At 71.5% G+C, this 54,996-nt stretch carries 54 protein-coding genes (2 of these 54 running past the window's edge); 25 read left to right on the forward strand and 29 right to left on the reverse strand.

Annotated elements, in window-relative coordinates:
* The 3 genes from ACIP63_RS12160 to ACIP63_RS12170 all read right to left on the reverse strand — a co-directional run.
* Positions 1-411, reverse strand: partial view of an RNA polymerase sigma factor SigF gene (locus ACIP63_RS12160; protein ID WP_401514062.1) — the start only. The gene continues 543 nt to the left of window position 1, outside the view; the window shows 411 of its 954 coding nt (coding positions 1-411); its start codon is at positions 409-411; its stop codon lies off the left edge, out of view.
* On the reverse strand, positions 408-821 hold the full coding sequence (locus ACIP63_RS12165) for an anti-sigma regulatory factor (protein WP_014154139.1): 414 nt from the start codon (positions 819-821) through the stop codon (positions 408-410). The genes ACIP63_RS12160 and ACIP63_RS12165 overlap by 4 nt, the downstream gene beginning before the upstream one ends.
* A gap of 230 nt (positions 822-1,051) precedes the next feature.
* The gene (locus tag ACIP63_RS12170; protein WP_401514065.1) at positions 1,052-1,312 is read right to left on the reverse strand and encodes a UBP-type zinc finger domain-containing protein; all 261 of its coding nucleotides are present in this window, start codon (positions 1,310-1,312) and stop codon (positions 1,052-1,054) included.
* Positions 1,313-1,365: 53 nt separating this feature from the next.
* Here ACIP63_RS12170 and ACIP63_RS12175 point away from each other — a divergent pair, with 53 nt between their 5' ends.
* Complete coding sequence (locus ACIP63_RS12175) at positions 1,366-2,967, forward strand: Na+/H+ antiporter (RefSeq protein WP_401514067.1); 1,602 nt, start codon at positions 1,366-1,368, stop codon at positions 2,965-2,967.
* On the opposite strand, the gene ACIP63_RS12180 is transcribed toward ACIP63_RS12175, so the two are convergent.
* The 4 genes from ACIP63_RS12180 to ACIP63_RS12195 all read right to left on the reverse strand — a co-directional run bounded on the left by ACIP63_RS12180 (position 2,968) and on the right by ACIP63_RS12195 (position 6,420).
* Complete coding sequence (locus tag ACIP63_RS12180; protein ID WP_401514069.1) at positions 2,968-3,876, reverse strand: 1-aminocyclopropane-1-carboxylate deaminase/D-cysteine desulfhydrase; 909 nt, start codon at positions 3,874-3,876, stop codon at positions 2,968-2,970.
* Between the two features lie 29 nt (positions 3,877-3,905).
* On the reverse strand, positions 3,906-4,496 hold the full coding sequence (locus ACIP63_RS12185) for an N-acetylmuramoyl-L-alanine amidase (protein ID WP_401514071.1): 591 nt from the start codon (positions 4,494-4,496) through the stop codon (positions 3,906-3,908).
* A 142-nt stretch (positions 4,497-4,638) separates the two neighbouring features.
* Positions 4,639-5,835: a globin domain-containing protein gene (locus ACIP63_RS12190; protein WP_401514072.1), complete on the reverse strand. Its 1,197-nt coding sequence runs from the start codon at positions 5,833-5,835 to the stop codon at positions 4,639-4,641.
* 132 nt (positions 5,836-5,967) lie between these two features.
* Entirely contained in the window at positions 5,968-6,420 is a 453-nt protein-coding gene (locus tag ACIP63_RS12195) for an RrF2 family transcriptional regulator (protein ID WP_401514075.1), read from the reverse strand.
* Between the two features lie 99 nt (positions 6,421-6,519).
* Between ACIP63_RS12195 and ACIP63_RS12200 the strand changes: the two genes are divergently transcribed.
* Entirely contained in the window at positions 6,520-7,977 is a 1,458-nt protein-coding gene (locus ACIP63_RS12200) for an FAD-binding oxidoreductase (protein ID WP_401514078.1), read from the forward strand.
* Here ACIP63_RS12200 and ACIP63_RS12205 read toward each other — a convergent pair.
* Positions 7,958-8,968, reverse strand: coding sequence for a questin oxidase family protein (locus ACIP63_RS12205; RefSeq protein WP_401514080.1), 1,011 nt, complete (start codon positions 8,966-8,968; stop codon positions 7,958-7,960). The two genes, ACIP63_RS12200 and ACIP63_RS12205, sit on opposite strands and share 20 nt — an antisense overlap.
* A gap of 307 nt (positions 8,969-9,275) precedes the next feature.
* Between ACIP63_RS12205 and ACIP63_RS12210 the strand changes: the two genes are divergently transcribed.
* The 4 genes from ACIP63_RS12210 to ACIP63_RS12225 all read left to right on the forward strand — a co-directional run bounded on the left by ACIP63_RS12210 (position 9,276) and on the right by ACIP63_RS12225 (position 13,258).
* Entirely contained in the window at positions 9,276-10,679 is a 1,404-nt protein-coding gene (locus tag ACIP63_RS12210; RefSeq protein WP_401514082.1) for a family 2B encapsulin nanocompartment shell protein, read from the forward strand.
* 98 nt (positions 10,680-10,777) lie between these two features.
* The gene (locus ACIP63_RS12215; RefSeq protein ID WP_401514084.1) at positions 10,778-11,821 is read left to right on the forward strand and encodes a family 2 encapsulin nanocompartment cargo protein polyprenyl transferase; all 1,044 of its coding nucleotides are present in this window, start codon (positions 10,778-10,780) and stop codon (positions 11,819-11,821) included.
* A gap of 92 nt (positions 11,822-11,913) precedes the next feature.
* On the forward strand, positions 11,914-12,510 hold the full coding sequence (locus tag ACIP63_RS12220) for a GNAT family N-acetyltransferase (RefSeq protein ID WP_401514086.1): 597 nt from the start codon (positions 11,914-11,916) through the stop codon (positions 12,508-12,510).
* 79 nt (positions 12,511-12,589) lie between these two features.
* Positions 12,590-13,258 carry a DUF6304 family protein gene (locus ACIP63_RS12225; RefSeq protein ID WP_401514089.1) on the forward strand — a complete coding sequence of 223 codons (669 nt, stop codon included), beginning with the start codon at positions 12,590-12,592 and terminating at the stop codon, positions 13,256-13,258.
* Positions 13,259-13,352: 94 nt separating this feature from the next.
* Here ACIP63_RS12225 and snpA read toward each other — a convergent pair whose 3' ends face one another.
* Positions 13,353-14,027 (reverse strand): snapalysin, encoded by a 675-nt coding sequence (gene snpA / locus ACIP63_RS12230; protein ID WP_401514092.1) that lies wholly within the window; start codon positions 14,025-14,027, stop codon positions 13,353-13,355.
* A gap of 256 nt (positions 14,028-14,283) precedes the next feature.
* Here snpA and ACIP63_RS12235 point away from each other — a divergent pair, with 256 nt between their 5' ends.
* The 4 genes from ACIP63_RS12235 (at position 14,284) to ACIP63_RS12250 (ending at position 17,555) form a co-directional block, all read left to right on the forward strand.
* Positions 14,284-15,237: a LysR substrate-binding domain-containing protein gene (locus ACIP63_RS12235; RefSeq protein ID WP_401514095.1), complete on the forward strand. Its 954-nt coding sequence runs from the start codon at positions 14,284-14,286 to the stop codon at positions 15,235-15,237.
* Positions 15,238-15,321: 84 nt separating this feature from the next.
* Positions 15,322-16,314 (forward strand): NAD-dependent epimerase/dehydratase family protein, encoded by a 993-nt coding sequence (locus ACIP63_RS12240; RefSeq protein ID WP_401515098.1) that lies wholly within the window; start codon positions 15,322-15,324, stop codon positions 16,312-16,314.
* A gap of 9 nt (positions 16,315-16,323) precedes the next feature.
* Positions 16,324-16,677, forward strand: coding sequence for a DUF952 domain-containing protein (locus ACIP63_RS12245; RefSeq protein ID WP_401514098.1), 354 nt, complete (start codon positions 16,324-16,326; stop codon positions 16,675-16,677).
* The gene (locus ACIP63_RS12250) at positions 16,674-17,555 is read left to right on the forward strand and encodes an SDR family oxidoreductase (protein ID WP_401514100.1); all 882 of its coding nucleotides are present in this window, start codon (positions 16,674-16,676) and stop codon (positions 17,553-17,555) included. The genes ACIP63_RS12245 and ACIP63_RS12250 overlap by 4 nt, the downstream gene beginning before the upstream one ends.
* Before the next feature lie 104 nt (positions 17,556-17,659).
* Here ACIP63_RS12250 and sodN read toward each other — a convergent pair whose 3' ends face one another.
* Positions 17,660-18,055, reverse strand: coding sequence for a superoxide dismutase, Ni (gene sodN / locus ACIP63_RS12255; RefSeq protein ID WP_033298259.1), 396 nt, complete (start codon positions 18,053-18,055; stop codon positions 17,660-17,662).
* A gap of 179 nt (positions 18,056-18,234) precedes the next feature.
* Here sodN and sodX point away from each other — a divergent pair, with 179 nt between their 5' ends.
* Positions 18,235-18,672, forward strand: coding sequence for a nickel-type superoxide dismutase maturation protease (gene sodX, locus ACIP63_RS12260; protein ID WP_401514104.1), 438 nt, complete (start codon positions 18,235-18,237; stop codon positions 18,670-18,672).
* On the opposite strand, the gene ACIP63_RS12265 is transcribed toward sodX, so the two are convergent.
* Positions 18,576-19,205, reverse strand: coding sequence for a CGNR zinc finger domain-containing protein (locus ACIP63_RS12265; protein WP_401514107.1), 630 nt, complete (start codon positions 19,203-19,205; stop codon positions 18,576-18,578). The two genes, sodX and ACIP63_RS12265, sit on opposite strands and share 97 nt — an antisense overlap.
* An 88-nt stretch (positions 19,206-19,293) precedes the next feature.
* Here ACIP63_RS12265 and ACIP63_RS12270 point away from each other — a divergent pair, with 88 nt between their 5' ends.
* Positions 19,294-20,055 carry a class I SAM-dependent methyltransferase gene (locus tag ACIP63_RS12270; RefSeq protein WP_401514109.1) on the forward strand — a complete coding sequence of 254 codons (762 nt, stop codon included), beginning with the start codon at positions 19,294-19,296 and terminating at the stop codon, positions 20,053-20,055.
* A 72-nt stretch (positions 20,056-20,127) separates the two neighbouring features.
* Here the strand turns inward: ACIP63_RS12270 and ACIP63_RS12275 are convergent, their stop codons facing one another.
* Genes ACIP63_RS12275 through ACIP63_RS12285 form a run of 3 tightly spaced genes read right to left on the reverse strand, consistent with a single transcriptional unit; the run spans position 20,128 to position 22,816 of the window.
* Entirely contained in the window at positions 20,128-20,889 is a 762-nt protein-coding gene (locus ACIP63_RS12275) for an amino acid ABC transporter ATP-binding protein (protein ID WP_401514113.1), read from the reverse strand.
* Entirely contained in the window at positions 20,886-21,827 is a 942-nt protein-coding gene (locus tag ACIP63_RS12280; protein ID WP_401514115.1) for an amino acid ABC transporter permease, read from the reverse strand. The genes ACIP63_RS12275 and ACIP63_RS12280 overlap by 4 nt, the downstream gene beginning before the upstream one ends.
* A gap of 29 nt (positions 21,828-21,856) precedes the next feature.
* Entirely contained in the window at positions 21,857-22,816 is a 960-nt protein-coding gene (locus ACIP63_RS12285; protein ID WP_401514118.1) for an ABC transporter substrate-binding protein, read from the reverse strand.
* A 522-nt stretch (positions 22,817-23,338) separates the two neighbouring features.
* Between ACIP63_RS12285 and ACIP63_RS12290 the strand changes: the two genes are divergently transcribed.
* The 5 genes from ACIP63_RS12290 (at position 23,339) to ACIP63_RS12310 (ending at position 27,105) form a co-directional block, all read left to right on the forward strand.
* Positions 23,339-24,574, forward strand: a complete 1,236-nt coding sequence (locus ACIP63_RS12290; RefSeq protein ID WP_401514120.1) for an NADP-dependent malic enzyme — start codon at positions 23,339-23,341, stop codon at positions 24,572-24,574.
* A gap of 207 nt (positions 24,575-24,781) precedes the next feature.
* Positions 24,782-25,747, forward strand: a complete 966-nt coding sequence (locus tag ACIP63_RS12295; protein ID WP_401514122.1) for a zinc-binding dehydrogenase — start codon at positions 24,782-24,784, stop codon at positions 25,745-25,747.
* The gene (locus ACIP63_RS12300; protein WP_401514124.1) at positions 25,744-26,292 is read left to right on the forward strand and encodes a GNAT family N-acetyltransferase; all 549 of its coding nucleotides are present in this window, start codon (positions 25,744-25,746) and stop codon (positions 26,290-26,292) included. The genes ACIP63_RS12295 and ACIP63_RS12300 overlap by 4 nt, the downstream gene beginning before the upstream one ends.
* Positions 26,293-26,323: 31 nt before the next feature.
* On the forward strand, positions 26,324-26,533 hold the full coding sequence (locus ACIP63_RS12305; protein WP_033298277.1) for a sigma factor-like helix-turn-helix DNA-binding protein: 210 nt from the start codon (positions 26,324-26,326) through the stop codon (positions 26,531-26,533).
* The gene (locus ACIP63_RS12310; RefSeq protein ID WP_401514128.1) at positions 26,533-27,105 is read left to right on the forward strand and encodes a Clp protease N-terminal domain-containing protein; all 573 of its coding nucleotides are present in this window, start codon (positions 26,533-26,535) and stop codon (positions 27,103-27,105) included. Before ACIP63_RS12305 ends, ACIP63_RS12310 begins: the two co-directional genes overlap by 1 nt.
* 51 nt (positions 27,106-27,156) lie before the next feature.
* Here the strand turns inward: ACIP63_RS12310 and ACIP63_RS12315 are convergent, their stop codons facing one another.
* On the reverse strand, positions 27,157-28,134 hold the full coding sequence (locus ACIP63_RS12315) for a helix-turn-helix transcriptional regulator (RefSeq protein ID WP_401514131.1): 978 nt from the start codon (positions 28,132-28,134) through the stop codon (positions 27,157-27,159).
* Position 28,135: 1 nt separating this feature from the next.
* Positions 28,136-28,993: a DUF4097 family beta strand repeat-containing protein gene (locus ACIP63_RS12320; RefSeq protein WP_401514134.1), complete on the reverse strand. Its 858-nt coding sequence runs from the start codon at positions 28,991-28,993 to the stop codon at positions 28,136-28,138.
* A 169-nt stretch (positions 28,994-29,162) separates the two neighbouring features.
* Here ACIP63_RS12320 and ACIP63_RS12325 point away from each other — a divergent pair, with 169 nt between their 5' ends.
* Positions 29,163-30,044: a hypothetical protein gene (locus ACIP63_RS12325; protein WP_401514136.1), complete on the forward strand. Its 882-nt coding sequence runs from the start codon at positions 29,163-29,165 to the stop codon at positions 30,042-30,044.
* On the opposite strand, the gene ACIP63_RS12330 is transcribed toward ACIP63_RS12325, so the two are convergent.
* From ACIP63_RS12330 to ACIP63_RS12355, 6 genes are all read right to left on the reverse strand, one after another.
* Positions 30,045-30,227, reverse strand: a complete 183-nt coding sequence (locus tag ACIP63_RS12330) for a DUF6104 family protein (RefSeq protein ID WP_164298158.1) — start codon at positions 30,225-30,227, stop codon at positions 30,045-30,047.
* A gap of 90 nt (positions 30,228-30,317) precedes the next feature.
* Positions 30,318-34,136 (reverse strand): multifunctional oxoglutarate decarboxylase/oxoglutarate dehydrogenase thiamine pyrophosphate-binding subunit/dihydrolipoyllysine-residue succinyltransferase subunit, encoded by a 3,819-nt coding sequence (locus ACIP63_RS12335; RefSeq protein ID WP_401514139.1) that lies wholly within the window; start codon positions 34,134-34,136, stop codon positions 30,318-30,320.
* 259 nt (positions 34,137-34,395) lie between these two features.
* A complete protein-coding gene (locus ACIP63_RS12340) occupies positions 34,396-35,472 on the reverse strand; it encodes an ATP-binding protein (RefSeq protein ID WP_401514141.1) in 1,077 nt (358 codons plus the stop codon).
* On the reverse strand, positions 35,469-36,206 hold the full coding sequence (locus ACIP63_RS12345; protein WP_401514144.1) for a response regulator transcription factor: 738 nt from the start codon (positions 36,204-36,206) through the stop codon (positions 35,469-35,471). The genes ACIP63_RS12340 and ACIP63_RS12345 overlap by 4 nt, the downstream gene beginning before the upstream one ends.
* Positions 36,207-36,439: 233 nt before the next feature.
* On the reverse strand, positions 36,440-37,123 hold the full coding sequence (locus ACIP63_RS12350) for a spermidine synthase (RefSeq protein ID WP_401514146.1): 684 nt from the start codon (positions 37,121-37,123) through the stop codon (positions 36,440-36,442).
* Between the two features lie 95 nt (positions 37,124-37,218).
* Positions 37,219-38,046: a nucleotidyltransferase gene (locus ACIP63_RS12355; protein ID WP_401514149.1), complete on the reverse strand. Its 828-nt coding sequence runs from the start codon at positions 38,044-38,046 to the stop codon at positions 37,219-37,221.
* A 129-nt stretch (positions 38,047-38,175) separates the two neighbouring features.
* Here ACIP63_RS12355 and lon point away from each other — a divergent pair, with 129 nt between their 5' ends.
* Positions 38,176-40,605 (forward strand): endopeptidase La, encoded by a 2,430-nt coding sequence (gene lon / locus ACIP63_RS12360; RefSeq protein ID WP_401514150.1) that lies wholly within the window; start codon positions 38,176-38,178, stop codon positions 40,603-40,605.
* Between the two features lie 95 nt (positions 40,606-40,700).
* Here lon and ACIP63_RS12365 read toward each other — a convergent pair whose 3' ends face one another.
* Together ACIP63_RS12365 and ACIP63_RS12370 are read right to left on the reverse strand one after the other, a co-directional pair.
* A complete protein-coding gene (locus ACIP63_RS12365; RefSeq protein ID WP_401515101.1) occupies positions 40,701-41,453 on the reverse strand; it encodes a polysaccharide deacetylase family protein in 753 nt (250 codons plus the stop codon).
* A gap of 182 nt (positions 41,454-41,635) precedes the next feature.
* Positions 41,636-42,481, reverse strand: coding sequence for a lysozyme (locus ACIP63_RS12370; protein WP_401514152.1), 846 nt, complete (start codon positions 42,479-42,481; stop codon positions 41,636-41,638).
* Positions 42,482-42,732: 251 nt separating this feature from the next.
* On the opposite strand from ACIP63_RS12370, the gene ACIP63_RS12375 reads away from it, so the two are divergent.
* Positions 42,733-43,215, forward strand: a complete 483-nt coding sequence (locus ACIP63_RS12375) for a MarR family winged helix-turn-helix transcriptional regulator (protein WP_401514154.1) — start codon at positions 42,733-42,735, stop codon at positions 43,213-43,215.
* A 33-nt stretch (positions 43,216-43,248) separates the two neighbouring features.
* On the opposite strand, the gene ACIP63_RS12380 is transcribed toward ACIP63_RS12375, so the two are convergent.
* The gene (locus ACIP63_RS12380) at positions 43,249-44,034 is read right to left on the reverse strand and encodes a protein phosphatase 2C domain-containing protein (protein ID WP_401514155.1); all 786 of its coding nucleotides are present in this window, start codon (positions 44,032-44,034) and stop codon (positions 43,249-43,251) included.
* Between the two features lie 370 nt (positions 44,035-44,404).
* On the opposite strand from ACIP63_RS12380, the gene ACIP63_RS12385 reads away from it, so the two are divergent.
* From ACIP63_RS12385 to ACIP63_RS12405, 5 genes are read left to right on the forward strand one after another with little or no spacing between them, the layout of a single operon-like run.
* Complete coding sequence (locus tag ACIP63_RS12385; protein ID WP_401514157.1) at positions 44,405-47,311, forward strand: nitrate- and nitrite sensing domain-containing protein; 2,907 nt, start codon at positions 44,405-44,407, stop codon at positions 47,309-47,311.
* Complete coding sequence (locus ACIP63_RS12390; protein WP_401514159.1) at positions 47,308-47,787, forward strand: roadblock/LC7 domain-containing protein; 480 nt, start codon at positions 47,308-47,310, stop codon at positions 47,785-47,787. The genes ACIP63_RS12385 and ACIP63_RS12390 overlap by 4 nt, the downstream gene beginning before the upstream one ends.
* Entirely contained in the window at positions 47,784-48,197 is a 414-nt protein-coding gene (locus ACIP63_RS12395; protein ID WP_099174507.1) for a DUF742 domain-containing protein, read from the forward strand. Before ACIP63_RS12390 ends, ACIP63_RS12395 begins: the two co-directional genes overlap by 4 nt.
* Positions 48,178-48,828, forward strand: a complete 651-nt coding sequence (locus ACIP63_RS12400) for a GTP-binding protein (RefSeq protein WP_401514162.1) — start codon at positions 48,178-48,180, stop codon at positions 48,826-48,828. Before ACIP63_RS12395 ends, ACIP63_RS12400 begins: the two co-directional genes overlap by 20 nt.
* A 37-nt stretch (positions 48,829-48,865) precedes the next feature.
* The gene (locus tag ACIP63_RS12405; RefSeq protein ID WP_401514164.1) at positions 48,866-50,107 is read left to right on the forward strand and encodes a styrene monooxygenase/indole monooxygenase family protein; all 1,242 of its coding nucleotides are present in this window, start codon (positions 48,866-48,868) and stop codon (positions 50,105-50,107) included.
* A 57-nt stretch (positions 50,108-50,164) separates the two neighbouring features.
* Here ACIP63_RS12405 and ACIP63_RS12410 read toward each other — a convergent pair whose 3' ends face one another.
* The 4 genes from ACIP63_RS12410 to ACIP63_RS12425 all read right to left on the reverse strand — a co-directional run.
* A complete protein-coding gene (locus tag ACIP63_RS12410) occupies positions 50,165-51,337 on the reverse strand; it encodes an NlpC/P60 family protein (protein ID WP_401514167.1) in 1,173 nt (390 codons plus the stop codon).
* Positions 51,338-51,488: 151 nt separating this feature from the next.
* Positions 51,489-54,047: a PQQ-binding-like beta-propeller repeat protein gene (locus tag ACIP63_RS12415; protein WP_401514169.1), complete on the reverse strand. Its 2,559-nt coding sequence runs from the start codon at positions 54,045-54,047 to the stop codon at positions 51,489-51,491.
* 71 nt (positions 54,048-54,118) lie between these two features.
* Complete coding sequence (locus tag ACIP63_RS12420) at positions 54,119-54,394, reverse strand: hypothetical protein (RefSeq protein WP_401514171.1); 276 nt, start codon at positions 54,392-54,394, stop codon at positions 54,119-54,121.
* Positions 54,395-54,446: 52 nt separating this feature from the next.
* Positions 54,447-54,996 carry the 3' portion of a TetR/AcrR family transcriptional regulator gene (locus ACIP63_RS12425; RefSeq protein WP_401514174.1) on the reverse strand. 212 nt of this gene lie beyond the right edge of the window, so only the last 550 of its 762 coding nucleotides appear in the window; its start codon lies off the right edge, out of view; the stop codon is at positions 54,447-54,449.

A 54,996-nucleotide genomic window follows, 5' to 3' on the forward strand; every position in this document is an offset into this window, starting at 1 on the left:
GAACCGGTCGACCGACTTGATCAGTCCGATCGTGGCGACCTGCGTCAGATCGTCCAGCGGCTCGCCGCGGTTGCGGAATCTGCGGGCCAGGTGCTCCACGAGCGGCAGATGCATCCGCACCAGCCGGTTGCGCAGCTCCGCCTTCTCCGCCGACCCGTCCGGAAGCTCCCGGAGCTCGATGAAGAGCGCCCGTGCCCCACTGCGGTCGTGCGGATCGTGGTGTCCGTGCTCGCTCATCCGGCCCGCCCGCTCCGTCTGCGACTGCTCAGGCGCGGCAGGCCGGCCCTGCGCACCGTCCGCCCCGCCTTCCGGATGCGGCCGGGCCTGCTGCTCCGGAAGGGCGGCCGGGCGCACCGGCTCCGACCGGATCGTCTCGTCCCGCACAGGACCGTCCCCGTTCCCGTCGCTCACGCCGGCCCGGGTCCCGCGCCGCGCTGTTTGTAGAGGCTGATGCTGACCGTACGGTCGTCGGCGACCGTGGAGTCGACCTTGCCGGCCAGCGCGGAGAGCACCGTCCAGGCGAAGGTGTCGCGCTCAGGGGCGCGGCCGTCCGTCGTGGGGGCCGAGACGGTCACCTCGAGGGAATCGCCGACGAGTCGGAAGACGCAGCTGAGGACGGAGCCGGGCACGGCCTGCTGGAGCAGGATCGCGCAGGCCTCGTCGACCGCGATGCGGAGATCCTCGATCTCGTCGAGAGTGAAGTCCAAGCGCGCTGCGAGGCCGGCCGTGGCCGTTCGCAGCACCGACAGGTAGGCACCCGCAGCGGGCAGCCGGACCTCTACGAAGTCCTGGTTCCCGGGCTCGCCTGCGATCTGGGACACCCTCACCTCCAAGGTGGCACAAACTCGTTCGAGGCTCCGGGACGGGTGCCCGGGGCCATGCGGTCCGTCGTCGGTTCTGTGGTTCGGCGACGCTGTCGCGACCCATGATGCCGTGTCGCCGAGACCGCAAGCCGATGATTACTCATGGTAGGCATATGAGTACACACAGTGGCTAGGGGTCTGCGGCGGTCAATTGCGAAGAACCGGCGCCGGTTTGACGTACCCAGGCGTCAGACGATCGAACCGTCCACGAAGCACCAGCGCCAGCTCTCCGCGCATTCGAAGCTGCGCATCACCGGGTGACCGGTCGCCTCGAAGTGTGCCGTCGCGTGCTTCAGCGGCGAGGAATCACAGCACCCGACGTGACCGCAGACGAGGCAGAGCCGCAGTTGCACGGGATGGGTGCCGGCCGCCAGACACTCGGGGCAGGTCTCGCTGAGCGGGGCGGGTTCGGGGCGCGGCAGTTCGGATACGTGGAGGCACTCACTCATGATGGCCACGTTACGACGGGTGAGGTCGTTACGTCGGATGTGAGGACAGTGAGATGGACGCATTGCCGCTGGTGGCGCTGATCGCGGCAAGCGCGGCGGTCGCGGGGGCCGCCCGCCGGACACCGGTGCCCCCGCCGCTGCTGCTGGTCGCCGCCGGTCTGCTGGCCTCGTACCTGCCGGGAGTGCCGAGCTACACGCTCGACGCGCACATCGTGCTGCCGCTCCTCCTGCCTCCGTTGCTGTACACGGCGGCGGTCGACAGCTCGTACCTCGACCTGCGGGCCAATCTGCGGCCCGTCGCCCTGCTCTCCGTGGGGTACGTGCTCTTCGCGACGGTCGCGGTGGGATGGCTGGCCTATCTCCTCGTCCCGGACCTGCCGCTCCCCGCCGCGCTGGTGCTCGGCGCGGTGGTGGCCCCGCCGGACGCCGTCACGGCCGCGGCGATCGCCCGCAGGGTGGGACTGCCCGCCCGGGTCACCACGATCCTGCAGGGCGAGTCCCTGGTGAACGACGCCACCGCGATCACCGCGTTCAAGGTGGCCCTCGCGGCAGCCGTCGGCGAGGGCATGAGCTGGGGCGCCGGGATCGGTGAGTTCGCTCTGGCGTCGGTCGGCGGCATCGGTGTCGGCCTGCTGCTGATGGTGCCGCTGCACTGGCTGCGCACGCACCTCAAGGAGGCGCTGCTCCAGAACACCCTGTCGCTGCTGATCCCCTTCGTCGCCTACGCGGCCGCGGAGCGGGTGCACGCCTCCGGGGTGCTCGCCGTCGTGGTCGTCGCGCTCTACCTGGGGCACCGGTCCTGGCAGGTCGACTTCGCGACGCGGCTCCAGGAGGCGGCGGTCTGGAAGATGGTCGCGTTCGTCCTGGAGTCCGCCGTCTTCGCCCTGATCGGGCTGCAGCTGCCCTTCGTGCTCCGGGGGCTCGGCTCCTACAGCGTGTCCGAGGCCTTCGGATACGCGGTCCTCGTGTTCGTGGCGGTGGTCGTGGTGCGCTTCGTCTGGGTGTACCCGGCGACCTACCTGCCGCACCGGCTCTCCAGGCGCGTCAGGGAGCGCGAGGGGGAGCTCTCCTGGAGCTCGCCCCTGATCGTCGGGTGGGCCGGGATGCGAGGCGTCGTCTCGCTCGCCATCGCCTTCTCCATCCCCATGGTCACGCACGACGGGGAGGACTTCCCCGCGCGCAACCTGGTGCTCTTCCTGACCTTCACGACCGTCATCGGGACGCTGGTCGTCCAGGGGCTGAGCCTGCCCCTCCTGGTACGCGTACTGAAGCTGCCGAGGCGCAGCGAGCGGGCCGCGACGCTGGCCGAGGCGCAGGCGCAGAACGAGGCCTCCACGGCCGCCGACGCCTCGCTGGAGGCGCTGCTGGCCGATCCGCGCAACGCACTGCCCGATCCCCTCGTCCAGCGGCTGCGCGCCGTCATGGAACGCCGCCGCAACGCGGTCTGGGAGCGGCTCGGCGCGGCCAACCCGGTCACCGGGGAATCGGCGGACGACACCTACCGGCGGCTGGCGAGGGACATGATCGCCGCCGAGCGCGAGGTCTTCGTACGCCTCAGGGACGAGCGCCGGATCGACGACGAGATGCTGCGTGTCCTGCTGCGGCGGCTGGACCTGGAGGAGGCCGCCGCGTACCGGGAGTCCGACGGTGCGTGATCACGCCCCGGGCGGTTCCGGGCGGCCCGTGACGACCGCGGTGACCGTGGAGCCCGCAGCGAAGGCGCCCTCTCCGGCCAGCACCGTCAGCCCGTACAGGAGTTTGGCCACGTAGAGCCGCTCGACGGGCAGGCCGTGGCGGTCCTCGAAGTCGTCGGCGAAGGCGTGCAGTTCCGGAGTGGTGCGGGCGTACCCGCCGAAGTGGAAGCGTTCGTCCAGGGACCACTGTCCGGTCGGGGCGCCGAAGGCCTCCCGCTGCAGATCGCGCACCGCCGCTCCCAGGAAGCCCCCGCGCAGGACGGGGATGCCCAGGGCGCGCTGTCCGTGGCCGAGTCCGGCGGCCAGCCCCGCGAGGGTGCCGCCGGTGCCACAGGCGACGGCGACCGTGCCGGTCCGGCCGAGCAGCTCCCGGCCGAGCTCTGTGCAGCCCTGTGCGGCGAGCGCGTTGCTGCCGCCCTCCGGGATGACCAGGCACTCCCCGAAGAGGCTCAGCAGGCCTTCCAGGACGTCGGGAGAGGCCTTGGCGCGGTAGGTCGCCCGGTCCACGAAGTGCAGACGCATGCCGTCGGCCGCGCATCGCGCGAGTGAGGGGTTCAGCGGGCGGTCGGCCAGTTCGTCCCCCCGTACGACGCCGACGGTGGGGAAGCCCAGCAGGCGTCCGGCGGCGGCCGTCGCCCGGAGGTGGTTCGAGTAGGCGCCGCCGAAGGTGAGAACGGTACGGCCGGCGGCGGCCCGGAGATTGAGGGCCAGCTTGCGCCACTTGTTGCCCGGGAGGTCCGGGTGGATCAGGTCGTCGCGCTTGAGGAGCAGCGTCACGCCGTGCCGCGCGAAGCGTTCGTCCTCGGCCGGCTGCAGGGGTGAGGGGAGCACCGGCTGCAGCCGGGAGAGGTCGAGCTCTTCGTCGGTCATGCCCCCATTGTCCGCCGCCCGGGGATCTCCTACTTCAGCCGGTCGTGGATGCGGTTGCGCATCCCCGTCATCGAGAAGCCGCGCGGGTCGACCTTGCCGGGCTGCCACTCCAGGTGCCCGATGACGGAGGGGGCGTCCCAGTTGTGGAAGCGGCAGACCGCTGCCGCCGCCTTCTCGATGGCCTCGAGCTGCACGGCGGGCCACGGGTCCTTCCCGTCGCCGAGGTTCTCGCACTCGAAACCGTAGAAGTGCCGGTTCCCGTCGGTGTTGGACTCGTTGTCCGACGGCAGGCGCTTCTCGGCGATGACGGCGCGCAGGACGTCGTCGTCGCCGAGCCCGGCGTGGTTGGCGCGGCCGTAGCCGACCAGGTGGACCCGGCCGTCCTTGGCGATCACCCCGTGGCAGAGGGGGCCCGGAAGCCCCGAGTAGCCGTCGCGGCAGATCTCGACGGTGCGGGCGGTCCCCTTCGTGACGGTGTGGTGGATCATCACGCCGTGCACCGGCCCCCAGGGGCCCTTGTGGTTGCGGTTGTGCGTGCGCCAGTCGCCCACCTGGACGACGGTGAGCCCCTCGTTCTTGAGGGCCTTGAGGAAGTTGCTGGCGGACATCGGTGAGGACATGGCCGACTCCTTCGTTGGCGGGGGAGCGTGTCCGTACAGCGCTTGTACCGGAACACGAGGCTCCGGCAAACCTGTTCGAGCACTGTTCGCGTCGTGTGCGATTCGATCCGGACAGTCCGCGAGTGCCCCGGGGGAGCCGTGCTCAGTCCTGGCCGAGCCAGAGATCGGGGCCGAACACCTCGTAGTGGATGTCTGCCGACGCCACTCCCTTCGCGAGGAGTTGCGAGCGGACGGCGCGCATGAAGGGCAGCGGACCGCAGAGGTAGGCACGGGTGCCCGGGGCCACGGGGAGGCCGCTCAGGTCCACGGTGCCGGTACGCCCGGCGGCCCGGCCGGGCTCCGGGTTCTCGTACCAGAAGTGGGCGGACGCTCTGGGGAGCTCGGCGGTGAGCGCCTCGTGGCGCGTACGGAGCGCGTGGTCGGCCGGGGACCGGTCGCCGTGCACCACGGTGACGGGCGAACGGTGCCCCTCCTCGGCGAGGTGTTCCAGCATCGACATGACCGGCGTGCAGCCGATGCCCGCCGAGGCGAGGAGCAGCGGGGCGTCGGAGCCGTCGAGCACGAGATCTCCGTACGGCGCGGAGACGCGCAGCTGGTCGCCCGCGCCCAGCCGGGCGTGCAGGTGCGCGGAGACCTCGCCCTCAGGGGAGTCCACGCCCCGTACCCGCTTGACCGAGAAGGAGCGCAGGGCGTCGCCCGGCGCCCCGGTGAGGCTGTACTGGCGTATCTGCCGGGCGCCGTCGGGGAGTTCCACCTGGACGGAGATGTACTGGCCCGGCCGGAAGGCGGGGGCCGGTGCGCCGTCGGAGGGGGTGAGCCGGAAGGTGGCCACGTCAGGGGTGTCCTCGACGCGGGAGACCACCGTCCACTCACGCCAGACGTCGCCCGCCGTCACGCGCTGCTGCGCGTAGAGCCGTTCCTCGATCGCGATCAGGGCGTTGGCCATCAGCCAGTAGACCTCGTCCCAGGCCGCGGCGACCTCGGGGGTGACGGCGTCGCCCAGCACCTCGGCGATCGCGGCGAAGAGGTGCGTGTGCACGATCTCGTACTGCGGGGCGGTGATGCCGAGCGAGGCGTGTTTGTTGGCTATGCGGCTCAGCATCACGTCGGGCCGGGTGTCCGGGTGCTCGACGAGCTGGGTGGCGAAGGCGGCGATCGACCCGGCGAGCGCCTGGCGCTGTGTGCCCGAAGCCTGGTTGCCCCGGTTGAACAGGTCCCGGAGAAGCTCCGGGTGGGCGTCGAACAGCTTCCGGTAGAAGAGGTCCGCGATGTCCCCGATGGCCGCCCCCACGGCGGGAAGAGTCGCTCGGACAGTGGCGGTCGACGTCTCGGAGAGCATCGGACGACTCCTGGGTGTGAGGGCCTGCCGGATCGCGGACGGGCGGATAACTGGTATATGAGATGCGTATTTTCGAGCGGCGTGAACGCCTGGTGCGCGCAGCGGGGTGCGTGGGGGCGGGGGTGCGGAGGGTCAGCCGGGCGCGGGGCGGCCGCTGCTGATGCCCATCAGCAGCGGGCCGGTGGGGGAGGAGACGAGATCGCCGACCGTGAGCGGGTCGAGCGAGGCGTAGAACGCCTCCTCGGCCCGGCGCAGCGCGGAGCGGAGCAGGCAGGCGGAGCGCAGCGGGCACGGTGTGCCCCCCTCGCATTCGACGACCTCACCCGGCCCTTCCAGCTGCCTCACCAGGGCGCCGATCGAGGCCGCCCGGCCGGCGGTGGTGAGGGAGAGGCCCCCGCCACGGCCGCGACGCGCTTCGACCAGGCCGAGGTGCTGGAGGCGGGCGACGACCTTCGCCGCGTGGGTGTACGGCACCTGCATGGTGGCCGCCACCTCACGGGTGGTCGGCGGGTCCTCGCCGTCCGCCGTGACGGTCAGGCGCATGAGCACCCGCAGCGCCACATCGGTGAATCGCGTCAGCCGCATGGGCGGCAGCGTAGATAAGTGGCATGAGAGATGCAACTTAGGGCGCCCGTCCGCCGTGGGAGGGACCGCGTCATCATGGGAGGTGCGGCCCCGTGACGGATGCGGGGTGCGCGCGGGCAAGAGAGGTGGTCAGCGGCAGTGCCGAAGCCGAACGCAGCCGACGGGATACCGGCGGACAAGGTCATCACCGACCCGGACAGCCTGGGCCGTTACGCGCACGACGAGGCGGAGTGGGCGCCGGCCGGGCAGCCCCTGGCCGTCGTGCGGCCCCAGGACACCGAAGAGGTGCGGGCCGTCGTCGCCTACTGCGTCGAACACCGCATCCCGGTGATCCCGCGCGGGGCGGGCACGGGACTGTCGGGCGGGGCCAACGCGGTGGACGGCGCCGTCATCCTCTCCTTCGAGGACATGAACCGGATCCTGCGCATCGACCCGGTGGAGCGCGTCGCCGTCGTCCAGCCGGGCGTCGTCAACGACGATCTGCGCGCCGCGTGCGCCGAACAGGGCCTCTGGTACCCGCCGGACCCGGCGAGCTCGCCCTGGTCGACGATCGGCGGCAACACCGCCACCAACGCGGGCGGGATGTGCTGCGTCAAGTACGGCGTGACCCGCGACTACGTACTCGGGCTCGAGGTGGTCAACGGCCTCGGCGAGACCGTGCGGGTGGGCCGGCAGACCGCGAAGGGGGTCGCCGGGTACGACCTCTGCGGTCTGTTCGTCGGCTCCGAGGGAACCCTCGGCGTGATCACCGAGATCACCGTGAAGCTGCGCGGTGCGCGGCCCGCGGAGCGCACCGTGGCGGGCTTCTTCGACTCGGTCGTCGCGGCCGGCGACGCGGTGAGCCGGGTGACGGCGGCGGGCATCGTGCCCTCGGCGCTCGAACTGCTCGACCGGCACTGTCTGAAGGCCGTCGACGAGTGGAAGAACATGGGCCTGTCGGCGGACGCGAACGCGATCCTGCTCGGCCGCGTGGACACCCCGGGAGCCGCGGGCGACGCCGAGGCGGAGGCCGTACGGGCCTGCTTCGCGGAGGCCGGCGCGGCCTGGGCCGAGGTCTCCACCGACCAGGCCGAGGCGGACGCCCTGTTCCAGGCGCGCCGGCTCGCCTACCCGGCGCTGGAGCGGCTGGGCCCGGTGCTCACCGAGGACGTCGTCGTGCCGCGCTCGCGGGTGCCGCAGATGCTCGCGCGCATCGAGGAGATCGCCGGCGCGCACGACGTCCTCATCGCCAACATCGCCCACGCCGGCGACGGGAACCTCCACCCCCTGATCATCACCGAACCGGGCGACGACGCCGCCAGGGCCCGCGCCCAGCTCGCCTTCGAGGACATCCTCGACGCGGCGATCTCCTTCGGCGGCACGGTCACCGGGGAACACGGCGTGGGCCTGCTGAAGATGGGCGGCATGGACCGCGAGGTGGGCCCCGTCAACCTCGCCATGCAGCGAGCGGTGAAGGCTGCCCTGGACCCGCACGGCATCCTCAACCCGGGCAAGGTCGTCGTGTCGGGAGCGCCGCTGGCACACCGAACGGCCCGCCCTACCGCAGAGGTTCGCTGAGCTCGACTGCGCGCAGGGCCGCCGCGAGCGACCGCTCGTCGCCGAAGTCCATGGCCGTGTCGGTCAGTTTGACGACGTGCTCGTCGCCATGGGCCAGGGCGCGTTCCATGACCTCTTCGGGCGTGACCGGGCCCGGCGGTACGTAGGCCACCGGGGCGTCCGGCGCGTACATGGCGGTCACCGCCGCGGAGGCGGTCCAGGCCGCCTGGAGACTCGGAACCCACAGGGCCTCGGGGAGCGCGGGGAGGGTCCGCAGGACGGCGTTGGGTGCCGTGGCCGCGTGGACCAGCATGGTCTCGTTGCCGTGGCCATGAGTGGCGTACCGGTGGGTGGCCGCCCGGACCAGTTCGGTGAGCCGGCGGCGCGCCTCGGCCGGGTCCGTGACCGTGGCGGCCCACACCGGCACGCTCCTGACCTGGCCGAGCCGGTCGGGGAAGCCGCCTGCCCGTTCGGCGACGGGCTCCACCGCGTCGAGAGCCGCCGCGGCGCTGCCGGCGCCGGATACGGGGACGAGCCCGGTGACGGGGTGGTGGCGGGCCGCCCAGTAACCGAGGCCGTGCGCGAGCTCGGTCAGACGCGGTCCGGTCCCGTCGTCCGCCAGGAGTGTGCGCACGGCATGGCCCACACGGATCACCGGATGCGTCGATCCGCCGTACATGCCGGGCAGGAGGCGCGGCCACCACAGGGCGAGCACCTCGCGCCAGGGATGCTCGGCGAGCTCCCGGCCGAAGTAGGCGATCCAGTCGGCGGCGCGGCGGGGGTCGCCCAGCGCGGAGCGCCAGTCGGCGTCCGTGACCGGCTCGACGCCGGCCGGGAACTCCTCGAGTCTCGACGCGTACAGGTCGAGCCAGCGGTGTACGGCCGCGGCCTGGCCGTTGGCGGCGAGTGCCTCGACGGCCATCGGCGCGTGGTTGGTGAGCCGCCCGAGCCGTTCGGGACCCGAGGTGTGCAGTCGCTGGAGGGCCTCGTCGAGGGTGCCTGTCGTATCCATGGCGGGAACGCTAGGCGCCTGTAGGCGGCGCCGTAACGGGCGGAGGACCGGGCGTGGAGCGGCCGAAGTCCTAGGACCAGCGCCCGGGTCGCCCTACATCCGGCTGGCCCGGCCCGGCCCTGCACGGTCCGGCGCGGTCCAGCCCTGCTCGGTATCCGGCGCGGTCCGGGCTGAATGCCTGCGCCTCGGTGTGGGCAACGTTCCCGCCCCAGGCCCGAATAGTCACACTCTTTTGTGTAATAGCGCGCCGTGTCCCCGGCTGGAAGTGTTCTTCTCGCAGGTCAGCCCATGATCGAGAGGATGTCGGATGTCCGTTGGTGAAGAGGTTCGCGACACGCAGCCGCCGCAGCAGAGTCTCGGCACAGCGGCTGCGCGGAACCTCGCGACGACGACCAAGTCCGCCCCGCAGATGCAGGAGATCACCTCGCGGTGGCTGCTGCGCATGCTGCCGTGGGTGCAGGTGCAGGGCGGCACATACCGGGTGAACCGGCGGCTGAGCTACTCCGTCGGAGACGGCAGGGTTACCTTCGTCCAGACAGGCGACCGGGTCACGGTCATCCCCGCCGAGCTCGGCGAACTTCCGGCCCTGCGCGATTTCGGTGACGAGGAGGTGCTGGCCGAGCTGGCGCGCCGGTGCGAACAGCGCGACGTCGCGGCGGGCGAAGTGCTCGTCGCGTCGGGCGAGGCGGCGGACCGGGTCCATCTGCTGGCCCACGGCAAGATCGAGAAGATCGGGGCCGGGCCGTACGGCGACGAGACGGTGCTCGGAGTCCTCGCCGACGGCGCGTACTTCGGCGACCAGGTTCTGCTCGACGGCGACGCCACCTGGCAGTACACGGCCCGTGCCGTGACCGCCTGCACGCTGCTGACCCTTCGCCGGTCGGACGTGCTCAACCTCGCGGCCCGGGCGGACTCGCTCCGCGACCACCTCGCGGGGCTGCTCGCCATCCCGCACCAGCGGACCAACCGCTACGGCGAGGCGGAGATCGACCTGTCCGCGGGACACGTGGGAGAGACCGTCGTCCCGCACACCTTCGTCGACTACGAGTCGGCGCCCCGTGAATACGAGCTGAGCGTCGCCCAGACCGTGCTCAAGGTCCACAGCAGGGTGGCCGACCTCTACAACCAGCCGATGAACCAGACCGAGCAGCAGCTGCGGCTCACGGTCGAGGCGCTGCGCGAGCGCCAGGAACACGAGCTCATCAACAACCGGGAGTTCGGCCTGCTCAACAACTGCGACTACGGGCAGCGTCTCCAGCCGCACGACGGAGCGCCCGGCCCCGACGACATGGACGAACTCCTGTCGCGGAGGCGCGGATCGAAGCTGTTCCTCGCCCACCCGCGCGCCATCGCCGCGTTCGGCCGCGAGTGCAACAGGCGCGGTCTGGTGCCGGAGAGCGTCGAGGTAGGCGGGCACCACGTGCCGGCGTGGCGAGGGGTGCCGATCTTCCCGTGCAACAAGATCCCGGTCACCGACGCCCGCACCACATCGATCATCTGCATGAGGACCGGTGAGGCGGACCAGGGAGTCATCGGGCTCCAGCAGAGCGGCATCCCGGACGAGATCGAACCGAGCCTCTCGGTCCGCTTCATGGGCATCGACGAGCAGGCGATCATCTCGTACCTCGTGACCGCGTACTACTCCGCCGCCGTCCTCGTGCCGGACGCCCTGGGCGTCCTGGAGAACGTGGAGGTGAGCCGCTGGCGGTGACGCTCCCCCCGCGCCCGGGCGGCGGTACCGCCCGGGCGCGGCAGGCCCGAGGCCGCGATCAAGGCGCCCCGTGGCGCCCGGAAGGAGTGACCGTGACCATGACCAGTACGGATGCCGCGATGGAGGGGCACAAGGCCGCCGCGCTCCTGGAGCACACCCGCAACGCCGTCGACCCGCACCTCCGGGCGGCCGTCGAGACGCTGCCCGGGGCGATCCGCCGCGTCGCCATGTATCACTTCGGCTGGCAGAACGCCGACGGGACGCCCGCCTCCGGGCAGGCGGGAAAAGCGATCAGACCGGCGCTCGTCCTGGCCGCCGCCCGTGCGCTGGGAGGGGACCCGGAGGCGGCGATGCGGGCGGCCGTCGCCGTCGAGCTCGCGCACAACTTCACCCTGCTCCACGACGACGTCATCGACGAGGACACCACCCGGCGGCACCGGCCCACGGCCTGGGCGGTGTTCGGTGTGCCGGACGCCGTCATCACGGGTGACGCCATGCTCTCCCTCGCCCTGAGACTGCTGGCGGACGACCCGCATCCCGCATCCGCGCACGCCGCGGTGCGGCTCTCCAGCTGCGTCATCGAGCTCTGCGCGGGACAGCAGGCCGACTGCGCCCTGGAGGACCGCGGCCCCGACGACGTCACGTTGGACGAGTGCCTGACCATGGCCATGGCCAAGACGGGCGCTCTGCTCGGCTGCGCCTGCGCCCTCGGCGCGCTCTATGCCGGGGCGGGGGAGAGGGCGGTCCGGGCCATGGACGGCTTCGGCCGGGAAGCCGGTCTCGCCTTCCAGCTCATCGACGACCTGATCGGCATCTGGGGGGACACGGACCGCACGGGCAAACCGGTCGGGGCGGACCTGACCGCGCACAAGAAGTCCCTTCCGGTGGTCGCGGCGCTCACCTCGGACACCCCGGCCGCCGCCGAGCTCGCCGCGCTCTACCGGGGGGCCATGAACACACCGGGGGAGGTGAGGAGTGCCGCCGACGCGGTCGACCGGGCCGGCGGTCGCGACTGGGCACAGACCGCCGCGGCCGACCGGATGGCCAGAGCGGTCCACCACCTGTCCCGCGCGGTGCCCGCGCCGGCCGGCGCCGGAGACCTGCTCGCCCTGGCCGAGTTCGTCACCCGCAGGACGCACTGAACCAGGCCGCCCGCGACCGGACTTGAGGGTCAACTCTAGGATTCCGTGAGTCAGTTGGGATCAACCACGGGACGAAGGAAGCGGGGCCGGTCATGGGCGTACGAGTACGACGGGCGGACCAGCGGGACAGGGATCAGGTCGTACGGATCCTGGAGGAGGCGTTCCACCACGATCCGGTGAGCAGCTGGGTCTTTCCCGACGAGGAGCACCGGCGCGCGGTGCACGGGAAGTTCCTCGGCGTCTTCGCCGACATCACGCTGGAAGGAGGCCGTGTCGACCTGCTGGAGGACGGCACGGCGACGGCCCTCTGGCTCTCACTGCCGGCGGGTGCGCCGGAGGAGGACGACGACACCCCCGCGCTCATGCGGGAGACCGCTGATCCCGGCAACGAACGGGCCGAGCTGGTGGGGAGGCTGACCGGCGCCGTCCACCCCCACGACCGCGCGCACGCGTACCTGCTGATGATCGGTGTCTCCCCGGAGCGCCAGGGGGAGGGGATCGGCGAGGCGCTGATGAGGGGGGTCCTGGAGCAGTGCGACCGGGACGGGACCCCCGCCTATCTGGAGGCGAGCAGCGAGCGCAGCCGCGGTCTCTACGAGCGGCTCGGCTTCACCTTCATGGGGAGGACCGTCGACCTCCCCGAGGGCCCGCCGATGTGGCCCATGTGGCGTGAACCGCAGGCCGGATGACCGGGGGCCCGTCGCCGGAAGGACGGAAGGGGAGGGTGCCACAGGGCGCGTGCGGGGGCACGGGCTACAGTCCCTGCTCATGACAGATGAGTCGTGGGCAGGCTGGTACCGGGACCGTCATGGTTCCGAGGCCGTCATTCTCACCACGGACGGACAGCAGCTCCGTATTCGCATCCGGGGCACGGACTTCGAGGGCGAGAGCTTCGACGGCCTGGGCCCCGTGGCCGGTGTGCCGGTTCCGGAGGGGCTGTTCGGCCTGGTGGACGGCGTGCTCGACGACTGCGTCCTGGAGTGGGACCTCCCGCTCCCGGTCCTCGTGTCCGGGACGGTCCGCCAGGCGACGCTCAGCTGTCTGCTGTCCCTGCGCAGGGCGGATCCGGATCTGTATCTCGCCCTCCACCTGGACGGGGCGGTCTACGAGTCGAACCGCGCCGAGGGCGACTTCGCGGCCGCGCTGGCCACGGTCCAGCGGATCCTGCCGCCGGGCATGCATCTGCAGACGTGCATAGCCTGTGCCTTCTCCGACTACTTCCCGGCCCCGGTCCGCGGTCTCTCCGGCGGGCTCGCCTGCTTCCGCGGCGCGAAGGACGCCTACCGCGACGTGGTGGGCGGGGACGACGTCGCGGGCCTCTGGGACCGGCGTACGGGATTCGTCCAGGAGATATGGAGCTGCCGGGAGTTCGAACCGCGCCCGGCGCACGGCGCCGGTACGGGCCACCGGGGCGCCTTCCCGCTCGAACTCGCCTGACCCGCCGCCGAAGCAGCGGAGGCCGTGAAGGCCGTGAAGGCCGTGGGGCCGCCCCGCTTCCGCGGAACGGCCCCCGTGCCGGTCGGCCCCGATGTCAGGACGTGGTGCGGGCGAGAGCCGCGAGACCGTTCTGCCAGAGGGAGTTCACCCGCGAGCGCTCCGTGGCGTCCGGGTACGCGTTCGTGCAGGACGTGCCGGGACCGCCGCCCGACATGAGCTCGCTGCACGGCCCGGTGTAGTGGTCCGGAAGCCCCAGCACGTGCCCGGTCTCATGAGCGGTGACCCGGGTCGAGTCGTACTGCTGGTTCTGGGCGTAGTCGAGGAAGATGTAGCCGCTGCCGTGCCCGTCCGTGCTCGCGTACGAACCCCGGGAGTCGTTGCCCTCGCGGTAGTCGAAGTCGGCGTTCGAGCCCTCCTGCAGCTTGACGTTGCTGACCGAGCTGTTCCAGATGCTGGTGCTGCTGGCTATCTGGCTGCGGAAGCTGGGGGCGTTGGCGGCGCTGTAGATCACGGTGACCGCCTGGGCGCCCGGGTTCGCGGCCCGCTTCTCGGCGACCGACTTCATGACGGCGTCGAAGAACGCCTTGTTCGCGGCGGCGTTCTCGCTCGAACCGGCGTACGCGGTGTAGCCGGACTGCGCCGCGGGCACGGCGGCCGCGGACGCGGGGGAGGGAGCGGCGGCGACCGCGGGGGTGGTGCCGAGCGATGCGGCGAGTCCGAGTCCGAGACCGGCTACGGCCGACATGACGGCTGTCCTGGGGTGTCTCATGGGGGGTGTTCTCCTGCCTGTCCGAAGAACCCCGTCCGGAGGCGGACGGGGACCGGGTGGGGGGTACGGCAAGAGTGTCGGGGCAGCCGGGCCCGCAGCGGATGATGTCAACCGGCGATAGCACCGCCCTATCCCCCGGACAGGGAGCACACAGAATCAGCACGTGCCGGTCGCCCCGACACCCCCTGAATCGGCCCGGTTGGTGGCGGTTGGGGCATCTGGTGCTCGACGTACGAACAGCCATACCCTCGCCGTCATGGAGCTCGAGGTGAGGCACCTCAGGGCGCTCTGCGCCATCGCCGACACAGGCAGCCTGCACCAGGCCGCACGGCAGCTGGGCGTCAGCCAGCCCTCGTTGACCACCCAGCTCCAGCGGATCGAGAAGACCTTGGGCGCGGAGCTGTTCCGCCGCGGGAGAACCGGCTGCCGGCCGACCCTCCTGGGACGTTCGGTCCTCAGCCGCGCCCGCCCTCTGGTGGACGGCATGTCCGCCCTGGTCGGCGCCGCGACGGCGGAGGCCGCGGCCGCGCGGGCCGGTGGCCCCGGTCTGCGGATCGGATCCACCGCGAGCCGGGTCATCGGCGGCTGGCTGCGCGGACTGCGGGTGCGGCTGCCGGGCACCGACATCTCGCTCCGCGTCGACGTGTCGGCCCGGGCACTGCTCGGAGCGGTGGCTGCAGGCCGGCTCGACGTGGCCTTCGTGCACGAGGTGGAGGGCTGCCCGCTCGCCGTTCCTGACGGACTGGTCCAGCGCGTACTCCTGGAGCGCGAACCGCAGTTCATCTCCCTGGCCCGGGACCATCCGGCAGCCGGACGGCCGGTGGTGGATCTCGACGACCTGGCGGGCGACCGGTGGATGGTCGACCCGTCGGTGGACGGTGAGTGGGACGGTGTGCGCCGGGTCCTCGGCGCCGCGGGTCTCGACCCGCCCGTCCTGCACGGCGACTACCTCACCGCCGCCTCCCTCGTCGTCCTCGGCGAGGCGGTCGCTCCCTGCCAGCCGACCTCCGGCCCTCGCGAGGACATGGCGATCCGCCCCCTGCGCGGTGACCCGCTGGCGGTCCGTCTGCTGCTGGTCTCGCGGCCGGGCGCGGACATCGACGCCGTGTACGAGGAGCTGGAGGCGGCCTACCGCGACGCGGCACGCAGGGCCGAGGAGTACCACCGGTGGCTGCTGCGCCACCGCAGCCCCCTCGCGCACATGTCCTGAACCGGGGAGTTCCCCGTTCTGCCGACAGCGACGTCCCGTTTCCTCCGGTCCTCCGGCTGGCACGATCACCTCATGAAGCTCTTGATGCTGGGCGGCACGGAATTCGTGGGACGCGCCGTCACCGTCGCCGCCCTCGAACGCGGTTGGGAGGTCACCGTCCTCCACCGCGGCCGTCACGCGGCGCCCGCCGGTGCCCGGACCCTGACGGGTGACCGGACGACGGGCGAGGCGGGCCTCGCCGCACTCGCCGACGGCGCCTGGGACCTCGTGGTCGACACCTGGAGCGGCGCCCCGTCCGCCGTGCGGGACGCCGCCCGCCTGCTGTCCGACAGGGCCGGCCACTTCACGTACGTCTCCAGCAGGTCCGTCCACGCCTACCCCGCCCCGGCCGGGCTGACGGAGGACGGGCCGCTGGTGGACGGGGCGTCCCCGGACGCCGGAGCTGACGTCCCGTACGCCCTGGCCAAACGCGGCGGGGAGCTCGCGGCGCTCGACGCCTTCGGCGACCGGGCGCTGCTCGCCAGGGCCGGGCTGATCCTCGGCCCCGGGGAGAACATCGGCCGTCTGCCGTGGTGGCTCACGCGGACGGCCCGGGGCGGAGAGGTCGTCGCGCCGGGGCCGCCGGACGCCGCGCTCCAGTACATCGACGCCCGCGATCTGGCCGACTGGCTGCTGGACGCCGCCGCGGAGGGCCTGTCCGGGGCATACAACACCGTGAGCCACCCGGGGCACACGACCATGGGCGAGCTCCTGGACACCTGCGTCCGCGTGACCGGCTCCCGCGCCCGACTGCGCTGGACCGACCCGGGGGTGCTCCTCGCGGCGGGCGTGGAGCCATGGACGGACCTGCCGGTCTGGCTTCCCGCCGGAGAGCTCTACGACACCCTGCACCAGGGGGACGTGGCCAAGGCGCACGCCGCCGGCCTGCGCTGCAGACCCGTCGGCGAGACCGTCGCCGACACGTGGGCCTGGCTGCGCGAGCTCGGAGGAACCGCCCCGCACCGGCCGGACCGGCCCGCCGTCGGCCTCGACGCGCGAACGGAGGCGAAGCTCCTGGCCGCGCCCGGCAGCCCTTAGCGTGAGCCCATGACCGAACAGCTGCTGCACCTCACGGAAGAGCCCCTGTGGGAGGCCGCCCGCACAGCGGGGACGTACGAGATGTCCACCCGGGGCCGCACCCTGCGGGAGGAAGGATTCATCCACTGCTCGCTGCCCCATCAGCTCCCCGCCGTGGCCCGGGCGTTGTACGGATCCGAGGACGACGGTCTGGTGGTCCTGGTCATCGACACCGGCCGGCTCCCCGCGCCCGTCCGCTACGAGGCCGTGGAGCCCGGTGGCGAGGAGTTCCCGCACATCTACGGACCGCTGCCGGCGAGCGCGGTCGTGGAGGTGCGCCGCTGGGCAGGGCCCCCGACGGCGGAGGACGGTGAGGCGGGATGATCAGCCCTCTCGTAGCGGTGACCGGCGCGACCGGGGCCGTCGGTGGCCGCGTCGCCGCCCGGCTGGCCCGGACCGGCGTCCCCGTGCGCCTCCTCGGCCGGGACCCCTCACGGCTGCCCCGGCTGCCCGGCACGGTCACCGCGCCCGCCGCCGCGTACGGCGACGGCGAGGCGATGCGCCGCGCGCTCGACGGTGCGCACACCCTGTTCCTCGTCTCGGCCCACGAGAGTCCCGGCCGGGTCCCGGAGCACACCACCGCGGTGGACGCGGCCCTCGCCGCGGGCGTCGAACGCATCGTGTACGTGTCGTTCCTCGGAGCGGCACCGGACGCGACGTTCACGTTCGCGCGCGACCACTGGCACACCGAGGCGCACATCCGGATGACCGGAGTGCGCCACACGTTCCTGCGGGACAGCTGGTATCTGGCGGCGATCCCCGCGATGACGGGCGCCGACGGGGTCCTGCGCGGTCCCGGCGGCGAGGGGCGGGTGTCGGCGGTCGCGCACGACGACATCGCGGACTCGGCCTCAGCCGTCCTGCTGGACGAGGGGACCACCCACGACGGCGCGACGTACGACCTCACGGGCCCCGAGGCGTTCACCCTGGCGGAGGCGGCCGGCGAGCTGAGCCGGCGTACCGGCCGCACCATCCGGTACGTGGCGGAGACCAGGGAGGAGGCCTACGCCTCCCGCGCCCACCACGGAGCCCCGGAGTGGGAAGTGGCCGGCTGGGTCACGTCGTACGAGGCGATCGCGGCGGGTGAGCTGGAGACCGTCTCGGACGCCGTCCCCACGCTCACGGGCCGGCCCGCCCAGAACCTGGCGGCCTACCTCCGGGAGAACCCGGACAGCTACAGCCACCTCCTGCCGGGTTCCTGACCCGGCTCGCGCCGACAACGACCGCACCCGGCCCGCCCCACCCTCGGAGGGGAAGCGGCGGACCGGGTGCGGTCGTTGTCGGCCTCGCGGAAGAGGACCGCAGGTCAGGCCTTCTTGGTCTCCCAGAAGATCTTGTCGATCTGGGCGATCAGGTCCAGAGCCTTCTGGCCCGTGGCCGGGTCGTTCGAGCCCTTGGCCGCGGAGAGCGCCTTCAGGGTGTCGTTGACCAGCTGGTGCAGCTCCGGGTACTTCTCGAAGTGCGGGGGCTTGAAGTAGTCGCTCCAGAGCACCGAGACGTGGTGCTTCGCGAGCTCGGCACGCTGTTCCTTGATCAGAACGGCGCGCGTGCGGAAGTCCGCGTCCTCATTGGCCTGGTACTTCTCCTGGACGGCCTTGACGGACTCCGCCTCGATGCGGGCCTGGGCCGGGTCGTACACGCCGCAGGGCAGGTCGCAGTGGGCGCTGACCTTCACCTTGGGGGCAAACAGGCGGGAAAGCATGGAGCTGTCCTTCCTCGTGATCGTCTTCTCAGGTGGGACATTACTCCGTAGGGAGCCTGTTTTTGCGGCTGCCCCCTAGGGCTTAGGCCAAAAGTCCGGGGTGAGGATGAGACCGGCGGCCGAAACACGGAGCGGTGCGCGCTGCCGTGTGGTGGAGGATGGACCGGGAGGTGCCACAGATGCCGGAACCGGCACAGGAACCATGGAGCGGGCGGACGGCGCGTAAGCCGTTCCAGGTGGTGGAGGTGACGGGGCCGTCGATGGTGCCCACGCTCTACCACGGCGACCGGCTGCTCGTGCAGCGCGGGGCGCCGGTGCGCCCGGGGGACGTGGTGATCCTGCGTCACCCGCTGCAGCAGGACCTGCTGGTCGTCAAGCGGGCCACCGAGCGGCGCGGCAGCGGCTGGTGGGTGCTGGGCGACAACTCGTACGCGGGCGGCGACAGCACGGACTACGGGGCGGTGCCCGAAGAGCTCGTACTGGCCCGCGTCCGGGCCCGCTACCGGCCGCTGAGGAAGGATCAGCGGTCGGTGCTCGGGCTGCTGGGCTGGGCGGTCTCCGCGGTGCGCCGGGTCTCGCCCGAGCGGTCCGCCTCCAGCCGCTTGCGGGCCCGGTAGGCCGCCACGTTGGCGCGGGTGGCGCAGCGGTCGGAGCAGTAGCGCCGGGAGCGGTTGGTCGAGGTGTCGAGGTAGGCGTTGCGGCACGGGGCCGCCTCGCAGAGGCCGAGCCGGTCCACGCCGTGCGTGGTGAGGTGGAAGGCGAGGCCCATCGCCGCGATGGCGGCGAAGCCGGCCGTCGCGTTCGACGGGTGATCGGCCAGGTGCATGTGCCAGTCCGGCTTGCCGTCCTCGTCACGGGTGTCGTGGCCGGAGATCTGCGGGTTGACCGGGAACTCCAGCAGCAGTGAGTTGAGCAGATCGACCGCGAGCGTCTCGTCGCCGCCGTCGGCCGCCTCGAACACCGCGCGCAGCCGGGCCCGCACGGAGCGGAAGCGCGTCACATCGGCGTCCGTGGCACGCCGGGCGGCCTGGGCGCTGGGGCCGAACAGCTCGCGGATGCAGTCGACGGTGGTGAGGGAGTCCTTGTTACGGGCCGGCTCCTCGGTGTTGACCAGACGCACGGCGTAATCCGAGTAATAGGCCAGTTCCACTTGTAGTCCTTACGGCGTCGGTCTATGGTCGCTGTGTCGACCAGTGTAATGGTCGGGGGCGAACACTGAGTATTACGTGGAGGATGGGATGGCGGAGACCGCTGCGGGCACCGACTGGCAGTCCTGGCAGGCGAGCTGGGACCGGCAGCAGGAGTGGTACATGCCGGACCGCGAGGAGCGGTTCCGGGTGATGCTGGACATGGTCGAGGCCGTCGTGGGGCCCGGACCCAGAGTGCTCGACCTGGCGTGCGGTACGGGCAGTATTACGGACCGGCTCCTCAAGCGGTTCCCCGAGGCCACCAGCACCGGTGTCGATCTCGATCCCGCGCTGCTCGCCATCGCGCGTGGGACCTTCGAGGGGGACGACCGGGTCACCTTCGTGACCGCCGACCTGAAGGACGCCGGCTGGACCGAGCGGCTTCCGCACACGTCGTACGACGCCGTGCTCACCGCCACCGCCCTGCACTGGCTGCACAGCGAGCCCCTCGCCGCCCTGTACGGGCAGATCGGCGGACTTGTCAGGGACGGCGGGGTCTTCATGAACGCCGACCACATGATCGACACCGACACCCCCCGCATCAACGCCGCCGAACGTGCCCACCGGCACGCGGCCATGGACCGGGCCAAGGCCGAGGGGGCCGTGGACTGGCGCGAGTGGTGGGCCCTGATGGCGAAGGACCCGGTCCTCGCGGGACCCACCGCCGAGCGGTTCGAGATCTACGGCGAGCACGCCGACGGCGACATGCCCTCCGTCCACTGGCACGCCCGCACCCTCCGGGAGGCCGGCTTCGGCGAGGCACGCGCGGTCTGGGCCTCGCCGTCGGACAGCCTGGTCCTCGCCGTGAAGTAGGGCGCGCACGAACGGGAACGAGGGGCGGCCGGAGCCGCCCCTCGTTCCCGTTTCGCAAGGCCTGCGACGGTGCTACAGCACCTTCGACAGGAAGGACTTCGTCCGGTCGTGCTGCGGGTTCGTCAGGACGTCGCGCGGGTGGCCGGACTCGACCACGACGCCGTCGTCCATGAAGACCAGCGCGTCGCCGACCTCGCGGGCGAATCCCATCTCGTGCGTGACGACGATCATCGTCATGCCGTCCTCGGCCAGGCCGCGCATGACGTCCAGCACGTCCCCGACCAGCTCGGGGTCGAGCGCCGACGTCGGCTCGTCGAAGAGCATCAGCTTCGGCTCCATGGCCAGGGCGCGGGCGATGGCCACCCGCTGCTGCTGTCCGCCGGAGAGCTGGGACGGGTAGTTCTTCGCCTTGTCGGACAGCCCGACCCGGTCCAGCAGCCGCTCCGCACGGGCTCGGGCGACGGCCTTGGCCTCGCCCTTGACCTGGATCGGCGCCTCCATGACGTTCTCGATGGCCGTCATGTGCGGGAAGAGGTTGAAGCGCTGGAAGACCATGCCGATGTCCCGGCGCTTCAGAGCGACTTCGCTGTCCTTGAGCTCGTAGAGCTTGTCGCCCTTCTGGCGGTAACCGACCAGGTCGCCGTCGACGTACAGCCGCCCGGCGTTGACCTTCTCCAGGTGGTTGATGCACCGCAGGAACGTCGACTTGCCGGAGCCGGACGGGCCGATCAGGCAGAAGACCTCACGCGGGGCGACCTCCAGGTCGATGCCCTTGAGGATGTGCGCGGGGCCGAAGGACTTGTGCACGCCTTCGGCCTTCACCATGGCGCTCATGCGGCGCCTCCCTTCGGGCGGCCCAGCGAGAGCATGTTGGCCCTGATCCTCTGGAACGGGGTGTCCGGCAGGCTGCGGCTGGAGCCGCGCGCGTAGTACCGCTCCAGGTAGTACTGGCCGATGCTGAGCATCGAGGTGAGGATCATGTACCAGGCCGCGGCCAGGAACAGCATCTCCACGGTGGCGCCGGAGGTCTGCGAGACGTTCTGGGTCGAACGCAGCAGTTCCGTGTACTGGACGGCGACCGCCAGGGACGAGGTCTTCAGCATGTTGATGACCTCGTTGCCCGTGGGCGGGACGATGACGCGCATCGCCTGCGGTACGACGATCCGGCGCAGCGTCTTCCCGTGGCTCATGCCCAGGGCGTGCGCCGCCTCCGTCTGGCCCTCGTCGACCGACTGGAGGCCGGCCCTGCAGATCTCCGCCATGTACGCGGCCTCGTTGAGCCCGAGGCCGAGCAGCGCGCAGAGGAACGGCGTCATGAAGGACGACCACTCGTCCTTGTAGATCGGCCCGAGGTTGATGTACTCGAAGACGATGCCGAGGTTGAACCAGACCAGCAGCTGTACGTAGACCGGGGTCCCGCGGAAGAACCAGATGTAACCCCAGGCTATGGACGTCGTGACCGGGTTCTTGGAGAGCCGCATCACGGCGAGTACGATGCCCAGCACGACACCGATGATCATCGAGAGGACCGTGATGATGACGGTGTTCTTGACCCCTTCGAGGATCTGGTCGTCGAAGAAGTAGTCCGGGATCGCGTTCCAGTTGATGTCGCCCTGGGCGAACGCGTAGACGAGCGAGGCCAGCAGGCCGAGCGCGACGACCGCGGAGATGTACCGGCCGTAGTGACGTACCGGGATGGCCTTGATCGCCTCCGGCCCCGCCGACGGGGTGGGCGGGGTGTCCGCCGGGTCCGCCTTCTTGATGTCAGTCACAGATGTTGCCTTTCAGCGCCGGTCTCCGGTCAGGACCCGCCGTTGATCTTCGCCTCGGTGACCGCGCCTGCCTGGACGCCCCACTTGTCGATGATCTTCCCGTACTCGCCGTTCTTGATGACCGCGTTCAGGGCCGCCTCGATGGCCTTGGTGAGCTCGTCGTTGCCCTTGGCCACGGCGATGCCGTACGGAGCCGCCTCGACCTGCTCGCCGACCAGCTGGAAGTCCTTGCCGCCGCCCGAGGTCTTCACCGCGTACGCGGCGACCGGGAAGTCGGAGGAGCCCGCGTCGGCGCCGCCGCCGCGCAGCCGGGTCTGGGCCTCCAGGTCGTTGTCGAACGCCTGGACGGCGATCTTGCCCTTGCTGCCGCACTTGGCGCTCTCGGCCTTGGCGAGGTCGTGGGAGACCGTGCCCCGCTGCACGACCAGCTTCTTGCCGCAGAGGTCCGACCAGGTGCTGATGCCCTTGTCGTCGCCCTTCTTGGTGTAGATCGAGACACCGGCGGTGAAGTAGTCGATGAAGTCGACGCCCTCGCCGACCTTCTTCTTCGTCTCGGAGTCGACGCCCTCCTGGCGGTCCTTCGTGTCGGTCATGGCCGACATCGCGAGGTCGTAGCGCTTCGAGCGCAGGCCCGTGAGCAGCGTGTCGAAGGTGCCGTTCTCGAAGACGAACTTCACGCCGAGCTGCTTGCCGAGGGCGTCCCCGAGGTCGGGGTCGATTCCGACCGTCTTGCCGGACTCGTCCTTGAACTCGACCGGCGGGTAGGCGATGTCGGAGCCGACCTTGATCTCGCCCTTGTCCTTGATGGACTGGGGGAGCAGGTCGGCGAGCGGCGCCTTCTCGGCGGAGGCCGCGCCCGACTCCTTCTTGCTCGCGCTGTCGGTCTGGTCGCCACAGGCGGTCAGCAGCAGGGTGCCGGCGACCGCGACTGCGCAGACCGCGGCAATCCGGGACTTCGCGGTCGTACGACAGAGGGTGCTTGCGGTCATGATCGGAATCCTCCGGCAGTGAGGGGATGCTGGTGGGGTGGGTACGCACGCACCTTCGAGTGCCGCCACCTCGTGTGATTAGGGCATCTTGCCATTCGGACTCACCCAATCAGGGGGCCGGTCATGTCAAAATCGGGTAACGGGCGACCCCCGAACCTCAACGGGCCGATACGGCAAGGCCGGACCATCTGCTGGAAAGTGCGTGCCCCTCCGGAGAATCTCCGGTGCGTCTCGACCTACGGACGGCCTTTGTGGGCCTTAGTGGACTTGTCCAGATATTCGGCTATGAGTCATGTCACCGAGTCGATACCGACTCGTAAGAGGCCCGGTCCGTCCGGTAAGAAAGACCTTTACACCCCTCATCCGGGGCTCAGGGCGCGTGTGCGGCGCGCCCGCGCGTATGTGTCTCCCCTGCCGGAGCGGTCCAACCGCTCAGCGCCGGGAACGTACGCGGTGCCCGCCCACCCCTCCTCAACCAGGAGTGGCCACCCTCAACTGATGAAGACTTAAGGGGTCAACACAATGGCAGCGGAGATCGTCAATCCTCGCAGCGACAGCAAGACACACGGCGAGGCCGGTGCGGCAGGGCTCAGCAGTGCGGACGAGCCCTTCGATCCGGCCTTCGCCCTCCACCGCGGTGGGAAGATGGCCGTGCAGGCCACCGTCCCGATCCGCGACAAGGACGACCTGTCCCTCGCGTACACGCCCGGCGTCGCGAAGGTGTGCAGCGCCATCGCCGACAATCCCGAGCTCGTCCACGACTACACGTGGAAGTCGCAGGTCGTGGCCGTCGTGACGGACGGCACGGCCGTCCTGGGCCTGGGGGACATCGGTCCCGAGGCCTCCCTCCCGGTGATGGAGGGCAAGGCGATCCTCTTCAAGCAGTTCGGCGGGGTCGACGCGGTGCCGATCGCGCTCGCCACGACCGACGCGGACGAGATCGTCGACACCGTCGTGCGCCTCGCGCCCTCCTTCGGCGGGGTGAACCTGGAGGACATCTCGGCGCCTCGGTGCTTCGAGATCGAGCGCAAGCTCCAGGAGCGTCTGGACATCCCGGTCTTCCACGACGACCAGCACGGCACCGCCGTGGTGACCCTCGCGGCTCTGCGTAACGCGGCGAAGCTGTCCGGCCGGACGCTCGGTGATCTGCGCGCCGTCATCTCCGGCGCCGGCGCGGCGGGTGTCGCCATCGCGAAGTTCCTGCTGGAAGCGGGCATCGGCGATGTCGCCGTGGCCGACCGCAAGGGCATCGTCAGCGCCGACCGTGACGACCTCACGGACGTCAAGCGCGAGCTGGCGGGGCTCACGAACCGCGCCGGCATCACCGGCTCCCTGGAGACGGCCCTGGCCGGCGCCGACGTCTTCATCGGGGTCTCCGGCGGTACGGTCCCCGAGCCGGCCGTGGCCTCGATGGCACCCGGCGCGTTCGTGTTCGCCATGGCCAACCCGGACCCCGAGGTCCACCCCGACGTCGCGCACAAGTACGCGGCCGTGGTGGCCACCGGGCGGTCGGACTACCCGAACCAGATCAACAACGTGCTGGCGTTCCCCGGGATCTTCGCGGGAGCCCTGCAGGTGCGTGCCTCCCGGATCACCGAAGGCATGAAGATCGCCGCGGCGAACGCCCTGGCGGACGTCGTCGGTGACGAGCTGGCCGCGGACTACGTGATTCCGTCGCCGTTCGACGAGCGGGTCGCCCCCGCCGTCACCGCAGCGGTGGCCGCGGCCGCCCGCGCGGAGGGCGTCGCGCGCCGCTGACGCGTGCGGGGCGGGGGTGGGGTGCGGGGTCCGCCGGGGCGGGGCCTGTTCCCCGCCCCCTTCCGTTCCCGGAACCGGGGCTCCGCCCCGGCCTCCGGCCATCGAGCGCCGGGCGGGCTGGGTTCTGCCCAGGCTCGCCTGCGACGCGGCGCGTGTCACACTCTCGGACGGTTACGTCACGACGCGTCACGGCCTATCGTCATGGCCATGTTCGCCGCCTACGCCGCACGCATCGACCCTGACCAGCCCCTCGACGGCCTTGAGCTGGGCGAACGCCCCTCACCCGAGAGCCGACCCGGCTGGACCACCGTCCAGGTCAGAGCCGCGTCGCTCAACCACCACGACCTCTGGTCCCTGCGCGGTGTGGGCCTCGCCGAGGACAAGCTGCCCATGATCCTCGGCTGTGACGCCGCCGGTATCGACCAGGACGGCAACGAGGTCGTCCTGCACTCCGTCATCGGCCAGACGGGCCACGGTGTCGGCCCGGACGAACCCCGCTCCATCCTCACCGAGCGCTACCAGGGCACGTTCGCCGAGCAGGTCACCGTGCCCAGCTGGAACGTGCTGCCCAAGCCGAAGGAGCTCACCTTCGAGCAGGCCGCCTGCCTGCCGACCGCCTGGCTGACGGCGTACCGGATGCTGTTCACCAACGCCGGCGTACGGCCCGGGGACTCCGTCCTCGTGCAGGGGGCGGGTGGCGGTGTGGCCACCGCCGCGATCGTGCTCGGCAAGGCAGCCGGACTCCGGATGTTCGCCACCAGCCGTGACGAGGCCAAGCGCAAGCGGGCCGTCGAACTGGGAGCCGTCGAGGCCTACGAGTCCGGCGCCCGGCTGCCGAAGCGTGTCGACGCCGTCATCGAGACCGTCGGAGCGGCGACCTGGTCCCACTCGGTCAAGTCGCTGCGGCCCGGCGGCACCCTGGTCATCTCGGGTGCCACCAGCGGCGACCGGCCCTCGCACGCGGAGCTGACCCGGATCTTCTTCCTGGAACTCAAGATCGTCGGCTCCACCATGGGTTCCAAGGACGAGCTGGAGGACCTGCTGTCGTTCTGCGCGGCCACCGGTGTGCGGCCCGTGATCGACGAGACCCTGCCGCTGGACCGGGCCCGCGAAGGCTTCGAGCGGCTCGCCGCCGGAGACCTGTTCGGGAAGATCGTGCTCACCACGTCGTGAGGCGGCAGGCCACGGAACTGCCGACGCCGGAAGGGCTGTTGCTGCGGCCCTGGCGACCCGAGGACGCCCCGGCCGTGCTCCGAGCTTTCGCGCCGGAGGAGATGGCGCGACAGGCGGGCCGGCCCGTCACGGTCGCCGCCGAGGCACTGGAATGGATCGACGCCCGTGAGAGCGAGCGGGCGGCGGGGAGTGCGTACACATGGGCCGTCGTCCGCCACGGAGTCGCGCTCGGCTCGGTGGCCGTGGCGGCGGTGAACCACGTCCACGACACCGGCTGGGTCTCGTACTGGACCGTCGAAACAGCTCGGGGAAGGGGTGTCGCGCTTGCGGGCGTACGGGCGCTGGCCCGCTGGGCCTTCGGTGAACTGGGCCTCCACCGGCTCGAGCTCGGGCACCGGACGAACAATCCCGCCTCCTGCGCCGTCGCCCTGCGGGCCGGCTTCGTACCGGAGGGCATCGACCGGCAGAAGCTCCGCTACGGGGACGTCCGGTACGACGTCGAGCGTCATGCCCGCCTCGCCACCGACGATGTCAATGAAGGTTGACAAGGTGATGGTGTCAACGTAAGTTGACACCATGACCGAAGCAACGGATCTCGCCGCGCGTGCCGGCGACCATGACCCCCGCGTCGGGCTGCGGGCGGTGGCGGCGCTGCGAAGGCTGCTCGAACAACTCGAAGCCGTCCAGGTGAGAAGCGCCCGCGTCCAGGGCTGGTCGTGGCAGGAGATCGCTGCCGAGCTGGGTGTCAGCAGGCAGGCCGTGCACAAGAAGTACGGGAGGCATTGATGTTCGAGCGATTCACCGTGGGAGCCCGGGCCACCGTGACCGGCGCGGTGACCCACGCCGAGCGGGCCGGAGCGGACTCCGTCACCGAGGAGCACCTCCTGCTCTCCTTGCTGGACCAGGAAGGCAGTCGGGCCTCCTTCGCCGTCACCGCCCTCGGACTCACCGACCGGCGCGCCTCGGTGGAGACGGCGCTCGGTGAGGCCCGCCGTCGTGGAGGGCTCACCAGGGCCGACGCGGAGGCGCTTGCCGGTATCGGTATCGATGTCACCGAGATCGTGGCCCGGGTCGAGGACGCCCACGGCGAAGGGGTCCTCGCGGGCGATCGCGGCAACAGGCGCTGGTGGTCCGGACGCCGGCCCTTCACGAGCGGCGCCAAGGGCATCCTGGAGAAGTCCCTTCGCGTCGCCCTCGGCCGACGTGACCGCTTCATAGGCGAGGAGCACCTGCTGCTGGCGCTGACCGCCTGCCCGGGCGTCGTCGCCGATGTGCTCGCCGACCACGGTGCCACCTACGCGACGGTGGAACGCGCGCTGTACGGCGACGGCGGACAGGGCCGGGCCCAGGCGAGCTGACCTGGCGGCACGGTCCGGCCGGAGCCTCCTCCGGCCGGACCGTGCACGGGGTCAGGGTGTGCCGGAGGTGCCCTTCTCCTCGTCGGCCGAGGACCGCAGCAGAGAGCCGATGCGCGTCGCGGCCGAGGCCAGATGACCTCGGGCCTCCGACAGCTGCTCCTCGGTGACACCGTGGTCCCGGGCCGCGTCACGGATGTCGTCGCGGAAGCGGTCCAGCAGGCGGTCCAGGTCACGGGCCGGGTCGCCGGTGGTCGCGGCGTCGGCCGCCCACTCGACGTCCGGCTCCTCGGGTGCCGGACGGCTGTACACCGGCCAGGCGCCGGTCCTGGCGAAGTTGCCCAGCTGGCCGGTGATCTCGGCCAGCCCGTCCCGCACCCCTGCGGGCCAGTCGCCCCGCGCGAAGTGCTCCTGGACCTGGCGCGCGGCGTTCTGCATCTGCTCCCGCGCCTTCTCGTGCACCTCCTGAGCCTGGCGGCGGGCCTGGTCCGCGTCCTCACGGGCCTTGCGGGACTCGTCCTTCGCCCTGCGGGCCTGTTCCTTCCACTCCTGCTTGGCCTTGCGCAGCTCCTCCTTCGCCGTGCGCCACGCCTCCTTGTCCCCGAAGCCGGGGTCCCAGCCGCCCTTGCCGCCGCCGGAGGAGTGGCGGGACTCGGAAGCCGCCGCGCGCATCTCGCTGCGGAGCTGGCCTGCCGCTCCCCGCACGTCGTCACGGATCTCGGCAGCCAGTTCGGAGACGGACTCGCGGATCTCCAGCTCCAGATCGGCCAGTTCGCCCCCGCGGCCCGCCAGCTCGGCGCGCCCGGCGTCGGTGATGGAGTAGACCTTGCGGCCGCCCTCGGTGGCGTGGGTGACCAGGCCCTCGGCCTCCAGCTTGGCCAGCCGCGGATACACGGTGCCCGCCGACGGGGCGTACAGCCCCTGGAAGCGCTCCTCCAGGAGCCGGATCACCTCGTAGCCATGGCGGGGGGCCTCGTCCAGCAGCTTGAGGAGGTACAGGCGCAGACGGCCGTGGGCGAATACGGGAGCCATGTCAGAGCACCTTTCCGGTCGGCTCGGCGTCCTGCGGGCTGTCCTGGGCGGGCGGGCGGCGCAACAGGGCGATCGAACCCGAGACGGTGGTCGCCTTCAGCTTCCCCGTGCCCGCGCCCAGTGTTCCGGTGATCTTCTTCGCCCCCCACTGGCCGCCCACGCGCAGGTCCTCGAAGGCATTGGAGACGGTCCCGCTCGCGGTGTTCGCCTCGACCTCCGCGTCGGCCGGGTGCGGAAGGCGGATGGCGATCTCGCCGGACACCGAGGTCAGTCTGATGTCCGTCGGCTTCGGCGAGGTGTCGAGATCCAGCACCATGTGGCCGGTGACGGACTCCGCCCTGACGGAGGTGCCGGCGCCTTCGAGGACCGTCAGATCGCCCGACACGGACTGGAAGCGCAGGTCTCCGGTGACGGTCTGGGCCTCAAGGCTGCCGGACACCGTCTCGGCCCGGACGACCCCGGAGAGACCCACCAGGGTGCTGTCACCCGAGATGCCGCGCAGCTCCGTGCGGCCCTGGATGCCCGAGACGACCGCCTCGGCTCCGATGACACCGACCTCCACCGTCGCGCCGGCCGGCACGGCGAGCGAGACCGCGGCCCTGCGGTGCGGACCCCTGCGGTCGAGCCAGGTCAGGAGGCCCTGCCACGGCAGGTCCTCGTAGGTGACGGTGAGGGTCCCGCCCTCCAGGGTCACGACCAGTGGGGGCCCCTCGATTTCGGACACCTCCAGCCGGGCGGTCGGTTCGTCGGTGCCGACGACATTGATCATGCCGTCGACGATGCGCACGTTGAGTGCTGTCACGGGGTCGTCGAAGGAGAGCTTCTGGGGCTCGGCGACGGTCCACGTCGACTCAGGCATGGATCTGACCTCCCACTGGGTGGCGCGACGCAACATATCGCGTCTTCTTGAGAACACGATATATCGCGGATGGGAGAAGTCAAGGGTCGGCAGGAACGGGTGCCGGTGGGAGAGTGAGAGGAGGTCGCAAATGGTTCGTATGCGAGCAAATTGACCTAGCGTATGGGGCATGACCGCGACATCCGTGGGCGCCCTGCTTCTGTGCCGCGCCGACCCCGAGACCGTACGGCCCGTGGCTCATCTCCTGCGGGAGCGCATGCTGCTCGTGCCCGCGGGGGACGGCTGGAGCGTGCTCGTTCCCGAAGGGAAGCCCTGGCGGAAGGACGCCCACGACGGCCACGGAACAGCACAGGCCGACGGGCCCACGGCAGCCGATCGAGGCGCCGAGCCCGTCGACCGGGTCGTCGGCGGATGGGCCACCGCCCTCGCCGTGGGCTCCACCTGGCCGGTGCTCGCCCTGTGGTGGGACGGCGACCGCTCCGGCTACACCCTCGCCTCGGGCTTCCGCCGTCCGGTCGGCTACACCTGGCTCGCCGACGGCACCCCGGCCGCCGAGGAGGAAGCCATGCGGACCTCCGCGCTCCGGCTGGGCCTCGACCCCGTCACGGACGTCCAGGCCCTGGAGGCCCTCACCCGCGAGGACCCGGGGAGCGACGCCGACGCCCGGCTGCGCGGACTGCTCGCCGTACTCACCCGGGCAGGGGTCGGACTGCCGCCCGGTCTCACCCCCGGCGAGCCCGCCGACCGGCTGCGCTCGGTCGCCGGAATCCACCCGGAGGCGGAACAGATCGAATGGGCCGGCTGGCGCGACGCCGTGCGCGTGGAACTCGACGCGGTCGAGAGCGGCGGCCTCGGCCCCTGGATGCTCGGCCCGAGGGCACGCGCCGTGGCGGCGGGTCAGGTCGCCGCCGGGCTGCCGCTGACCCTCTGGGGCGCCCGTCGGCGCAGCGGCGGCTGGGTCGCCGCGGGCGTCGTCCTCGTCGTACAGGGCCTTCTGGGGCTCGCGTACAACCGCTTCAGGGGTGCGGGCGCCGGCAACCCCGGACGGTGACTACTCGTCCTCCTCCTCGTCGTCCAGGCGGGCCAGCCAGGTGGCGAGGCGCTCGACGGGGACCTCGAAATCGGGGTTGAGGTCGACGAACGTACGGAGCTGCTCGGCGAGCCACTCGAAGGTGACCTCCTCCTCGCCGCGCCGCTTCTCCAGTTCCTCGATACCACGGTCCGTGAAGTACATACGACCAGAATAACGAGGCAGGAAAGCCCGAGGGCCCGGCCCCGCGAGATGCTCGCGGGGCCGGGCCCTTCGATGGCGTACAGCCGCTGATCAGGCCTCGAAGACCTCGGAGACCAGCTGTGCCTGCTCGGCCTGGTGGCGCTTGGCCGAGCCGACCGCCGGGGACGAGCCGTGCGGACGCGAGATGCGGCGCAGGCGCTCACCGTGCGGGACGTCGGCACCGACGGCCAGGTCCAGGTGGTCGATCAGGTTGAGCGCGATGAACGGCCACGCACCCTGGTTCGCCGGCTCCTCCTGGGCCCAGAGGTACTTCTCGGCGTTCGGGTACTTGGCGATCTCGGCCTGGATCTCCGCACCCGGCAGCGGGTACAGGCGCTCCAGACGGATGATCGCCGTCTCCGTGTCACCGCGCTTCTCGCGCTCGGCGTCCAGGTCGTAGTAGAGCTTGCCCGCGCAGAAGACGACCTTGCGGACGGCTTCGGCCTTGACCGACTCGTCACCGATGACCGGACGGAAGCCGCCGGTGGTGAACTCCTCCACCTTCGAAGCCGCCGCCTTGAGACGCAGCATCGACTTCGGGGTGAAGACGATCAGCGGCTTGTGGTGCGGGTTGTGCACCTGCCACCGCAGGAGGTGGAAGTAGTTCGACGGGAGCGTGGGCATCGCGACCGTCATGTTGTCCTGCGCGCACATCTGCAGGAAACGCTCCGGGCGCGCGGACGAGTGGTCCGGGCCCTGGCCCTCGTAGCCGTGCGGGAGGAGCAGGGTGACGCCGGACGTCTGGCCCCACTTCTGCTCGGCGGAGGAGATGAACTCGTCCACGACGGTCTGGGCGCCGTTGACGAAGTCGCCGAACTGGGCCTCCCAGATCACCAGGGACTCCGGGCGGGCCAGCGAGTAGCCGTACTCGAAGCCCATCGCCGCGTACTCGCTGAGCAGCGAGTCGTAGACGTTGTAACGGGCCTGGTCGTCGGAGAGGTACAGCAGCGGGGTGTAGTCCTCGCCGGTCTTCTGGTCGACGAGCACGGCGTGGCGCTGGCCGAACGTGCCACGGCGGGTGTCCTGGCCGGCGAGCCGGACCGGGGTGCCCTCCATGAGCAGCGAGCCGATGGCCAGGGTCTCGCCCATGCCCCAGTCGATCGTGCCGTTCTCCACGGAGGCGGCGCGGCGCTGCATCTGCGGCAGGAGGCGCGGGTGCACGGTGATCCCGTCGGGGATGTTCACCTGCGACTCGGCGACCAGCTTGACGACCTCGGAGGACACCGCGGTGTTCACGGAGACCGGGAACTCCGCCTGCGCGTCCGGGACGTGCGGCTGGGACGGCGCCGAGGTGGCCTCGCGGACCTCCGCGAACACCTTCTCCAGCTGGCCCTGGAAGTCCTGGAGAGCCTGCTCGGCCTCTTCCAGCGTGATGTCGCCGCGACCGATGAGGGACTCGGTGTAGAGCTTGCGCACCGAGCGCTTCTTGTCGATCAGGGTGTACATCTGCGGGTTGGTGAACTCCGGGTTGTCGCCCTCGTTGTGACCGCGGCGGCGGTAGCAGATGAGGTCGATGACGACGTCCTTGTTGAACGTCTGCCGGTACTCGAAGGCGAGGCGCGCGACACGCACCACGGCCTCCGGGTCGTCGCCGTTGACGTGGATGATCGGCGCCTCGATCATGCGCGCCACGTCCGTGGCGTACATCGAGGAGCGCGAGGACTCCGGGGCGGCGGTGAAGCCGACCTGGTTGTTGATCACCACGTGCACGGTGCCGCCGGTGCGGTAACCGCGCAGCTGCGACATGTTGAGCGTCTCGGCGACGACGCCCTGGCCCGCGAAGGCCGCGTCGCCGTGGAGCGCGACGGGCAGGACCGTGAAGTCCGTGCCGCCCTTGTTGATGATGTCCTGCTTGGCGCGGGCGATGCCCTCGAGGACCGGGTCGACGGCCTCCAGGTGCGAGGGGTTGGCGGCCAGCGAGACCTTGATCTGCTCGCCGTCCAGACCGGTGAAGGTGCCCTCGGCGCCCAGGTGGTACTTGACGTCGCCGGAGCCGTGCATCGACCGGGGGTCGAGATTGCCCTCGAACTCGCGGAAGATCTGCGCGTACGACTTGCCGACGATGTTCGCCAGGACGTTCAGCCGGCCGCGGTGGGCCATGCCGATGACGACCTCGTCGAGGCGGGCCTCGGCCGCGGAGTCGATGACCGCGTCGAGCAGCGGGATGACGGACTCGCCGCCCTCCAGCGAGAACCGCTTCTGGCCGACGTACTTGGTCTGCAGGAACGTCTCGAACGCCTCGGCGGCGTTGAGGCGGCGCAGGATCCGCAGCTGCTCCTCGCGCTCCGGAGCCGGGCGCGGACGCTCGACCCGGTCCTGGAGCCACTTGCGCTCCTTCGGCTCCTGGATGTGCATGAACTCGATGCCGGTGGTGCGGCAGTACGACTCACGCAGGACGCCGAGGATGTCGCGGAGCTTCATCATCGTCTTGCCGGCGAAACCGCCGACCGCGAAGTCGCGCTCCAGGTCCCACAGGGTGAGGCCGTGCTCGGTGATGTCCAGGTCGGGGTGCTTGCGCTGGCGGTACTCCAGCGGGTCGGTGTCGGCCATGACGTGACCGCGGACCCGGTAGGAGTGGATCAGCTCGAAGACCCGCGCGGCCTTGGTGACGTCGTCGTCGTGCGAGGCGTCGATGTCCTTGAGCCAGCGGACCGGCTCGTAGGGGATGCGCAGCGCCTTGAAGATCTCGTCGTAGAAGTCGTTCTCGCCGAGGAGCAGCTGGGCCAGGACACGGAGGAACTCGCCGGAGGCGGCGCCCTGGATGACCCGGTGGTCGTACGTCGAGGTCAGGGTCATGACCTTCGAGATGCCCAGCTTGTTCAGGGTGTCCTGCGAGGTGCCCTGGAACTCCGCCGGGTAGTCCATCGCGCCGACGCCCATGATGAGGCCCTGTCCGGGCATCAGGCGGGGCACCGAGTGGACGGTGCCGATGCCGCCGGGGTTCGTCAGCGAGGCGGTGACCCCGGAGAAGTCGTCCATGCCGAGCTTGCCGACGCGGGCCCTGCGGACGATGTCCTCGTAGGCCTGCCAGAACTCGAAGAAGTTGAGCGTCTCGGCCTTCTTGATGGCCGCGACGACCAGCTGGCGGTCGCCGTTCGGCTTCACCAGGTCGATGGCCAGGCCGAGGTTGACGTGCTCGGGCTTGACCAGGGTCGGCTTGCCGTCCTTCACCGCGAAGGAGTAGTTCATCGACGGCATGGCCTTGAGGGCCTGCACCATCGCGTACCCGATGAGGTGCGTGAAGGAGATCTTCCCGCCGCGGGCGCGCTTCAGGTGGTTGTTGATGACGATGCGGTTGTCGAAGAGCAGCTTCACCGGCACGGCGCGGACCGACGTGGCCGTCGGCAGCTCCAGGGAGGCGTTCATGTTCTTCGCGACGGCGGCCGACGGGCCGCGCAGCGTCACGTACTCCGGGCCGGCGGGGGCCTCGGCCGGGGCATCCGTCTTCGCGGGTGCCGGGGCCGCCTTCGCGGGCGCCGCCTTCGCGGGAGCGGCGGGAGCGGCCGGTGCCTTCGCCGGGGCAGCCGGAGCGGCGGCCGCGGGCTCGGCCGGCGCCGCGGGGTTCGCGGCCGGAGCCGGCGGCGCGGCCTGTGCCGGAGCGGTGTTGTTCACGGTGTTCGTGGCCGGGGCCGGGGTCACCGCTCCCGCAGGTGCGGGGACAGGCTTGTCCGCCGTGCCGGTCGTACCCGGCTTGTAGTCGGCGAAGAAGTCCCACCAGGCGCGGTCGACCGAATTCGGGTCCTGGAGGTACTGCTGGTAGATCTCGTCGACGAGCCACTCATTGGGGCCGAAAGCGGCTGCCGGGTTGGACCCGGAGCCTGCTTCTTGATCGGTCGAGATGCTCGAGTTACTGGGGGACTGAGACGACACGGCGGCAACCGCCCTCTTCCGCTTCACAAGGTGATGGACAGCGGAAATCAAGGCTACGCCCCCCGAGCCGTTACGTGCAGGCCGGGCCGGTCTTCGTCGTGCACATCACATCTGAAGGCGGGTTTCGGCGCATGAAATGGCGGGAAACAAGCAGGGTTCCGCTGCCCTTCGGGTACGCGAGGCCTGCGCTCAGGCCCCCTGGACCGTATCTCTTTCCCGGACGGCAGGGAGAACGGGGCCCTCCGCTTCGAACACAGGGTCAACCGTGAGCCTGGGCGGTGCCCGGAAGGGTGACCTGGATTCGGCAGCCACGGGCGGATTCGGCCACGCCGATGCTGCCGCCGTGCATATCCACAGCCCAGCGGGCGATCGCGAGCCCGAGCCCCGTACCGCCGTCGGATCCCGGCCCGTGCGGGGAGGGCGCCTGGCCCCGGTTGAAGCGCTCGAAGACCCGGTGGCGCTCCGCCTCCGGGATGCCGGGGCCCTCGTCGACGACCTCCAGCTCCAGCGACTCGGGATACTCCCCGCGCCGTGCCAGCACGGTGACCCGGCCGTGCGGCGGGCTGTGCTTGACGGCGTTGTCGATGAGGTTGGCGACCACCTGGTGCAGGCGTTCCGCGTCCGCGTACGCCGTCAGCTCGGGCGGCGACACGTCGAGGTGCAGATGGACGTCCGTACGGGAGTGGTTGCCCGAGCCGGAGGAGAGCCGGCGCTGCGAGGCGGCGAGATTGGCTTCCTTCAGTACGCCCGACAGGTACGGCCAGACCTCGAAGCGGCGCGCCTTGAGCGCCACCACGCCGTTGTCCAGCCTGGAGAGGTCCAGCAGGGTCTCGACCAGTCTGCCCAGGCGTTCGGTCTGTTTCAGCGCCGTACGCATCGTCTCGGGATCGGCCGCGGACACCCCGTCCACCACGTTCTCCAGGACGGCTCTGAGCGCCGCGATCGGTGTGCGCAGCTCATGGGAGACATTCGCCACCAGCTCCTTGCGGTGCCGGTCCTCCGCCTCCAGATCGTCCGCCATGCGGTTGATCGTCTGCGCCAGGTCGCCGAGCTCGTCACGCCGCCCGGCGCCGCTCACCCGTCTCGTGTAGTCGCCGTGCGAGATCGACCGGGCGACGGCGCGCATCTCGTCCAGCGGCGCGGTCAGGCCGTGCGCCACGAACTGGGTGATCAGCAGAGTGGCGATCACCGAGAAGACCGTGATGAACCGGAATTCGGTCCTGGTCCGCAGGGCGACGATCAGCAGTCCGGTCGTGATGAACACGGAGATCACCACGAGCGTGCCCAGCTTGGCCTTGATCGAGAAGGGCCGCAGTCCCGAGCCGGGCGGCGTCATGGCGCCGGTGTCTCCAGGGCGTAGCCGACGCCGTGCACGGTACGGATCCGCTCGGCGCCGATCTTCCGGCGCAGAGCCTTGATGTGGCTGTCGACCGTACGGGTCCCGGAGGCGTCCGCCCAGTCCCAGACCTCGGCCAGCAGCTGCTCCCGGGACAGCACCGCGCGCGGTGTGTTGGCCAGGCAGACCAGCAGGTCGAACTCCGTCGGGGTGAGGTGGACGTCGTCGGCGCGCACCCTGACGCGGCGCTGCGCGTGGTCGATCTCCAGCTCGCCGAGGCGCAGGATGCCGCTGCGCGGCGTCACCGCGGCCAGCGCGGCCCGCTCGACCCGGCGCAGCAGGACGTGGACCCGCGCCGCCAGCTCCCGCATCGAGAACGGCTTGGTCATGTAGTCGTCGGCGCCGACCCCGAGCCCGACCAGCATGTCGGTCTCGTCGTCGCGTGCGGTGAGCATCAGCACCGGCACGGGACGCTGAGCCTGCACACGACGGCAGACCTCCAGGCCGTCGAAGCCGGGAAGCATGATGTCGAGCACCATCAGGTCGGGCTGCCACGCCTCGGCCGCGTCCACGGCCGCCGGCCCGTCCAGTGCGGTCTGCACCAGGAAGCCCTCGGCCCGCAGCCGGGCGGAAATGGCGTCGACGATTGTCGCGTCGTCCTCTACCACCAGCACCCGGCGCTGAGCCCCGGGGGTGGCCGCGACGCCGTTGTGGGTGGCCTGTGTCTGTTCCATCGCCCCGCCCCTGCCCGTTCTCGCGGAGGCCATTCCCCCGGAGGCACGGTTATCGCTTGTGGATTTCGTCGGTGATCCCTTGTGCCGGTCAGCAGCGTAAAGGCACAAGGCGCCTCTCGGCTACGCAGGGTGTTGTCCGTCGTGAAGGTGTTACCCACGGGAAAGGAGACGGATCGGCGGACTTGGGCCGCCCGATCCGTGATGGGGCGGGGCCGTGGATACCGGGTGGGGGTTCAGTCGTCCCTGAGTGCGAGATGGACCACGTCCGGCACACCTCGGGCAACGGCTACTTCTTCGGTCCTTACCGCGTGGAATCCGGCATTCCGCAGAGCTTCACCGAACTCGGCGGAGGGCTGCGCGGACCAGACGGCGAGGACTCCACCGGGCGTCAGACGTGCGCGGCACGCCGCGAGACCGGCGGCTGAATAGAGGTTTTCGTTGTCCTGGGTGACGGTCCAGTCGGGGCCGTTGTCGATGTCCAGGCACAGTGCGTCGTAACGCTCCGTGGCCGTACGGAGATGGGTCACGAGGTCCGTACGGAGGATCTCGGTGCGCGGATCGGAGAGCGCCGCCCCGGAGATCCGGCCGAGCGGTCCGTCGAGGTGCCAGTCCACGATGGCCTGCTCCCGCTCGACGACCGCGATCCGGCCCCAGCGCGGCTCGGCGGAGGCCCGCACCAGTGAGAAGCCGACCCCGAGACCGCCGATCAGCACCGAGGGGTCCTGCCGGCCGGCGGGCAGCGCGGCGAGCGCCGCGTCGATCAGCAGCCGCTCGGAACGCCCGTCGGAGGTGTCCATCAGGAAGCATCCGTTGGCGATGATCTCGAAGTCGTCGCCGTGCTCGCGCAGGACGACTTCGCCGAACGGCCCTTCGCGCCGGTCGAGGACGACGGGGCGGTGGGTGTCTGGGGCGTGCATGGTGCGGTCTCCGGTCTCCGGTCGGCGGCGGGTGGTTCTCCGGGCGCCCATCCTTCCTCGTCGCGGGCCCCCTGGACCAGCGGATTCACCCGGCCTCACCCTGCGTGGCGCGGTGCCTTCGTCCCGTGGGCCGCCGTGTACTCGGCGGCCAGCCAGGGGCCCAGGTCCTCGATGAGCATCGCCAACACGGCCGGATCGGGCGAGGGGGTGCGTGCCGTGAGGGCGGCCGCGTGGACCTGCGAGGCGCGTTCCGGCGCGTCCGGGCGGAAGCGCGCGAAGAGTGCGGCGGACCGCCGCAGGTCGCTCGTCCAGCCACCCCAGACCGGCATGACCAGCGTGAACGCGGACCTGACGAGACGCCGGGCGACGCGTCGGCTCAGTCTGAGGCGCGCCTCGTCGGATGCCGCTCCGGCGGCTTGGGCGCGCCACCGGGGGAGCATGAGCGCCAGGTCGCCGTTGGTCTCACGGGCGAGCAGCGAGGTCGGCCGGTAGTGCGGCAGGCGCGCGGCCAGGTCCTCGCCCAGCAGCGGGGTGCAGAGGCAGGCGACGAAGAAGCCGAAGTCATGGCGCTCCGCTTCGCTGAGCACGGCGTGGACGGGGGAGAGGAGCAGGCCGACCCCGTCGATCACGGAGAAGCCGGCGTCCAGGGCGGCGGCGGTCTCCTCGGCCGCCGCCCGGTCCGCGTCGGTGGGTCCGTCGTGCAGCACCACCTGCAGGTCCAGGTCGGACACGCCGGGAATGGCCGTGCCCCTCGGGATGCTGCCGTAGAGGTAGGCGCTGTGCAGCCGGGAGGGGCCGAAGGCCTCGGGGACGCGTACGCGGACCGCCTCGACCACCGGGACGAACGGTGCGGTCACCTGGGTGACGGACCCCTCGCGACGGATCGTCCCGTCCGTCGCGAGCCCCTTGTCCTCTCCGTGCATGCCCGGATCCTCGCAGGTGGGAGCGGAAGGGTGAGGGTGATCGCTGAGAGCGAACACGGCCCTGGGAACATTCGCAGGCTCACAAGCATTGAGCCCACATAGCTCAACTTGCCTGCCGAAGGGGAGATCATGACTGCTGAGTCGAATGCGTCGAAGGCGTTCACGCCGATCGACCTGCCCGTGCTGCCGCTCGACGACGAGGCCGTGCTGCCCGGAATGGTGGTGCCGCTCGACCTGTCGGACGCGGAGGTGCGTGCCGCGGTGGAGGCCGCGCAGGCGGTCGCGCGGCCCGGAGGCGGCAAGCCCGAGGTGCTGCTCGTGCCGCGCATCGACGGGAATTACACCGGGACCGGCGTCCTGGGCACGGTCGAGCAGGTCGGCCGGCTCTCGGACGGTGACCCGGGCGCCCTCATCAGGGCGCGTGACCGTGTGCGGATCGGCGCCGGGACCAGTGGCCCCGGGAGCGCGCTGTGGGTGGAGGGCACCAGGATCGACGTATCCGTGCCCGATCCCCTGCCCGGCTCCGCCGCCGAGCTCGCCAAGGAGTACAAGGCGCTCGCCACCAGCTGGCTGAAGAAGCGCGGAGCCTGGCAGGTCGTGGACCGGATCCAGCAGATCGAGGACATCTCCGCGCTCGCCGACAACTCCGGGTACTCGCCCTTCCTGACCACCGCTCAGAAGGTCCAGCTGCTGGAGACCGTGGACGCGGTCGACCGTCTGAAGCTGGCCATCCAGTGGCTCGGCGAGCACCTCGCCGAGCAGGATGTCGCGGAGTCCATCGCGAAGGACGTCCAGGAGGGCGTCGACAAGCAACAGCGCGAATTCCTGCTGCGGCGCCAGCTCGACGCCGTACGCAAGGAGCTCTCCGAGCTCAACGGCGACCCGGAGGACGAGTCCGACGACTACCGGGCCCGTGTCGAGGCCGCCGACCTGCCCGAGCACGTCCGCGAGGCCGCGCTCAAGGAGGTCGAGAAGCTGGAGCGCGCCTCCGACCAGAGCCCCGAAGGCTCCTGGATCCGGACCTGGCTGGACACCGTCCTCGAACTCCCCTGGACCGAGCGGACCGAGGACGCCTACGACATCAAGGGCGCCCAGGAGATCCTGGACGCCGAGCACGCCGGACTCCAGGACGTGAAGGAACGCATCACCGAGTACCTCGCGGTACGCAAGCGGCGTGCCGGACGCGGACTGGGTGTGGTCGGCGGCCGGCGCGGCGGTGCCGTGCTGGCTCTGGTCGGCCCGCCCGGCGTCGGGAAGACGTCGCTCGGCGAGAGCGTCGCTCACGCCATGGGCCGCAAGTTCGTCCGGGTCGCGCTCGGCGGTGTCCGCGACGAGGCCGAGATCCGGGGCCACCGGCGTACGTACGTCGGAGCGCTTCCCGGACGCATCGTCCGGGCGATCAAGGAGGCCGGCTCGATGAACCCGGTCGTCCTGCTCGACGAGATCGACAAGGTCGGGTCGGACTTCCGGGGCGACCCGGCGGCCGCCCTGCTCGAAGTGCTCGACCCGGCGCAGAACCACACCTTCCGCGACCACTACCTGGAGGTCGAACTCGACCTCAGCGACGTCGTGTTCCTGGCCACGGCCAACGTCCTCGAAGCCATCCCGGAGGCCCTGCTCGACCGCATGGAGCTGGTCACGCTGGACGGCTACACCGAGGACGAGAAGGTCGTCATCGCACGGGACCACCTGCTCCCGCGCCAGCTGGAGCGGGCCGGCCTGGAGGAGGACGAGGTCGGGCTCGACGAGTCCGCGCTGCGCAAGCTGGCCGGCGAGTACACCCGGGAGGCCGGGGTGCGCAATCTGGAGCGGGCCGTCGCGCGGCTGCTCCGCAAGGTCGCGGCCCAGCACGAACTGGGCGAGCGGGAGCTCCCGTTCACGGTGGCCGAGGAGGACCTGCGGGGTCTGATCGGCCGGCCGCACCACGTGCCCGAGTCCGCCCAGGACCCCGCCGGGCGCCGCACGGCGGTGCCGGGTGTGGCCACCGGGCTCGCGGTGACCGGAGCGGGCGGCGATGTGCTCTTCGTCGAGGCGTCGCTGGCCGACCCGGAGACCGGGGCGTCCGGACTGACCCTGACCGGTCAGCTCGGCGACGTGATGAAGGAGTCCGCGCAGATCGCCCTCAGCTTCCTGCGGTCGCACGGCGCGGAGCTGGAGCTGCCGGTCGCCGACCTCAAGGACCGGGGTGTGCACATCCACTTCCCGGCGGGCGCGGTCCCCAAGGACGGCCCGAGCGCGGGTATCACCCTGACGACGGCGCTGGCCTCGCTGCTCTCCGGGCGGCTCGTCCGCACGGATGTGGCGATGACCGGTGAGGTGTCGCTGACCGGCCGGGTGCTGCCGATCGGCGGCCTCAAGCAGAAGCTGCTGGCCGCCCACCGCGCGGGCATCACCACCGTGGTGATCCCCCAGCGCAACGAGGCCGACCTGGACGACGTCCCGGCCGAGGTGCTGGAGAAGCTGGACGTCCACCCGGTCACCGACGTCCGCCAGGTGCTGGAGATCGCGCTCGCCCCGGCCTCGGCCGGGGTGCGGGAGAGGATCCCGGCCGCCGCGTAGGCGTCATGCTGTGACGGGCGTGGCATCACGCCGACGGCCGGTACGGACGGCCCGCCTTCCCCCCGGAAGGCGGGCCGTTCAGCGTGCCCGGAGGTTCAGGGGCGGTAGACCGTGCCGGGTACGGGCTCCGCGGGGGCCATCAGCTGGGGGACCGTCACGAAGGTGTAGCCGTCCTTGTGCAGGGCGTCGATGATGCCCGGCACCGCGGGCACCGTGCCCTTGTAGATGTCGTGCAGCAGGATGATCCCGTCCCTGCCCGCCTGGTCGAGGGTCCGCTTCCTGATCAGCGCGGAGTCGTTCGTCGAGTAGTCCTTGGCCGTCGTGCTCCAGAGGATCTGGGAGAGCCCCAGCTCCTCGCTGATCTCGGAGACCGTGTCGTCGGTACGGCCCTGCGGTGGGCGCATCAGCCGCGGCTTCCTGCCCGTGATCTCCGCTATCGCGTCCTGGGTCTTCTCCAGTTCGGCGCGTATCTCGTCGGGCTTCTTGCCGGCCAGGATCTCGTGCGACCAGGTGTGGTTGGCGACCTCGTGGCCCTCGGCCTGGATGCGCCGCACGGTGTCGGGGTGTTCGAGCACGTGGTTCCTGCCCAGCAGGAAGAACGTGGCCGGCACCTTCTTCTCCTTGAGGATGTCCAGGAGACGCGGGGTGTCCTCCCCGGGCCCGGCGTCGAACGTCAGGGCGATGCACTTGGCCTTGCGGCAGTCCGCCTGCCCGAAGTAGCCCTTGGCGTCGGAGGCGGCGCCGGCGCGCGCCGACCCGGGAGCCGTCGTCTCCATCGAGCAGCCACTGAGCGTCAGTGTGAGCACCGTCACAAGAGCGGCGGCCAACCCCGTACCCCACGGAGTCATCTTTCCGGGCACAACAGACACAGCGCTTCACTTCCCCAAGGCTCGGCCGCACGCCGGTGGTACGGCACGCCAGGACTATACATAGCGTGTATACGCATGATGCATAGTGGGGTGAGGGGCAGCGCTGAGCCCCGGTGACCTGGAGCTTCGTCACCGGGGCCCGGGTGCCGCGTCGTGCCGGCTCAGCCGTTCGCGAGTGCCACCACGCGGTCGAGCGCGCCGTTGAAGTGGTTGTGGTCGCCGACCGTCGGGCCCGACGACGTGTACTGCCACATCGTGTAGTAGCCCCATCCGGCCGGGAGTTCGCCGACCGTGGTGTTGTAGCGGGCCACCCAGAGCGGGTTGGTGGCACCGAAGCCCGCGTTGTTGCCCGTGCAGTCCTTCCACCAGCTGGTGGCGGTGTAGATCACCGCGTCCCGTCCGGTCCGCGCCTGGTAGGTGTTCACGAAGTCGCGGATCCAGGCGACCATGCCGGCCTGGGTCTTGCCGTAGCACTGCGCGCCGTACGGATTCCACTCGATGTCCAGCACACCGGGCAGGGTCCTGCCGTCCTTGGACCAGCCGCCGCCGTTGTCCACGAAGTAGTTCGCCTGGGCCGCGCCGCTGGTCGTGTCCGGAGTGGCGAAGTGGTAAGTGCCCCGGATCATGCCGACGTTGTAGGAGCCGGTGTACTGCTGCGTGAAGTACGTGTTCTTGTAGTACGTCCCCTCGGTGGCCTTGACGTAGGCCCACTTCACGCCGCTGTTCCACAGGGTCGACCAGGCGACGTTGCCCTGGTGGCTGCTGACGTCCACACCTTCGGTCTGGACGGCTTGCGTCCCCGTGGGGGTGCCGCGCCCCTGGCCGTCGTGGGCCATGACGCCCTGGCCCATCCTGGCCGTACCCCGTTCGGGGACGGTCGCGGTGTCGGCCGCGGACGCCGCGCCGGGCAGTGTGACCAGGAGGGCGAGGGCGGCGAGGAGTGTGCCGGCCGCGAAGAGGCGGGGGCGGCGGGCTGAAGCTGCGGATCCGGATCTGAGCACGGGCATTGCGTGCCTCCGAGGGCTCGGTGGGGGAGCTCATGGCGCGGGAGCGGGTGCGGGACGCCCCTGCGGTGCGTGCACCATGGTGTGGACATGCCACCCGTGGCACCCACGAAGCTACGCACGTAGACCCGCGCTCCGGAAGGGGGCCTGGCCGCTGCCGGAGGTCTACGCCTGCGAAATACTGGCCCAACTGCGGCGATGGCCGGAGGTGAAAAAAACTTTCATCGGCGGGAAAGCGTATGAGGGGTGCTGACGTGCACGGGAACGGAAGCGGCGGTGAACCCGGCGCGACGGCCGGGAGTGGTGTGGACCATGAATTCCTCGCCCTGGAGCGTGAGCTGGCTGTCTTCCTGCGCCGGGCGCGGGCCAACTCGGGGGAGATGGCCCGCGAGGTCCATCCGGATCTGGAAGCCGCCGCCTACGGACTTCTCGTACGCCTGGAGTCCGCGGGGCGGCAGCGCGCCACCGATCTCGCCGCCTACTTCGGCGTGGGCAAGGCGACCGTGAGCCGTCAGTTGCGCGCCCTGGAGGGCCTCGGGCTGGTCGCGCGGGAGACCGACCCGGCGGACGGCCGCGCCTCGCTCGTCCACCTCACCGAGGAGGGGCTCGCGCGCTTCCGCAGCGTCCGTGACGCGCGCCGGGGCCGTTACGCCCTCAAGCTCGCCGACTGGGACAGGTCCGAGGTCGCGGAGCTGGCACGGCTGCTGCACCACTTCAACGAGCGTGCCGAGGACTGAGCCGCCGGGCCGCGGGGCGCCCGGCGGCGGCCGTCACAGCTCCACCAGAACCGCTGTCGCGTCGTCATGCGTCTTGCCGCGGCGCAGACGCACCCGGCCGGTGTCGGCCCGCTCCAGCTCCCTGACCCGGTCGATCAGCCCCTGCGGCCCCGCCTTGCGGAGCATCCCCAGAGCCGCCGTCCAGTCGCCCTCCCGGAACTTCTCCGTCCAGCGGCTCGCCCCGTCGGTCAGCGCCGCCAGCGCCCGGACCTCGGCCCGCGGGGTCTCACCCGTCACCGCGCGTGACGACACCGAGGGGTCCGCGGCAGCCGTGAAGAAACCGCCCTCCTTGTTCCGTGCGCGTGCGTCCGCGACCTCCTCGGAGACGAGCGAGCCCGGCGGCAGCCGGTCGATCCTGTCGTCGAGCAGAGGCCGGACCGTACCGTCGGGCGCCTCCACGAGCAGCGCCGAGTCGGAGAGCACCAGGTGCTCGACCCGCTCGTCGTCCCAACGCGCCAGGACCACCGTCGCCTGAGGCGTGCGCGGGTGAGAAAGGTCACACAGGGAACGGTGTGTGTCGGCGGTGCGCCGGATGGACAGCGAGAGGATCTCGGAGAGCGTCAGATCCCGCCGCGAAGCGGACAGTTCGGCCAGCGCCCCTCCGAGTCGCGCGGTGAACCACGGAACCGAGTGCACGCAGCCGTCGCTGCCCGCAGGTGGCGTCACGCCGTCGAGCAGAACGAGCGCGCCGCCCTGGCCTGCCGCAGGCACGGCGGCCGACGCCCAGTCCTCGTTGGGGCGTTCGGGGCTGCCGGGCTCGGTGGCGAGTTCGATGCGCATCCCGCCAGTCTGCACGATGTCTTCACGGACCCTCCGTAACCCCGCGGTTGGCCCGTACCGGCAGGTCAGGTGGCACCCATTCACGGAATCCAGGGCTCCGTGCATATGCGGGCGGGCATACTGCCAAAGCCTGGCCCGAAGTTCCACCCGGCGGCGCATGCATGGCCTGCGGTGACTGTGGGGAGACTTGTTCGCCAACTCCGGAGTGATGTTCACTCGTTCGAGTGGCGGAGCGGTTGATGCACGGCTCCCTCCCAAAAGCGCTGGAATGGTCGGAAGCCGTACGGCGCACACCAGGGCGGGGCGCCCATTCACGTGACCGTGCGTCACCTCTGCTTCAAGGGCGGACGAGTCAAGATTGCGAGCACCGGTGCAGAAGAAGCGGCCTCGGAGCAAGGACAGCGCGCGCGAGGGGTCCGGGGAGATGCCTCCGGCAGCGGGTGCCTCCAAGCGGACCGTGCGGGTACGCAGCCGGCTCGTCGCCGGCGTCGCCGTCGTAGGGATCACCGTCATCGCGGCGGGCGCCCCCGCGGCCCTCGGCGCATCCTCCGATCTCAACGAGTCCCAGCGGCTGGTCACACTCGCCGAGCTGAACCAGCAGGCGATCACCCTCGCGCACTCCCTCGCGGACGAACGCGACGAGGTCACCGCCCACATCGCGGGCGGCCGTGAGGACGAGGGCGGCACCTCCGGCGCCACGAGCACCGCGGCCCGCGTCGACCAGCAGGTGGACGAGATCCGGGAGGCCGCCCCGGCGTCGCTGCGCCGGGACCTCGCCGTCGTCCCCTCGCTCCGCAGGACCGCCCTCACCGGCAAGGGCTCGGCGATGGAGGCGTACCAGGCGTACTCCGAGGTCATCGCCAAACTCCACGGTCTCGCCGACGAGCTCGCCGAGAAGACCCCGCCGCGTGCCGCCGACGCCACCCGGGCCCCGCTCGCCCTCGGCGGCGCCGTGGACCAGGCCTCCGCCACCAGGGGACTGCTCCTGGCCGCGCTCGCCGTGCCCGGCACCGAGCCGCAGCAGCAGATCGACCCCTTCACCGGTCTGCCCGTGCAGACCCAGGCCGAGGGCGACAGCGAGGACGACCGCAACCGCGACGAGCTGAGCGCCGCCGCCCAGCAGGCACGGGTGCGCGAGCTCGCCTCCCTCGCCGAATTCGACCAGGCGGCCGGGCCCTCGGCCCGGGACCGGCTCGCCTCCACGGTGACCGGACCTGAGGTCACCAGCGCGGAGAAGTACCTCACCCGGTTCACCGACCGGCCCGAGCTGTCCGACTCCGACCGGGAAGCCGACCCCAAGAAGGTCGGGGCGGCGCTCTCCGCCCGGATCGACCGCATGCGCGGAGTCGAGTCCGCACTCGGCACCGCGCAGGTCAAGCGCCTGGAAGGGCTGCGCGACGACGACGTCACGGCGCTGGAACTCCGCCTCGCCCTGCTCGGCGGCTGCCTCCTGATCGCCATCGGTGTCTCCACCGCCGTCGCCCGCACCCTCACCCAGCCGCTCGCCGTCCTGCGGATCGGGGCGGGACGTATCGCCGCCGAGCCCGAGACCGCCGAACCGGTCCGCTACACCGGGCGCAACGACGAGTTCGCCCAGGTCGTACGGTCCATCAACGCCCTCCACGGCAAGCTGCACGGACTGCACCACGACGTCACCGGCCGGCTGGAGGGCCTGGAGACCGAGCGTGGCGAACTCATCGCCGGCCGCGAGGCCCTCACGCTCCAGCGGGCCGAACTCCAGGTCAAGGTCGCGGAGCTCGGCGGGCAGCTCGAACGGCTGCGGAACACCGTCCACCACACCTTCGTCAACCTGTCGCTGCGCACGCTCGGGCTCGTCGAGCGCCAGCTCGGCGTCATCGAGGGCCTGGAGGAGCGCGAGCAGGACCCGGAACGCCTCGCGACCCTCTTCAAGCTGGACCACATGGCCACCGTCATGCGGCGCCACAGCGAGAACATGCTGGTCCTCGCGGGAACCGACCACAACCAGGGGCACGCGGGCCCGATCCCGCTCGTCGACGTACTGCGCGCCGCGGTCAGCGAGATCGAGCGGTACGAGCGGGTCACCATCCAGTCCCTGCCGCCGCACGCCCAGATCGCGGGCTTCGCCGCCGACGACCTGAGCCACCTCGTCGCCGAACTCCTGGAGAACGCGACCTCCTTCTCCCCGCCGGACTCCCATGTCGAGCTCTCCGGCTGGCTGCTGGAGACCGGGGAGGTGATGCTCTCCGTGCAGGACGAGGGCATCGGCATGTCGGCGGTCCGGATGAGCGAACTCAATGCCAGGCTGGCCGACCCGGCGTCCTTCGAAGCGGGCGAACAGGCCGCGGACGGGGCCGGGCTCGGTCTTCAGGTGACCTCGCTGCTGGCGGCCCGCCACGGCGTGCGGGTGCAGCTGCGCGAACAGAAGGGGAGCGGGGTGACCGCGGTCGTCGTCCTTCCGCAGGCGCTGCTGCCCAAGGCGCCCCCCGCGGCTTCCCCGCCGCCCGTGCCGCTCCCCGGGGACGCGCCCACACTGAACCTCCCGGGATCGGTCGCCGAGGCCAACTCCAACGCCCTGCCGCCCCGTGCGCCCCAGCCGCCTGCCGGCGACCCGCTGATCGCGGCAGCCGAGCGGACCCTGCAGACGGCGGCCCCGCAGCCCGCGGCACCGGAGCCGACCGCTCCGGAGCCGTCCGCACCGGAGTCATCCGCACCGGAGCCGACCGCACCCGCAGCGGCCGAGCCCGTGGCGGAGCCGGTGTCCGCGCCCGTGCCGGAGGCCGCTCCCGCGGCCGGACCCGGCGCCCGCGAGGAGTCCGAGTCCGAGACCACGATGCAGGTCCGGCTGCCCGCGCAGCAGGACGCGCCGAGCCCGTACGCCATCGGCCCCGACCGTCACGAGCGCGCCGCCGACACGAGCTCCGCTCCTGCCCCCGCACCCGCCGCCCCGGCCGCCCAGCCCGCCGCCGACGCCCTTCCCGGCCCCCGGCAGCCGCTGACCGGACTGGGCGAGGAGGTGCCCGACCCGGCGCCGCTGCCCGAACGCCTCACGGACAAGGGGCTGCCCAAGCGCACCCCGAAGATCGCGGCACCGCCGACGGCCCCGGTCACCGAGCGCAAGGGCACCCTGGACAAGGAGGCCCTGCGCCGCCGGCTCGGCGGGTTCCACCAGGGCGCGAAGGACGGCCGCCGCGATGTCGAGGCGGAGATCGCCGACACCGGCCCACAGACCGACCACGACCGTAACGACGGTCGAAGCGATGAGACGGGGGACACAGTCGAGGAGGCACGCAGTTGACTGCACCCAGCACATTCGGGCTGAGCGCCGAGGCCCGGAACCTTCACTGGTTGCTGAGCAATCTCGTGGAGGAGGTGCCAGGGGTCCACTCGGTCACCGTCGTCTCGTCCGACGGACTGATGCTGCTCTCCTCGGACCCCGGGCTCGCGACGGCCGAGACCGGAGCACGGCAGACGGGGCCCAGGGGCTCCAGCGCCGACCTCGCCACCATCGTCTCCGGCATCGGGTCCCTCACGATCGGCGCCGCCAAGCTGATGGACGGCGGTGGCGTCAAGCAGACGATGGTCGCCATGGACGAGGGCAGTGTCTTCGTCATGTCGATCAGTGACGGTTCCCTGCTCGGTGTGCACGCCACCCCCGACTGCGACATGAGCGTCATCGCCTACCACATGGCGCTCTTCGTCGGCCGCGCCGGACACGTACTCACCCCCGAACTCCGCAGTGAGCTGCGCAAATCGATGGAGAGCACCCAGTGACGTCAGCTGCTGAACCCGTACGAAAACTCCCGGTCCGCGGCGCCGACCGCAAGGCCGCACGGGTCCGTCCGTACTCCCTCACCGGAGGCCGCACCCGCTTCGGCCACGTCCTGCTCGTCGAGACGTTCGTCGCGGCGCTGGACGCCCCCGAGGAGCGCCGCGAGCTCACCAACGGCAACCTCGCCTCGCGCGTCATGCCCGAGCTCCGCGCCATCGTCGAACTCTGCCGCCGTATGCGTACGGTCGCGGAGATCTCCGCCCTGCTGAAGATGCCGCTCGGCGTGGTCCGTGTGCTGCTCAGCGACTTGGCCGACCAGGGAAAGATCCGCGTCTACGGAACCGGTCACGGCACCGGCCAGCCCGACCGCGCGCTGCTCGAAAGGGTGCTCAATGGACTCCGCCGTCTCTGAGGCGCCGCTCTTCACTCCGCGTCAGCGAGGGCCGCAGGAGCGGCCCGACGAGCCGGTGCAGACCTGGCAGCTCGACCACACCCGCGCGCCGATCGCGACCAAGATCGTGGTCGCCGGCGGTTTCGGCGTGGGCAAGACGACCTTCGTCGGCTCGGTCTCCGAGATAACCCCGCTGCAGACCGAAGCGCTGATGACGCAGGCCAGCGAGGAGACCGACGACCTCTCGGCCACGCCCGAGAAGGTCACCACGACCGTCGCGATGGACTTCGGCCGCCTCACGCTGGACGACGACCTCGTCCTGTACGTCTTCGGGACACCCGGCCAGCAGCGCTTCTGGTTCATGTGGGACGACCTGGTGCGCGGCGCGATCGGCGCCGTCGTCCTGGCCGACACACGCCGCCTCGCCGACTGTTTCGCCGCGCTCGACTACTTCGAGAGCTGCGGCCTTCCCTACATCGTGGCCGTCAACCACTTCGAGGGAACGACCGGTTACGAGGAGGAGGACGTCAGGGAGGCCCTGACCATAGCCCCGCACGTGCCTGTTGTGATCATGGATGCGCGTAAGAGGATCACCGTCGTCGAGTCGCTGCTCGCCCTGGTGGGCCACGCACTCGATGTCGCCCCCGAGTAACGACAGACGCGCCCAGTAGACGTAACGGAGAACCGCGATGCGGAAGATACTCATAGTGGGAGCCGGCCAGTCCGGTCTCCAGCTCGCCCTCGGACTGCAGTCCAACGGGTACGAAGTCACCCTGATGTCCAACCGCACCGCCGACGAGATCCGGTCGGGCCGGGTCATGTCGACGCAGTGCATGTTCCACACGGCTCTCCAGCACGAGCGCGATCTCCAGCTCAACTTCTGGGAGTCACAGGCTCCGAAGATCGAGGGCGTCGGCGTCTCGGTCGCCGGGCCCGACTCCTCGCGGGTCATCGACTGGGTCGGCAAGCTGGACGGATTCGCCCAGTCCGTCGACCAGCGCGTGAAGATGGCCGGCTGGATGGAGACGTTCGCCCAGCGCGGCGGCCAGCTCGTCATCCACGGTGCCGCGGTCTCCGACCTGGACTACTTCTCCCGCACCTACGACCTGGTGATGGTCTCGGCCGGCAAGGGCGAGCTCGTCTCCATGTTCGGCCGGGACGCCTCCCGTTCGCCGTACGACGCCCCGCAGCGCGCACTGGCCGTCGCCTACGTGCACGGTCTGGGCCCGCGCCCGGAGCACCCGGAGTTCGACGCGGTGCGGTGCAACCTGGTCCCGGGCGTCGGCGAGCTCTTCATCATGCCGACCCTGACGACGTCGGGCCGCGCGGACATCCTGTTCTGGGAGGGCATCCCCGGAGGCCCCCTCGACGCCTTCCAGGGCATCAAGGACCCCTCGGAGCACCTGGCCAAGACGCTGGAGCTCATGGAGCGGTTCACCCCGTGGGAGTACGCACGCGCCACCAAGGTCGAGCTGACCGACGCCAACGCCACGCTGGCGGGCCGTTACGCCCCGACCGTGCGCAAGCCCGTCGGCAGGCTGCCCGGCGGCGGCCTCGTCCTCGGCGTGGGGGACGTGGTCGTCGCCAACGACCCGATCACCGGCCAGGGCTCCAACACCGCCTCCAAGTGCGCGCACTCCTACCTGCACTCGATCCTGGAGCACGGCGACCGGCCGTTCGACGAGGAGTGGATGGAGGCCACGTTCGAGCGGCACTGGGAGAACACCCAGCACGTCGTGAAGTGGACGAACGCGATGCTCGCGCCGCCGCCGGAGCACGTGCTGAACCTGATCGGCGCGTCCGGTCAGCTCCAGCCGGCCGCCGACCGGTTCGCCAACGGGTTCAACGACCCGGCGGACTTCGACAACTTCTTCTTCGAGCCGGAGAAGACGAACGCGTACCTGGGCTCGCTCACGGGTGCGCAGGGCTGACGCCCGCGCGGGAAACCGAGCCCTCACGTCCGTCACGAGGGCGTGAAGGCCCGGTTCTCAGGCTTCCGGGGTGTCCGGGGAGTCCGGGGCGCCTTGGGCGTCGTACCCCGTGTCCGCTCCCGAGGTGGCACCCTCGGGCAGGTCGGGGGGCGTGTACGTGCTGAGCGGCTCGCCGCCCGGGTCGGGGCGTACGGCCCCCAGCAGCGGGTTCGACGCCAGCGGTGAGACCTTCACCGTGGCGCCCGGCCTGGGAGCCTGCACCACGAGGCCGTCGCCGATGTAGAGCGCGACGTGCGTCGCCTCCGGGAAGTAGACCACCAGGTCCCCGGGGCGCAGCGAGCCGACCGCCACCTTCGGGAGCTGCCGCCACTGTTCCTGCGACGTGCGCGGAATGGCCCGGCCCGCCGTGGACCAGGCCTGGGAGGTGAGCCCGGAGCAGTCGTACGACTCCGGCCCCTCCGCGCCCCACACGTAGGGCTTGCCGATCTGCTCGACGGCGTAGCGGACCGCCTCCCCGCCCTCCTCGGACGGCGGGCGGACGGAGCTGAGCGCTCCCGACGCGGTCAGCGCGTCCTGGGCGGCTCCGATGTTCTTCTCCTCCAGCTTCGCCACGGCGGCTAGCTGCTCCGCCGAGAGCGAGGCCAGCATCGCCTCGATGCCCTTCAGCCGGGACCGCACGGTGTCGCGCTGCCTCTTCTGGCGCTCGGCCAGCACCCGCTGCCGCTCCTGGGCCGCCCGGGACCTGGCCGCCAGGACCTCGGCGTGCTTCTCCGCGCCGGTGAGCCGGGCGACCACGGCCGACCGGCCGGCCTGGGCGCGCTCGATGACATGGCTCTGCTCCAGGGCGCGGGCCGGGTCGTCGGCCAGCAGCAGCCTCATGTACACGGAGAAGTCGGTGCTCCCCTGGTACTGGTCGCGCGCCAGGCGGCCGGCGTCCCGGCGCCCGGCGTTCAGCGCCCTCCGGGCGGCTGCCAGCTCGGTGCGGAGCTTCCTGGCCTCGGCGGTCCGCTTCTTCAGCTCCTCCTCGGTGCCGTTGTAGAACTCACCGGCCTCCTCGGCCTTCCGGTAGGCCGTCTGCAACTGCTTCAGGAGTCCGGCGACGCTCCCCGGCGCCCCGGCGGCCGGGGCGGGTGCCGGCTCCGGTCCCGACGGCTCGGCGACGGCGGGTGAGGCGGCGAAGACCGCGGCCAGGACCGCGGTGCAGAGGGTGCGCGCGAACCTGCGTGACACGACATCACCTCCGGTGACAGGGGCGAGGCCGATTAATCGGACTACCCCACAAGTGCTCGGATCTCGTCCATCCGGTCACTCGGTCCCGGGTGACGCAAGCACCGCCCGGCGTGCCGCCCGGGGGACACCCCGAACGGTGGACGCCTGGAAGTCACTCCGCGGGGAACGCGTAGAAAGCCCGCTCGCGCTGCACGACAGCCGTCTTCCCGGTGGCCAGCACCCTGTAGGGCGCGCTGACCGTGGCGCCCTTCGGGTCCTGGGCCCCGATGTCCTGGAACTTCCACAGCCGGCGCCCGTCCGCCGCGGCGAACGCGGTCACCTGGGAGGCGTCCGCGGCGAGCAGGGTCTTCCCGCCACCGCTCAGCGTGAGCGCGGGGGCGTCGCCACCGAGCGGAACCTCGGTGGACCGCCGCCAGACCTGCTTTCCGGTCGCCCGCTCCACCGCGCCGACCTCCTGGTTGCGATTGGTGGTGTGGAGCAGCGTCCCGGCCGGGACGGGCGTGCCGAAGACGGACGACCCGGTGCCGTTCAGCGTCCAGACCGGCTTCCCCGTACCCGTATCGAAGGCCAGGAGATCGTCGCCCACCGCGCCGTACAGCCGCCCCTCCCCGTCGCCGGCCGCCGCGCCGCCGGGCGCGACGCCGCCGAACCGACGGGTCCACAGCTGCTTCCCCGTGGTGCGGTCGAAGCAGCGGAACGACGCCTTGCCCTTGGCCGCCGCCGCGTCGGCGGCGGTGAGCGTGCCCGGTTCCTGGCGTACGACGATGTCGGCGTCCCTGACGGCCGTCAGCCGGTAGGCCGGGGTGCCGGGCGCCCGCCCGGCGGGGACGGCGACGCGCCAGAGCTCCTCGCGCCGCACGATGTCGTACGCGAAGAAGTACGCCTTGACGACCTGCTTGTCCTTGCCGGGCTTCTTGCCCTTCTTCGGCTTGGGCGCCTTCTCGGTGACGGTGTGGGAGCCGGTGAACCAGAGGACCGAGCCGGACAGCCCGGTGAGCGGGGCCACCTTCATGTTCGGTACGCCGGTGAACTGGTCCACGAAGCGCACCCGGTGCGCGATCCGCCCGTCCTTCGGCGACAGCCAGAGGAACTCGGTGGGGCTCGCCAGGAAGCAGAGGTTGTCCCCGGCCGCCAGGACGGCCTGGGCCCCCGCGGCGTCGGCGCGCTCCCAGATCTTCCGCCCGGTCCGCAGGTCCACGGCGGTCGCCCCGGCCGTCTCCGTCAGCACCAGCAGCTCGTCCCGCCAGATGCCCGCGGTGAGCGGCGCCGGCGCGGCCGCCGGGTGGGCGTACATCCACCGGGGATCCGGCGCCCGGCCCGGGACCGTGGGGCGGGGCTCGGCGGCCGGCTTGTCGTCGGCCGCCGAGGCGGGCTCGTCGGACCCGAGGACGGACACGGCCGCCCCGCCCAGGACCAGCCCGGCCGCACCGGCGGCGACGGTGGTGAGCAGCGCGCGCCGGCTGGTGGCCGGGGCGGCCGCGGGGCGCGGTGTGGGCGCGGCGGCGGGCAGAGCGGCGGGCAGGGCCTGGGGGAACGGTGCGGACACGGCGGGCGCGCCCTGCGGTGCGGCTGCCGGGTAGGCGTACGGGTACGGCTGGGCGGGTGCGGGCGGCGGGGAGTGCGGAGGGACGGGCGCGGCCACCTCCTGAGGGACGGCGAGCTGGGTCGTCGCCCGGTCGGAGCGCGGCTCGCGCGCCCCGGTCCCCAGGAAACGGGTGGTCCGGCTGTCCTCGCCGAGGTCACCGCTGTCCGTGGGCACGGCGTCGGTGGGTTCGCCGCCGTCCCGCACGGAGGCCCCGGCCGTCTCCTCACGGACCGGCGCCTCCAACGCCCGCACCCGTGCCGCCCGGTCCGTCACGGCCGCCGACAGCGGCGCGGGAAGCCAGCCGCCCTTGGCGAGGCCCGCCGCGCCCTCCAGCGCCAGTTCGGCGGCGGCCGACCCGGCAGCGGGCCGGTCGTCCGGGTCCTTCGCCAGGCAGCGTGCGATCAGCGCGCGCAGGTCGGCGGGTACGGCGCCGAGTTCGGCGGACCCGTGCGCGATCCGCTCCGCGGCCTCCTCCACGGGACCCTCGGCGAGCGGGGTCGTCCCCGTCGCGGCGTACGCCAGCAGCAGGCCCAGGACGAACAGGTCGGACGCCGGGCCCACTTCCCTGCCCTCGACCTGCTCGGGGGTGAGATAGCCCAGCCGTACGGACAGCTGCCCGCCCTCCCGGGCCTCGGCGGAGGCGGCGGCCCCCAGCGGCCCGAACGCGGTCAGCCGGGGGCCGTCCTCGGCCAGCAGCACCGTCTCCGGCGCGAGCCCCTGGAGCACGGCCCCGGTGGCGTGGACCCGGGAGAGGGTCTCGGCCAGACCCGCGCCCAGTATCCGTACGGCACGCTCGGGCAGCGGGCCCGCGAGGCCGATCGCCTCGGCGAGCGTCACCGCGGGCACGTAGGCCGTGGCCGTCCACAGGTTGTCGTCGTCCGGCGTGGTGAGCGGCGGCTGCACCCAGCCGCCGGCCAGCCGCTCGGCGGTACGTGCCTCGGACCGGAAGCGGCGCCGGAAGGCGGGCACGGAGGCGAGGGCGGGCCGGGCCGCCGTCACCACGGCGAGATCGTCGCGGTCCTCGCCCCGGGTCAGGAAGTGCACGGCGCTCGCGCTCTCGCGGAGGCGCGCCAGCGTGGTGTACGGGCCGAAGTGGCGTGGATCGTCCTGACGCAGCGCCTCCATGGCGCACCCCCCTTGTGACCGTGCCCTCGGCACCTGAGCGCAGATCTTACGGGCGGGGGCCGCGATACCGCTCAGGACCCGCTGCGGGGCCTGGTCCAGGGCCACTTGGGAGCGAAGCGCTCACGGCCCTTGGGGGCGTACTCGTACACCCAGCCGCGCTGCAGCCCGAGCCGCTTCGAATAGCCCGCCGGAGCGCGCCGGTAGGCGTACACGGTGGCGGGCCCGCCGTCGGCGTCCGGCACCGGGACCTCGTACCACTTGGGCGGATGGCCGGTCGGCCCGAGCAGGACGGGCAGCACCCGGCCGTCCAGGGGACCGCCGCGGAAGGGCGTGTTCTCGCTTTTCACCGGGCCAGTCTGACCCAGGGGGCCACCTGGACGCCTGTCCGGCCCCGCGGGATCAGCCGGGCGGCAGCAGGTGCGCGGCCCGGCCGGCCACCGGGATGATCAGTGTCGCCAGCCGCCCGGCGGGGCCGTCGGCGGTCTCCTGGCCCAGCAGGTCCGCCACCACCGCCTCCGTCTCCTGGTCCGAGGCCGCCGTGGCCGCGAGCAGGGCCATCAGGTGGTCGACCAGCCAGCCCCGCAGGTCCGAGGCGGCCGGCTGCTTCTCCTCGTCCAGCCAGATCAGGGACGCCGCCTCCACGGCCGCGATCCAGGTGCGCACCATCATCCGCAGGCGTGGCCCGGCGGGTTCCTGTCCCGGGCCCTCGCCCCGGCCCAGGTGGAGCAGGATCTGCTCGGCCGCCGACCGGCGCACACCGTCCACGATCGTGGACGTGCGCGAGGTCTCGGCCACACTGCCCCCGCGCAGCAAGGCGCTGAAGCCGGCGTCGTGCTGGTCGACGAAGCCGAGGTAGCGGTCGAGGACCCGGCTGACCCGCTCGGTGGGCGGACCGGCGGCGGGTTCCTCGAAGCAGAGCGTCAGCTGCTCGGCGGCGGACCCGAGGGCC

Source organism: Streptomyces sp. NPDC088746 (genome assembly GCF_044751065.1).
Classification (GTDB): domain Bacteria; phylum Actinomycetota; class Actinomycetes; order Streptomycetales; family Streptomycetaceae; genus Streptomyces.

Bases quoted from the DNA above. Each gene is read 5' to 3' on its own strand.
- ACIP63_RS12405 (WP_401514164.1), top strand. From the start codon at position 48,866: ATGCGGAAGATACTCATAGTGGGAGCCGGCCAGTCCGGTCTCCAGCTC.
- ACIP63_RS12220 (WP_401514086.1), top strand. From the start codon at position 11,914: ATGGGCGTACGAGTACGACGGGCGGACCAGCGGGACAGGGATCAGGTC.
- ACIP63_RS12315 (WP_401514131.1), bottom strand. From the start codon at position 28,134: ATGGCTCCCGTATTCGCCCACGGCCGTCTGCGCCTGTACCTCCTCAAG.
- ACIP63_RS12285 (WP_401514118.1), bottom strand. From the start codon at position 22,816: ATGACCGCAAGCACCCTCTGTCGTACGACCGCGAAGTCCCGGATTGCC.
- ACIP63_RS12305 (WP_033298277.1), top strand. From the start codon at position 26,324: ATGACCGAAGCAACGGATCTCGCCGCGCGTGCCGGCGACCATGACCCC.
- ACIP63_RS12195 (WP_401514075.1), bottom strand. From the start codon at position 6,420: ATGCGGCTGACGCGATTCACCGATGTGGCGCTGCGGGTGCTCATGCGC.
- ACIP63_RS12415 (WP_401514169.1), bottom strand. From the start codon at position 54,047: ATGGAGGCGCTGCGTCAGGACGATCCACGCCACTTCGGCCCGTACACC.
- ACIP63_RS12185 (WP_401514071.1), bottom strand. From the start codon at position 4,496: ATGTCCTCACCGATGTCCGCCAGCAACTTCCTCAAGGCCCTCAAGAAC.
- ACIP63_RS12380 (WP_401514155.1), bottom strand. From the start codon at position 44,034: ATGCGCATCGAACTCGCCACCGAGCCCGGCAGCCCCGAACGCCCCAAC.
- ACIP63_RS12175 (WP_401514067.1), top strand. From the start codon at position 1,366: ATGGACGCATTGCCGCTGGTGGCGCTGATCGCGGCAAGCGCGGCGGTC.
- ACIP63_RS12245 (WP_401514098.1), top strand. From the start codon at position 16,324: ATGACCGAACAGCTGCTGCACCTCACGGAAGAGCCCCTGTGGGAGGCC.
- ACIP63_RS12325 (WP_401514136.1), top strand. From the start codon at position 29,163: ATGACCGCGACATCCGTGGGCGCCCTGCTTCTGTGCCGCGCCGACCCC.
- ACIP63_RS12340 (WP_401514141.1), bottom strand. From the start codon at position 35,472: ATGACGCCGCCCGGCTCGGGACTGCGGCCCTTCTCGATCAAGGCCAAG.
- ACIP63_RS12240 (WP_401515098.1), top strand. From the start codon at position 15,322: ATGCTGGGCGGCACGGAATTCGTGGGACGCGCCGTCACCGTCGCCGCC.
- ACIP63_RS12320 (WP_401514134.1), bottom strand. From the start codon at position 28,993: ATGCCTGAGTCGACGTGGACCGTCGCCGAGCCCCAGAAGCTCTCCTTC.
- ACIP63_RS12270 (WP_401514109.1), top strand. From the start codon at position 19,294: ATGGCGGAGACCGCTGCGGGCACCGACTGGCAGTCCTGGCAGGCGAGC.
- lon (WP_401514150.1), top strand. From the start codon at position 38,176: ATGACTGCTGAGTCGAATGCGTCGAAGGCGTTCACGCCGATCGACCTG.
- ACIP63_RS12205 (WP_401514080.1), bottom strand. From the start codon at position 8,968: ATGGATACGACAGGCACCCTCGACGAGGCCCTCCAGCGACTGCACACC.
- ACIP63_RS12290 (WP_401514120.1), top strand. From the start codon at position 23,339: ATGGCAGCGGAGATCGTCAATCCTCGCAGCGACAGCAAGACACACGGC.
- ACIP63_RS12225 (WP_401514089.1), top strand. From the start codon at position 12,590: ATGACAGATGAGTCGTGGGCAGGCTGGTACCGGGACCGTCATGGTTCC.
- ACIP63_RS12200 (WP_401514078.1), top strand. From the start codon at position 6,520: ATGCGGGGTGCGCGCGGGCAAGAGAGGTGGTCAGCGGCAGTGCCGAAG.
- ACIP63_RS12235 (WP_401514095.1), top strand. From the start codon at position 14,284: ATGGAGCTCGAGGTGAGGCACCTCAGGGCGCTCTGCGCCATCGCCGAC.
- ACIP63_RS12330 (WP_164298158.1), bottom strand. From the start codon at position 30,227: ATGTACTTCACGGACCGTGGTATCGAGGAACTGGAGAAGCGGCGCGGC.
- ACIP63_RS12310 (WP_401514128.1), top strand. From the start codon at position 26,533: ATGTTCGAGCGATTCACCGTGGGAGCCCGGGCCACCGTGACCGGCGCG.
- sodX (WP_401514104.1), top strand. From the start codon at position 18,235: ATGCCGGAACCGGCACAGGAACCATGGAGCGGGCGGACGGCGCGTAAG.
- ACIP63_RS12365 (WP_401515101.1), bottom strand. From the start codon at position 41,453: ATGACTCCGTGGGGTACGGGGTTGGCCGCCGCTCTTGTGACGGTGCTC.
- ACIP63_RS12190 (WP_401514072.1), bottom strand. From the start codon at position 5,835: ATGCTCTCCGAGACGTCGACCGCCACTGTCCGAGCGACTCTTCCCGCC.
- ACIP63_RS12345 (WP_401514144.1), bottom strand. From the start codon at position 36,206: ATGGAACAGACACAGGCCACCCACAACGGCGTCGCGGCCACCCCCGGG.
- ACIP63_RS12250 (WP_401514100.1), top strand. From the start codon at position 16,674: ATGATCAGCCCTCTCGTAGCGGTGACCGGCGCGACCGGGGCCGTCGGT.
- ACIP63_RS12210 (WP_401514082.1), top strand. From the start codon at position 9,276: ATGTCCGTTGGTGAAGAGGTTCGCGACACGCAGCCGCCGCAGCAGAGT.
- ACIP63_RS12215 (WP_401514084.1), top strand. From the start codon at position 10,778: ATGACCAGTACGGATGCCGCGATGGAGGGGCACAAGGCCGCCGCGCTC.
- ACIP63_RS12295 (WP_401514122.1), top strand. From the start codon at position 24,782: ATGTTCGCCGCCTACGCCGCACGCATCGACCCTGACCAGCCCCTCGAC.
- ACIP63_RS12180 (WP_401514069.1), bottom strand. From the start codon at position 3,876: ATGACCGACGAAGAGCTCGACCTCTCCCGGCTGCAGCCGGTGCTCCCC.
- ACIP63_RS12275 (WP_401514113.1), bottom strand. From the start codon at position 20,889: ATGAGCGCCATGGTGAAGGCCGAAGGCGTGCACAAGTCCTTCGGCCCC.
- ACIP63_RS12170 (WP_401514065.1), bottom strand. From the start codon at position 1,312: ATGAGTGAGTGCCTCCACGTATCCGAACTGCCGCGCCCCGAACCCGCC.
- ACIP63_RS12355 (WP_401514149.1), bottom strand. From the start codon at position 38,046: ATGCACGGAGAGGACAAGGGGCTCGCGACGGACGGGACGATCCGTCGC.
- ACIP63_RS12350 (WP_401514146.1), bottom strand. From the start codon at position 37,123: ATGCACGCCCCAGACACCCACCGCCCCGTCGTCCTCGACCGGCGCGAA.
- snpA (WP_401514092.1), bottom strand. From the start codon at position 14,027: ATGAGACACCCCAGGACAGCCGTCATGTCGGCCGTAGCCGGTCTCGGA.
- ACIP63_RS12400 (WP_401514162.1), top strand. From the start codon at position 48,178: ATGGACTCCGCCGTCTCTGAGGCGCCGCTCTTCACTCCGCGTCAGCGA.
- ACIP63_RS12370 (WP_401514152.1), bottom strand. From the start codon at position 42,481: ATGCCCGTGCTCAGATCCGGATCCGCAGCTTCAGCCCGCCGCCCCCGC.
- sodN (WP_033298259.1), bottom strand. From the start codon at position 18,055: ATGCTTTCCCGCCTGTTTGCCCCCAAGGTGAAGGTCAGCGCCCACTGC.